The 55,945-nt window shown below is 73.6% G+C and carries 51 protein-coding genes and 1 riboswitch (1 of these 52 running past the window's edge); of the genes, 23 read left to right on the top strand and 28 right to left on the bottom strand.

From position 1 onward, the window contains the following. The 3 genes in view from cobJ to cobM are tightly spaced (each overlapping or abutting the next) and all read right to left on the bottom strand, a layout consistent with a single transcriptional unit that may run on beyond the window. On the bottom strand, positions 1 to 1,686 hold the 5' portion of the coding sequence (cobJ, locus tag ACZ6AA_RS34175) for a precorrin-3B C(17)-methyltransferase (protein ID WP_468460553.1). 159 nt of this gene lie to the left of the window's left edge; only the first 1,686 of its 1,845 coding nucleotides appear in the window; the start codon lies at positions 1,684 to 1,686; its stop codon lies beyond the left edge, outside the window. Then, positions 1,683 to 3,038: a precorrin-6y C5,15-methyltransferase (decarboxylating) subunit CbiE gene (gene cbiE / locus ACZ6AA_RS34170; protein ID WP_471462354.1), complete on the bottom strand. Its 1,356-nt coding sequence runs from the start codon at positions 3,036 to 3,038 to the stop codon at positions 1,683 to 1,685. The genes cobJ and cbiE overlap by 4 nt, the downstream gene beginning before the upstream one ends. Continuing rightward, positions 3,035 to 3,856: a precorrin-4 C(11)-methyltransferase gene (gene cobM, locus ACZ6AA_RS34165; protein WP_468460549.1), complete on the bottom strand. Its 822-nt coding sequence runs from the start codon at positions 3,854 to 3,856 to the stop codon at positions 3,035 to 3,037. Before cobM ends, cbiE begins: the two co-directional genes overlap by 4 nt. A gap of 152 nt (positions 3,857 to 4,008) precedes the next feature. Here cobM and ACZ6AA_RS34160 point away from each other — a divergent pair, with 152 nt between their 5' ends. Then, entirely contained in the window at positions 4,009 to 4,740 is a 732-nt protein-coding gene (locus ACZ6AA_RS34160) for a ZIP family metal transporter (protein ID WP_468460547.1), read from the top strand. 41 nt (positions 4,741 to 4,781) lie between these two features. Here the strand turns inward: ACZ6AA_RS34160 and cobI are convergent, their stop codons facing one another. From cobI to ACZ6AA_RS34125, 7 genes are all read right to left on the bottom strand, one after another. Beyond that, complete coding sequence (gene cobI, locus ACZ6AA_RS34155; RefSeq protein WP_471462352.1) at positions 4,782 to 5,525, bottom strand: precorrin-2 C(20)-methyltransferase; 744 nt, start codon at positions 5,523 to 5,525, stop codon at positions 4,782 to 4,784. Then, positions 5,522 to 7,054 (bottom strand): cobyrinate a,c-diamide synthase, encoded by a 1,533-nt coding sequence (locus tag ACZ6AA_RS34150; RefSeq protein ID WP_471462351.1) that lies wholly within the window; start codon positions 7,052 to 7,054, stop codon positions 5,522 to 5,524. Before ACZ6AA_RS34150 ends, cobI begins: the two co-directional genes overlap by 4 nt. Next, positions 7,048 to 7,656, bottom strand: a complete 609-nt coding sequence (gene cobO, locus ACZ6AA_RS34145; protein WP_468460541.1) for a cob(I)yrinic acid a,c-diamide adenosyltransferase — start codon at positions 7,654 to 7,656, stop codon at positions 7,048 to 7,050. The genes ACZ6AA_RS34150 and cobO overlap by 7 nt, the downstream gene beginning before the upstream one ends. Next, entirely contained in the window at positions 7,656 to 9,671 is a 2,016-nt protein-coding gene (locus ACZ6AA_RS34140; protein ID WP_471462349.1) for a putative cobaltochelatase, read from the bottom strand. Before ACZ6AA_RS34140 ends, cobO begins: the two co-directional genes overlap by 1 nt. A gap of 151 nt (positions 9,672 to 9,822) precedes the next feature. Next, positions 9,823 to 13,488, bottom strand: coding sequence for a cobaltochelatase subunit CobN (gene cobN, locus ACZ6AA_RS34135; protein WP_471462347.1), 3,666 nt, complete (start codon positions 13,486 to 13,488; stop codon positions 9,823 to 9,825). Beyond that, positions 13,485 to 14,993, bottom strand: a complete 1,509-nt coding sequence (locus tag ACZ6AA_RS34130) for a cobyric acid synthase (protein ID WP_468460536.1) — start codon at positions 14,991 to 14,993, stop codon at positions 13,485 to 13,487. The genes cobN and ACZ6AA_RS34130 overlap by 4 nt, the downstream gene beginning before the upstream one ends. Next, positions 14,990 to 15,940, bottom strand: coding sequence for a cobalamin biosynthesis protein (locus ACZ6AA_RS34125; protein ID WP_471462345.1), 951 nt, complete (start codon positions 15,938 to 15,940; stop codon positions 14,990 to 14,992). The genes ACZ6AA_RS34130 and ACZ6AA_RS34125 overlap by 4 nt, the downstream gene beginning before the upstream one ends. Before the next feature lie 123 nt (positions 15,941 to 16,063). Further along, a riboswitch (cobalamin riboswitch) is annotated at positions 16,064 to 16,215 on the bottom strand. Positions 16,216 to 16,345: 130 nt separating this feature from the next. On the opposite strand from ACZ6AA_RS34125, the gene ACZ6AA_RS34120 reads away from it, so the two are divergent. Together ACZ6AA_RS34120 and ACZ6AA_RS34115 are read left to right on the top strand one after the other, a co-directional pair. Further along, positions 16,346 to 16,609, top strand: a complete 264-nt coding sequence (locus ACZ6AA_RS34120; protein ID WP_468460532.1) for a DUF397 domain-containing protein — start codon at positions 16,346 to 16,348, stop codon at positions 16,607 to 16,609. A gap of 34 nt (positions 16,610 to 16,643) precedes the next feature. Next, complete coding sequence (locus ACZ6AA_RS34115; protein WP_468460530.1) at positions 16,644 to 16,940, top strand: hypothetical protein; 297 nt, start codon at positions 16,644 to 16,646, stop codon at positions 16,938 to 16,940. Here the strand turns inward: ACZ6AA_RS34115 and ACZ6AA_RS34110 are convergent. The 4 genes from ACZ6AA_RS34110 to ACZ6AA_RS34095 form a co-directional block, all read right to left on the bottom strand. Then, a complete protein-coding gene (locus tag ACZ6AA_RS34110; protein WP_471462343.1) occupies positions 16,867 to 17,448 on the bottom strand; it encodes a hypothetical protein in 582 nt (193 codons plus the stop codon). The genes ACZ6AA_RS34115 and ACZ6AA_RS34110 overlap by 74 nt on opposite strands. A 43-nt stretch (positions 17,449 to 17,491) precedes the next feature. After that, positions 17,492 to 18,352, bottom strand: coding sequence for a helix-turn-helix domain-containing protein (locus ACZ6AA_RS34105; RefSeq protein WP_471462341.1), 861 nt, complete (start codon positions 18,350 to 18,352; stop codon positions 17,492 to 17,494). Positions 18,353 to 18,706: 354 nt separating this feature from the next. Next, on the bottom strand, positions 18,707 to 18,934 hold the full coding sequence (locus ACZ6AA_RS34100) for a hypothetical protein (RefSeq protein ID WP_190116579.1): 228 nt from the start codon (positions 18,932 to 18,934) through the stop codon (positions 18,707 to 18,709). A gap of 12 nt (positions 18,935 to 18,946) precedes the next feature. After that, complete coding sequence (locus ACZ6AA_RS34095) at positions 18,947 to 20,212, bottom strand: inorganic phosphate transporter (RefSeq protein WP_468483873.1); 1,266 nt, start codon at positions 20,210 to 20,212, stop codon at positions 18,947 to 18,949. A gap of 438 nt (positions 20,213 to 20,650) precedes the next feature. Between ACZ6AA_RS34095 and ACZ6AA_RS34090 the strand changes: the two genes are divergently transcribed. The 3 genes from ACZ6AA_RS34090 (at position 20,651) to ACZ6AA_RS34080 (ending at position 24,546) form a co-directional block, all read left to right on the top strand. Beyond that, positions 20,651 to 21,352 (top strand): class II aldolase/adducin family protein, encoded by a 702-nt coding sequence (locus ACZ6AA_RS34090; protein WP_468483872.1) that lies wholly within the window; start codon positions 20,651 to 20,653, stop codon positions 21,350 to 21,352. A 235-nt stretch (positions 21,353 to 21,587) separates the two neighbouring features. Continuing rightward, positions 21,588 to 22,724 (top strand): alpha/beta hydrolase, encoded by a 1,137-nt coding sequence (locus ACZ6AA_RS34085; protein ID WP_468460520.1) that lies wholly within the window; start codon positions 21,588 to 21,590, stop codon positions 22,722 to 22,724. 244 nt (positions 22,725 to 22,968) lie between these two features. After that, positions 22,969 to 24,546 carry a hypothetical protein gene (locus ACZ6AA_RS34080; RefSeq protein ID WP_471462422.1) on the top strand — a complete coding sequence of 526 codons (1,578 nt, stop codon included), beginning with the start codon at positions 22,969 to 22,971 and terminating at the stop codon, positions 24,544 to 24,546. A 30-nt stretch (positions 24,547 to 24,576) separates the two neighbouring features. Here ACZ6AA_RS34080 and ACZ6AA_RS34075 read toward each other — a convergent pair whose 3' ends face one another. Both ACZ6AA_RS34075 and ypfJ read right to left on the bottom strand, forming a co-directional pair. After that, positions 24,577 to 24,990 carry a VOC family protein gene (locus tag ACZ6AA_RS34075; RefSeq protein WP_468460518.1) on the bottom strand — a complete coding sequence of 138 codons (414 nt, stop codon included), beginning with the start codon at positions 24,988 to 24,990 and terminating at the stop codon, positions 24,577 to 24,579. Positions 24,991 to 25,084: 94 nt separating this feature from the next. Beyond that, entirely contained in the window at positions 25,085 to 25,972 is an 888-nt protein-coding gene (ypfJ, locus tag ACZ6AA_RS34070; protein ID WP_468460516.1) for a KPN_02809 family neutral zinc metallopeptidase, read from the bottom strand. A gap of 372 nt (positions 25,973 to 26,344) precedes the next feature. Between ypfJ and ACZ6AA_RS34065 the strand changes: the two genes are divergently transcribed. The 3 genes from ACZ6AA_RS34065 (at position 26,345) to ACZ6AA_RS34055 (ending at position 29,566) form a co-directional block, all read left to right on the top strand. Next, entirely contained in the window at positions 26,345 to 27,943 is a 1,599-nt protein-coding gene (locus ACZ6AA_RS34065; protein WP_468460514.1) for an ABC-F family ATP-binding cassette domain-containing protein, read from the top strand. Between the two features lie 378 nt (positions 27,944 to 28,321). Further along, a complete protein-coding gene (locus ACZ6AA_RS34060) occupies positions 28,322 to 28,543 on the top strand; it encodes a helix-turn-helix domain-containing protein (protein ID WP_016645426.1) in 222 nt (73 codons plus the stop codon). A 186-nt stretch (positions 28,544 to 28,729) separates the two neighbouring features. After that, positions 28,730 to 29,566: an enoyl-CoA hydratase/isomerase family protein gene (locus ACZ6AA_RS34055; RefSeq protein WP_468483871.1), complete on the top strand. Its 837-nt coding sequence runs from the start codon at positions 28,730 to 28,732 to the stop codon at positions 29,564 to 29,566. 115 nt (positions 29,567 to 29,681) lie between these two features. On the opposite strand, the gene ACZ6AA_RS34050 is transcribed toward ACZ6AA_RS34055, so the two are convergent. After that, complete coding sequence (locus tag ACZ6AA_RS34050; RefSeq protein ID WP_468460510.1) at positions 29,682 to 30,479, bottom strand: nucleopolyhedrovirus P10 family protein; 798 nt, start codon at positions 30,477 to 30,479, stop codon at positions 29,682 to 29,684. A gap of 91 nt (positions 30,480 to 30,570) precedes the next feature. On the opposite strand from ACZ6AA_RS34050, the gene ACZ6AA_RS34045 reads away from it, so the two are divergent. From ACZ6AA_RS34045 to amaP, 5 genes are all read left to right on the top strand, one after another. Then, positions 30,571 to 31,056: an Asp23/Gls24 family envelope stress response protein gene (locus tag ACZ6AA_RS34045; protein WP_468460508.1), complete on the top strand. Its 486-nt coding sequence runs from the start codon at positions 30,571 to 30,573 to the stop codon at positions 31,054 to 31,056. 148 nt (positions 31,057 to 31,204) lie between these two features. Further along, positions 31,205 to 31,390 carry a hypothetical protein gene (locus ACZ6AA_RS34040; protein ID WP_289952572.1) on the top strand — a complete coding sequence of 62 codons (186 nt, stop codon included), beginning with the start codon at positions 31,205 to 31,207 and terminating at the stop codon, positions 31,388 to 31,390. Between the two features lie 3 nt (positions 31,391 to 31,393). After that, positions 31,394 to 31,789 (top strand): Asp23/Gls24 family envelope stress response protein, encoded by a 396-nt coding sequence (locus ACZ6AA_RS34035; RefSeq protein ID WP_468460506.1) that lies wholly within the window; start codon positions 31,394 to 31,396, stop codon positions 31,787 to 31,789. Beyond that, entirely contained in the window at positions 31,786 to 32,472 is a 687-nt protein-coding gene (locus ACZ6AA_RS34030; RefSeq protein ID WP_468460504.1) for a DUF6286 domain-containing protein, read from the top strand. The genes ACZ6AA_RS34035 and ACZ6AA_RS34030 overlap by 4 nt, the downstream gene beginning before the upstream one ends. Positions 32,473 to 32,479: 7 nt before the next feature. Continuing rightward, positions 32,480 to 33,058, top strand: a complete 579-nt coding sequence (gene amaP, locus ACZ6AA_RS34025) for an alkaline shock response membrane anchor protein AmaP (protein ID WP_468460502.1) — start codon at positions 32,480 to 32,482, stop codon at positions 33,056 to 33,058. Between the two features lie 734 nt (positions 33,059 to 33,792). Here amaP and ACZ6AA_RS34020 read toward each other — a convergent pair. The 6 genes from ACZ6AA_RS34020 to ACZ6AA_RS33995 form a co-directional block, all read right to left on the bottom strand. After that, positions 33,793 to 34,548, bottom strand: a complete 756-nt coding sequence (locus ACZ6AA_RS34020; protein WP_468460500.1) for an SDR family oxidoreductase — start codon at positions 34,546 to 34,548, stop codon at positions 33,793 to 33,795. 4 nt (positions 34,549 to 34,552) lie between these two features. Beyond that, complete coding sequence (locus ACZ6AA_RS34015) at positions 34,553 to 36,457, bottom strand: glycoside hydrolase family 15 protein (protein WP_471462336.1); 1,905 nt, start codon at positions 36,455 to 36,457, stop codon at positions 34,553 to 34,555. 172 nt (positions 36,458 to 36,629) lie between these two features. Then, positions 36,630 to 37,463 carry an SURF1 family cytochrome oxidase biogenesis protein gene (locus ACZ6AA_RS34010; RefSeq protein ID WP_468460496.1) on the bottom strand — a complete coding sequence of 278 codons (834 nt, stop codon included), beginning with the start codon at positions 37,461 to 37,463 and terminating at the stop codon, positions 36,630 to 36,632. Between the two features lie 49 nt (positions 37,464 to 37,512). Then, entirely contained in the window at positions 37,513 to 37,746 is a 234-nt protein-coding gene (locus ACZ6AA_RS34005; protein WP_087883543.1) for a hypothetical protein, read from the bottom strand. A gap of 93 nt (positions 37,747 to 37,839) precedes the next feature. Further along, positions 37,840 to 38,964, bottom strand: coding sequence for a DEDDh family exonuclease (locus ACZ6AA_RS34000; RefSeq protein WP_471462334.1), 1,125 nt, complete (start codon positions 38,962 to 38,964; stop codon positions 37,840 to 37,842). A 120-nt stretch (positions 38,965 to 39,084) separates the two neighbouring features. Then, a complete protein-coding gene (locus tag ACZ6AA_RS33995) occupies positions 39,085 to 39,726 on the bottom strand; it encodes a TetR/AcrR family transcriptional regulator (protein WP_468460372.1) in 642 nt (213 codons plus the stop codon). 71 nt (positions 39,727 to 39,797) lie between these two features. On the opposite strand from ACZ6AA_RS33995, the gene ACZ6AA_RS33990 reads away from it, so the two are divergent. From ACZ6AA_RS33990 to ACZ6AA_RS33960, 7 genes are all read left to right on the top strand, one after another. Beyond that, positions 39,798 to 40,595 (top strand): acetoacetate decarboxylase family protein, encoded by a 798-nt coding sequence (locus ACZ6AA_RS33990; protein WP_468460370.1) that lies wholly within the window; start codon positions 39,798 to 39,800, stop codon positions 40,593 to 40,595. Between the two features lies 1 nt (position 40,596). Beyond that, the gene (locus tag ACZ6AA_RS33985) at positions 40,597 to 41,481 is read left to right on the top strand and encodes an SDR family NAD(P)-dependent oxidoreductase (RefSeq protein ID WP_471462332.1); all 885 of its coding nucleotides are present in this window, start codon (positions 40,597 to 40,599) and stop codon (positions 41,479 to 41,481) included. Between the two features lie 10 nt (positions 41,482 to 41,491). Further along, positions 41,492 to 42,808, top strand: coding sequence for an amidohydrolase family protein (locus tag ACZ6AA_RS33980; RefSeq protein WP_468460366.1), 1,317 nt, complete (start codon positions 41,492 to 41,494; stop codon positions 42,806 to 42,808). Beyond that, entirely contained in the window at positions 42,805 to 44,055 is a 1,251-nt protein-coding gene (locus tag ACZ6AA_RS33975; protein WP_468483866.1) for an amidohydrolase family protein, read from the top strand. Before ACZ6AA_RS33980 ends, ACZ6AA_RS33975 begins: the two co-directional genes overlap by 4 nt. Positions 44,056 to 44,110: 55 nt before the next feature. Beyond that, the gene (locus ACZ6AA_RS33970; protein ID WP_468460362.1) at positions 44,111 to 44,833 is read left to right on the top strand and encodes a VIT1/CCC1 transporter family protein; all 723 of its coding nucleotides are present in this window, start codon (positions 44,111 to 44,113) and stop codon (positions 44,831 to 44,833) included. A gap of 134 nt (positions 44,834 to 44,967) precedes the next feature. Beyond that, positions 44,968 to 45,858, top strand: coding sequence for a sterol desaturase family protein (locus ACZ6AA_RS33965; RefSeq protein ID WP_468460361.1), 891 nt, complete (start codon positions 44,968 to 44,970; stop codon positions 45,856 to 45,858). A gap of 137 nt (positions 45,859 to 45,995) precedes the next feature. Beyond that, positions 45,996 to 46,628 (top strand): lysoplasmalogenase, encoded by a 633-nt coding sequence (locus tag ACZ6AA_RS33960; RefSeq protein ID WP_471462420.1) that lies wholly within the window; start codon positions 45,996 to 45,998, stop codon positions 46,626 to 46,628. Here ACZ6AA_RS33960 and ACZ6AA_RS33955 read toward each other — a convergent pair. The 5 genes from ACZ6AA_RS33955 to ACZ6AA_RS33935 all read right to left on the bottom strand — a co-directional run bounded on the left by ACZ6AA_RS33955 (position 46,597) and on the right by ACZ6AA_RS33935 (position 53,433). Further along, the gene (locus ACZ6AA_RS33955) at positions 46,597 to 47,631 is read right to left on the bottom strand and encodes a CopD family protein (protein ID WP_471462419.1); all 1,035 of its coding nucleotides are present in this window, start codon (positions 47,629 to 47,631) and stop codon (positions 46,597 to 46,599) included. The genes ACZ6AA_RS33960 and ACZ6AA_RS33955 overlap by 32 nt on opposite strands. A gap of 333 nt (positions 47,632 to 47,964) precedes the next feature. Further along, positions 47,965 to 49,344 carry a CoA transferase gene (locus ACZ6AA_RS33950; protein WP_471462417.1) on the bottom strand — a complete coding sequence of 460 codons (1,380 nt, stop codon included), beginning with the start codon at positions 49,342 to 49,344 and terminating at the stop codon, positions 47,965 to 47,967. A gap of 127 nt (positions 49,345 to 49,471) precedes the next feature. After that, the gene (locus tag ACZ6AA_RS33945; protein WP_471462329.1) at positions 49,472 to 50,140 is read right to left on the bottom strand and encodes a hypothetical protein; all 669 of its coding nucleotides are present in this window, start codon (positions 50,138 to 50,140) and stop codon (positions 49,472 to 49,474) included. Positions 50,141 to 50,249: 109 nt separating this feature from the next. Beyond that, the gene (locus tag ACZ6AA_RS33940; RefSeq protein ID WP_468483864.1) at positions 50,250 to 51,836 is read right to left on the bottom strand and encodes a S8 family serine peptidase; all 1,587 of its coding nucleotides are present in this window, start codon (positions 51,834 to 51,836) and stop codon (positions 50,250 to 50,252) included. Between the two features lie 13 nt (positions 51,837 to 51,849). Then, positions 51,850 to 53,433: a S8 family peptidase gene (locus ACZ6AA_RS33935; protein WP_468460355.1), complete on the bottom strand. Its 1,584-nt coding sequence runs from the start codon at positions 53,431 to 53,433 to the stop codon at positions 51,850 to 51,852. Positions 53,434 to 53,808: 375 nt separating this feature from the next. Between ACZ6AA_RS33935 and ACZ6AA_RS33930 the strand changes: the two genes are divergently transcribed. Beyond that, complete coding sequence (locus ACZ6AA_RS33930) at positions 53,809 to 54,177, top strand: DUF485 domain-containing protein (protein WP_468460353.1); 369 nt, start codon at positions 53,809 to 53,811, stop codon at positions 54,175 to 54,177. Further along, on the top strand, positions 54,174 to 55,817 hold the full coding sequence (locus ACZ6AA_RS33925; RefSeq protein WP_471462326.1) for a solute symporter family protein: 1,644 nt from the start codon (positions 54,174 to 54,176) through the stop codon (positions 55,815 to 55,817). The genes ACZ6AA_RS33930 and ACZ6AA_RS33925 overlap by 4 nt, the downstream gene beginning before the upstream one ends. The last annotated feature ends 128 nt before the right edge of the window (positions 55,818 to 55,945 follow it).

Below are 55,945 nucleotides of genomic sequence, written 5' to 3'. Positions count from 1 at the left end.
GTTGCGTACGACACCGACGGGCGTCGTCGGCGCCCGGTGCTCGGCGAGCAGCGCCAGGGACTTGGGCAGCTGCCAGTCCCGGCCGCGGCTGCGCGGGTTGTAGAACGTCACGACCAGGTCCGCCTCGGCCGCCGCGCGCACCCGGCGCTCGATGACCTCCCACGGCGTGTGCAGGTCGGACAGGCTGATCGACACGTGGTCGTGGCCGAGCGGCGCGCCGAGCAGCGCTCCGGCGGCGAGCGCGGCGGTCACTCCCGGTACGCCGACGACGTCGATGTCGTCCCCGGCCTCGGCGAGCGCGGGCGACGCCATCGCGTACACGCCCGCGTCCCCCGACCCGATCAGCGCCACCGCCCGGCCCTCGCGGGCCTCGGCGACGGCGGTACGGGCCCGCTCCTCCTCGGCGCCGAGCCCCGACTCGACGACCCGGGTCCCCGGCCGCAGCAGATCGCGGATCTGGTCGACGTACTGGTCGAGGCCCACGAGCACGGCGGCGCGCCGCAGTTCGTCGCGGGCGCGGGGCGTGAGCAGGTCCCGGGCACCGGGCCCGAGCCCCACGACGGCGAGCCGCCCCCGCGCGGGCCGCCGCACCACGGCACACGTGGCCATGGCGGGCCTGCCGTCCGCCCGCTCCGACTTCCGCTTCGGTACGACGAGTTCACCCCCGCCGCGCAGCGCCGCGGCCTCGGCGACGGACGGCGTCCCGACGGCGGCGAGCGGCGCCCCGGACGGGTTCGGCACGTCCACCCCCGCGAGTTCCTCGGCGCTGTACGTCACCAACGGCACCCCGAGCCGCGCGGCCGCCTCCACGATCCCCGCCTCGTCCCGCTTGGCGTCGACGGTGGCCAACTCCCGTACGCAGAGAGCCGAGAGCCCGGCCGCACGCAGCGAATCCCGGACCAGTCCGAGCACCTCGTCGACGGGCGCCCCCTTACTGGCCCCGACCCCCACGACGAGCGAGGGCGGCCGCAACACGACTTCGCGAAGCGCGGGCTCAAGCGTCCGGTCGGACACGCGCACCACCGGATGCTCCCGCCGCGCCCCTTCGCCCCGCAGGGCGATGCTTCCGCTGTCTGCCGTCCCCTGCTGCGGCTGGTCGCCCAGCCCCGGGGGGCGGCCACCGTCCGTCTCCCGCTGTGGGCAGTCGTCCCGCAGGGCGGGACCGGTGGGCACAGCCCGGTCCGACGGCGCCGATACGTTCGACGGAAGGGCAGGAAGGGGCCACGCCAACTCCGCCTCCAGGGCGACGGGTTCCCCGTCCAACATGGCCCGGGTCACCCCGGCGACGTCCCCCTCCACGGGGAACCCGAGCATGTCCAGCCCCGGCACGGCCACCGCATCCGTAGCGGTGGTGATCACCGGCTCGGCCCCGAGCACCTCCCCGACCTCCCGAGCCAGCGCGTTCGCGCCCCCCGCGTGCCCGCCCAGCAGGGCGACGGCGAACCGCCCGCCCTCATCGACACACACGACCCCCGGGTCGACCGCCTTCCCTGCCAGCAGCGGCGCGGCCAACCGCACCACGGCCCCGGTGGCGAGGAAGCACACCACCTGCTCGCACTCGCGAAAGGCCCGCTCGAACGCCTCCCGTACGGGCCCCTCGTACACCCGCGTACGAGCGGGCCAGGCCGAGGCCAACCGCTGACAGGCGCCCCCGCCAGACTTCGTGCCGGAGATCAGGCCGATCACTGAACTACCCCTTCGGTAAAGGAAGTTGAACCAGAGGGCTCCGCACCCGGCACAGCCGACCGCGTACCCCACAGCAGAAACACCGGATTGGTCGCGGCGAGCCGCGTGACCTCACCCGGCAGCGGCGCGAGCCGCGACGACTGCAACAGCACCCCGTCGCAGTCGAACCCCGCCCCGAGCAGCGCCGCCCGCACCGCGGGCACCCGGTCGACCGCGGCCAGCGACACCACCACGGCCCGCCGCGCCCGCCGCGCGCAAGCGGTCACGATGGCGGGCAGTTCGCGCCCGCCACCACCGACGAACACGGCGTCGGGGTCGGCGAGGTCGGACAGGACGGTGGGCGCCGCCCCGTGCACGGCGAGGACGTCGACGCCGTGCGCGGCGGCGTTGGCGCGGACGCGCTCGATGCCGTCGGCGGTCTTCTCCACGGCGGTCACGGCGGCGCCGAGCCGCGCGCACTCCACGGCGACGGAGCCGGAGCCCGCGCCGATGTCCCACACCAGGTCGCCCACGCGCGGCCCGAGCCGGGCGAGCGCGAGGGCCCGCACCTCGAACTTGGTGATCATCGAGTCCCGGTGCGCGAACTCGTCCTCGTCGAGCGCCCAGCGGTCGGGCCCGGTGCGCGGCCCCGCGACGGTACGGGCGGCCGCGGTGACCGCCCGGTCCTCGTCGAGGCAGAGCACGACGCCGACCGCGGTGCCCCAGTCGCGGGCGGCGGCCTCGGCGGGCGTGACGCGCTCCACGCGTTCGCTGGCGGGGTCGCCCAGGGCGGTGGCCACGACGAGGGTGCGGCCCTCCGTGCGGCGGGCCAGTTCGGCGCCGAGTTCGGCGGGGCCGCTGCCGGGGCCCGTGAGCACCGCCACCTTCGGGTGGGCGCGGCATGCGTTCACCGCCGTGCGCAGGGCGCGGCCGTGGGCGCTCACCACGACTGCGTCGTCCCAGGGCAGGCCCACCCGCGCGAACGCCGTCGCCACGGAGGAGACACTGGGGCGGACGTCCAGGGCGTCCGGCCCGAAACGGTCCGCCAGCGCGCGCACTATGCCGAAGAAGCCGGGGTCCCCGGAGGCGAGCACGACCACGTTTGCCGCGTGCGTGGGCGCCGCCGATCGGCCTTCGGCCTCGTCCTCGATCGCTGGACGGGCTTTTTTCGCCTCGCTCTCGGCCGTCAGGGCCTGCTCGATCGCCTCCAACGCCGGGGCCAGCGGACCGAGCACCACCCGGCGCACATCCACCGGAACCTCGGCCGCCGCAAGATGGCGGTGCCCGCCCACCACGAGGGCGGCGTCCCGCACGGCGGCCCGTGCCGTCGCGTCCAGGGGCGCCCCTGTCCCCGTACCGAAGACCGTGATCACCGTTCGGACCTCTCCGCGCGGAGGGCGGCGCGAGCCTCCGGGTCGGCCTTGCGGAAGCCGTGGAAGTGGCCCGGGTGGTAGAGGTGGGAGCGGGTGCCGTGGGCGCCGAGGGCGGGGCCGACGAGGAACAGGGTGTGCTTCCACAGCCGGTGTTCCTTCACCGTCTCCTCCAGCGTCTCGATGGTGCAGCTGAGCACCAGCTCCTCCGGCCAGGTGGCCTGGTACGCGACGACGACGGGCGTGGTCGTCGGATAGCCGCCCTCAAGGAGCTCCCGCACGAGCTGGCCGCTGCGCGCAGCCGACAGGAACAGCGCCATCGTCGTGCCGTGCCGCGCGAACTCCCGTACCTCCTCGCCGGGCGGCATCGGCGTCTTGCCGCCGCCGAGCCGGGTGAGGATCACGGACTGGGCGACCTCGGGAATGGTCAGCTCGCGCCCGGCGATGGCGGCGACCGCCGAGAACGACGACACGCCCGGCACGATCTCCGTCTCGACGCCGAGTGCGACGCACCGGTCGAACTGCTCCTGCGTGCCGCCCCACAGCGCCGGGTCCCCGGAGTGGATCCGCGCGACCTTCAGGCCGTCCCGCGCGGCCCGCTCGTACACGGCCACGACGTCCTCCAGGGACATCACCGCCGAGTCCAGGATCTCGGCGCCGTCGCGGGCGTGCTCCAGGACGTCGGCCTGCACGAGGCTGGCGGCCCAGATCACCACGTCGGCGTCCGCGATGGCCCGGGCGGCCCGGAAGGTCAGCAGGTCGGCGGCGCCGGGACCGGCCCCGACGAAGGTCACCTTGCCGGTGGGGGCGGCGTCGGCCATGAGGGAGTTCCTCTCGTACAGAACAGAACGGGGGACAGAGCGGGTACTGAAGAAGGGTTGTGCGGCCCGGGGACGGGGCCGGGGGAGTGGCCCGTGGGGCCAGGGGGCCGCCGCGCGATGCGGGGGCGGGCTCAATCGGCTAGCAAGAGCGCATGGCGGTGTTCGTGGCGCTCGGCGCGTTCGTGATGACACTCGTCGGCGGCTGGACCGCCGGGCGGGTCACCGACCGGCGCCATCTGGTGCTCGGCCTCGCGGGCGGCCTGATGCTCGGCGTGGTCGGCCTCGACCTGCTGCCGGAGGCGCTGGAGGCGGCCGGCGGCCCGGTCTTCGGCGTACCGGCGGCGCTGCTCCTCGCCGTCGCGGGCTTCCTGTTCGCGCACGTGGTGGAGCGGCTGCTCGCGCTGCGCAGGTCGGCGCACGGGGCGGACGAGCACCCGGGCGGCCGGGTCCCTGAGGTCGGCCTGACGGCGGCCGCGGCGATGGTCGGCCACAGCGTGATGGACGGCGTCGCGATCGGCGCCGCGTTCCAGGTGGGCGGCGGCATGGGCGTCGCGGTGGCGGTCGCGGTCATCGCCCACGACTTCGCGGACGGCTTCAACACGTACACGATCACCCGGCTGTACGGGAACGCGCGCCGCAAGGCCGTCGCGATGCTGTTCGCCGACGCGGTGGCGCCGGTCGTGGGCGCGGCGACCACGCTCGCCTTCACCATTCCGGAGCAACTGCTCGGCGGCTATCTCGGCTTCTTCGGCGGCGCCCTGCTCTACCTCGCCGCCGCCGAGATCCTGCCCGAGGCCCACCACGACCACCCGGCGCGCTCGACGCTGCTGTGCACCGTGGCGGGGGCGGCGTTCATCTGGCTGGTGGTGGGCATCGCCGACTGAGCCGCGCACGCCGGCGCGGGCCTGTGGCCCTGCGGTGGACGTCATAGTTTCCCGCCCCGCCCGCCCTCGCGCCGCGCGGGCGCGATGAGCGTCGACAGATACGGCAGCGGCCCGTCGCCCAGCTCGGCGGCGCCCCGGATGGACTCCTCGGGCAGCCCGAGCGCCGACCCCCACACCGCGTCCTCGGTCCGCCCCGTCTCCCGCAGCGCCGCCGCGACCTCGTGCGCGAGCCGCCCGAACTTGTACGCCACCACCGTCCCGGGCCCGGCCAGCGCGTCCTTCAGGACGGCGGCCCCCGCCGTCACCGGCACCAGCGTCAACGGCTCCGTGCCCTCGGTGAGCACGGCTCCACTGCGCGCCGCCAGGTCCTGCATGGCGGTGATCCCGGGCACGGTCTCGACACCGACGCCCGGCACCAGCTCCGCGATGGTCTGCGCGAGATACGTGAACGTCGAGTACACATTGGGGTCGCCGATCGTCGCGAACGCCACCGTGCCGCGCTCGCGCAGCAGCTCGGCGACGCGCTCCCCGGCCGCGTCCCAGGCCGCCTCGCGCCGCGCCCGGTCGGTGCGCTCGTTCAACGCGAACACGACCCGGACGACCCGATCCGCCGGAACGTAGTGCAGCACCGTGGCCTCGGCGCGCCCACGCTCACCCGTGTCCATGACGGGCACGACGACGACATCCGCGCCGCGCAGCGCGTTCACACCCTTGACGGTCACCAGCTCGGGATCTCCGGGCCCCACTCCCACCCCGACCAACCTGCTGCCACTGCTGCCGCTCATGCCTTGCACCTCTCCACAAACCGACGGGCGATCCCGGGCTCGGCGGCCCAGTGCGTGTGCAGATAACTCGCGTGCACACCCTGTTGTACGAAACCTTCGACGCGCCGTTCAGGAGCGTGCAGCCCCCAGGCGGGAGCCGCCCCCGCGCCCGGCTCCACGACCGTGCGGTGAAACTCGTGCCCGCGCATCCGCGTGCCCACGCCCGCGAGCACACTGTCCGACACGGCGACGGCCTCGCGATACCCCAACGTCAACCGCTCCGACATCCGCGCCGTCGCGTCCAGCACCCCGCACATCGGCTTCCCGTCCAACTCCCGCGCCAGATACAGCAGCCCCGCACATTCGGCGGCGACCGGCGCCCCACTGGCGGCCAGCTCCGCGACGGCTTTCCGCAACGGTTCGTTGGCGGACAACTCCGGCGCGTACACCTCGGGGAACCCACCCCCGACGACGAGCCCCCGCGTCCCCGGCGGAAGCTCTTCGTCACGCAACGGATCAAAGGTCACGACGTCGGCCCCCGCGGCGGCGAGCAACTCGGCGTGCTCGGCGTAGGAGAAGGAGAACGCGGCACCACCGGCCATGGCGACGACAGGCCGATGACGACCACAGGACCGGTCCGACACCCCCTGTCCGTCCGGCGTGCACCTCTCAGCCCGCCCCGGCGAAGTTTTCAGCCCGTCCGGCGTTTGAGGACGAGGCGCGGAGCGCCGATTCGAGGGAGGACTGTCCCACCCGCCACGGGACACCCACCCCCGGGGTCCAGGGGCGGAGCCCCGGTTTCGGGAAGGGGCGGGATCGGGGAACGCCCCGCAGGGATCCCACACCGCACCCGACAGCGGCCCCGCACCACGCGCCAGAGCCAACACCGCCTCCAGGTCACACCCCTCCCGCACCTGCGAGGCCAACGCGGCAACAGAGGCCAAAGCCTCCCCCCGCCGCTCGGAAACAGGCACAAGCCCCAAATGCCGAGAGGGCGCCCGAACCTGCGGCACCCGCCGCAACGCCCCGAGCACCGGCACCCCGGAGGAGTCCAACGCCTCCCGCAACAACTCCTCGTGCCGCTCCGACCCCACCTTGTTGAGAATCACCCCACCGACCCGAACCTCCGGATCCCACGAGGCGAACCCGTGCACGAGCGCGGCCACGGACCGGGACTGCGACGAGGCGTCGACGACCAGCACGACAGGAGCCCGCAGCAGCTTCGCGACATGCGCGGTGGAGGCCAGCTCCCCCTGCCCGGAGGCCCCGTCGTACATCCCCATCACACCCTCGACGACAGCCAGATCGCACCCGGCGGCCCCATGGGCGAACAAGGGGCCGATCAGGTCGGGCCCGCACAGATAGGCGTCGAGGTTCCGCCCCGGCCGCCCGGTGGCCAGCGAGTGATACCCGGGATCGATGTAGTCGGGCCCGACCTTGTGCGGGGACACGGCGAGCCCGGCCTCCGTGAAGGCGGCCATCAACCCGGTCGCGACGGTCGTCTTCCCACTCCCGGAAGCGGGCGCGGCGACCACGATGCGCGCTACCACTCGATGCCCCGCTGCCCCTTCTGACCCGCGTCCATCGGATGCTTGACCTTGGACATGTCGGTGACGAGGTCGGCGTACTCCACGAGTTGCTCCGGGGCGTAGCGCCCGGTGATCACCACGTGCTGGGTCCCGGGCCGCTCGCGCAGCACGGACACGACCTCCTCGACGTCGATCCACCCCCAGTGCAGGAGGTAGGCGAACTCGTCGAGCACATACAGCTGGTACGTCTCGGCGGCGAGGTCCCGCTTGACCTGCTCCCAGCCCTCCCGGGCCTTCTCCTCGTTGCTCTGCTCGCCCTCGGCGGGGGCGCGCTGGATCCACGACCAGCCCTCGCCCATCTTGTGCCAGTCGACGGACCCGCCCTGCTCGCTGGCGCCGAGCACCCGCAGCGCGTTCTCCTCGCCGACCTTCCACTTCGCCGACTTCACGAACTGGAACACGCCGATGGGCCACCCCTGATTCCAGGCGCGCAGCGCGAGCCCGAAGGCGGCGGTCGACTTGCCCTTGCCGATCCCGGTGTGCACGACGACCAGCGGCCGGTTGCGCCGCTGACGCGTCGTCAGGCCGTCGTCGGGCACGACACTCGGCTGTCCCTGCGGCATCAGGCAACCCTCCTCGCGGAGCCGTACGACTCCCGAACGTCCTTCACGAGCCCGGCGATCGAGTCGGCCCGCAGCTCCTCCAGCGTCACCGCGGTCCCGCCGAGCTCCCCGGCCAACAGCCCCGCGAGCCCGAGCCGCACCGGCCCCGACTCGCAGTCCACGACCACCGAGGCCTGCCCCTCGGCGGCGAAGAGCCGCGCGGCACGCCCGGCCTGCGCGACCGGCTCCACACCTCCGGTGGCCCGGCCGTCGGTCACCACGATCACCAGCGGCCGCCGCGCGGGATCCCGCAGCCGCTCCACCCGCAGCACCTCGTGGGCGCGCAGCAGCCCGGCCGCGATCGGCGTACGCCCGCCCGTCGGCAGCGACTCCAGACGCACGGCCGCCGCGTCCACGGACGAGGTGGGCGGCAACGCCACCTCCGCCCCCGTCCCCCGGAACGTCACGAGCCCCACCTTGTCCCGCCGCTGATACGCGTCGAGCAGCAGCGAGAGCACCGCGCCCTTCACGGCCGCCATCCGCTGCCGCGCCGCCATCGACCCCGACGCGTCCACGACGAACAGCACGAGGTTCCCCTCGCGCCCCTCACGCGTGGCCTGCCGCAGATCGTCCCTGCGCACCACGAGCCCGCGCCCCGACCGCCCCCGCGCCCGCTGATGCGGCGCGGCGGCCTGCACGGTCGCCGCCAGATGCAGCTTCGTGAGCGCCCCCCGGGGCCGCCGCGCACCCGTCGTACGCCCGTGCTCGGTCCGCGCCCGAGACCGCCGCCCGGCCGCACCCTCACCGAGCCCCGGCACGCTCAACACCTTCGTCCGGAACGGCTCACCGGCCCGCACGGCCTGCTGCTCGCCCGCGCCGCCGCCCTGCGGCTGCCCGTCGTCGGCGGCCTCGGGCGTCGCGGCGGAGCCGTCCCCGGGCTGCTCGGGCCCGGAGTCCTGCGGCGGCTGCCCGCCGCCACCGTCGGGCCCGCCACCATCGGGGTCGGGCTCGTCGTCCCCGTCGCTCTCCCCGAACTCCTCCAGCGTCTCGTCCAGCTTGTCCTCGTCGAGGCCCGGCGCGTCGAACGGATTGCGCCGCCGCCGGTGCGGCAGCGCGAGCAGCGCGGCCTGCCGCACGTCCTCGGCGAGCACGTCCTCACGCCCCGCCCAGGCGGCAAGCGCCGTCGCGGTCCGCGCCATCACGATGTCGGCGCGCATGCCGTCCACCTCGAAGGCCGCGCAGGTCGCCGCGATCTGCCGCAGCGCCCCGTCCCCGAGCCGCACCCGCGGCAGCAGCGCACGAGCGGCGACGATACGGCCTCGTACGGCCGCCTCGTCCTCGCCCCAGCGCGCCGCGAACCCGTCCGGGTCGTCGTCGTAGGCGAGCCGCCGCCGCACGACCTCCACGCGCTGGTCGGGCTCGCGGGACGCGGAGACCTCGACGGTCAGCCCGAACCGGTCGAGCAACTGCGGCCGCAGCTCACCCTCTTCGGGGTTCATGGTCCCCACCAGCAGGAACCGGGCGGCATGCCGTACGGACACGCCCTCCCGCTCCACATACGAGGCCCCCATGGCGGCGGCGTCGAGCAGCAGGTCGACGAGGTGGTCGTGGAGCAGGTTCACTTCGTCGACGTACAGGATCCCGCGGTGCGCGTCGGCGAGCAGCCCCGGCTCGAAGGCCTTCACGCCCTCGGCGAGCGCCCGCTCGATGTCGAGCGCGCCGACGAGCCGGTCCTCGGAGGCGCCGACGGGCAACTCCACCATGCGCGCGGGCCGTGCGGTCCCGGTGCCGGGCTCGTGCGGCCCGTCGGGGCAGGCCGGGTCGGGCGCCCCAGGAGCACACGAGAACCGGCACCCGGCGACCACGTCCACCTCCGGCAGCAGCGCTGAAAGCGCCCGCACGGCAGTGGACTTCGCGGTGCCTTTCTCGCCCCGCACGAGCACGCCGCCGACGGCGGGGGACACGGCGTTGAGCAGCAGGGCGAGCCGCAGGTCGTCCTGTCCGACGAGGGCGGTGAAGGGGTAGGGGGTGCTCACGCGACGACCTCCAGCATTTTCCACGCGTCCGGCAAGATTTCAGCCCGTCCGGCGTTTGAGGACGAGCCGCGGAGCGGCGATACGGGGGTCCGGGGGCGGAGCCCCCGGTTTCGGGAAGGGGCGGGACTGGGGAAAGCCCCACAGGGCCCCATCACTCCGCACCCCCCTCAAGCTGCCCCTCAAGCTCCAGGTACGTAGCCCGCAACCGCTCCAACGTCTCCGCGTCCGGCTCCGCCCAGAGCCCCCGCTCGGCCGCCTCCAGCAACCGCTCGGAAATCCCCCGCAGCGCCCAGGGGTTGGACTTCTCCATGAAAGCCCGGTTCTCCGGGTCGAACACGTACTCCGCGGACAGCTTCTCGTACATCCAGTCGTCGACGACCCCGGCCGTCGCGTCGTACCCGAACAGGTAGTCCACGGTGGCCGCCATCTCGAAGGCGCCCTTGTACCCGTGCCGCCGCATCGCGGCCATCCACCGCGGATTGACGACGCGCGCCCGGAACACCCGGTGGGTCTCTTCCCCCAGCGTCCGGGTCTTCACCTGATCGGGCACGGCCGAGTCCCCGACGTACGCCTCGGGCGACTCACCGGTCAGGTGCCGCACCATGGCGACCATCCCGCCGTGGTACTGGAAATAGTCGTCGGCGTCGACGAGATCGTGCTCGCGCGTATCGACGTTCTTCGCCGCCACAGCGATCCGCCGGAACGCCGTCTCCATGTCCCCCCGAGCGGCCCGCCCATCGAGCCCCCGCCCGTACGCGTAGCCGCCCCACACCGCGTACACCTCGGCCAGATCGGCGTCCGAGCGCCAGTTGCGCGCGTCGATGAGCGGCAGCAGCCCCGCCCCGTACGCGCCGGGCTTGGAGCCGAAGATGCGGGCGGTGGCGCGCCGCCGGTCGCCGTGCTCGGCGGCGTCCTCGTCGACGTGGGCGCGCACGTAGTTGTCGGTGGGGTCCTCGTCCAGCTCGGCGACCGCGCGGACGGCGTCGTCGATGAGCCCGACGACGTGCGGGAACGCGTCGCGGAAGAAGCCGGAGATGCGGACGGTGACGTCGATGCGGGGCCGCCCGAGCTCGGCGACGGGCACGACCTCGAAGCCGGTGACGCGGCGCGACGCGTCGTCCCACACCGGTCGGCAGCCGAGGAGCGCCAGGATCTCCGCGATGTCGTCGCCCTGCGTGCGCATGGCGGAGGTGCCCCACACGGTCAGGCCCACGGACTTCGGGTACGCGCCGGTGTCCGCGAGATAGCGGGCGATCAGCGAGTCCGCGAGGGACTGCCCGACCTCCCAACTGAGCCTGGACGGGATGGCCTTGGGGTCGACGGAGTAGAAGTTGCGGCCGGTCGGCAGCACGTTGACGAGGCCGCGCGTGGGGGAGCCCGAAGGCCCTGCGGGGACGTAGCCGCCGCGCAGGGCGCGCAGGATGTGGCCGATCTCGTCGGTGGTGCGGGCGAGCCGGGGCACGACCTCCTCGCAGGCGAAGCCCAGGACGGCGACGGCCGGCGGCAGTTCGACGCCGACGACGTCACGGACGAGTCCGCGCACCGCGTCCAGCGCCCAGCCGCGCTCCTCCATGCCCTCGGCGAGGCGGCGGCACAGCTGCTCGAGGAGGTCGATGGCGTCGGCGGCGGTCCGCGCGGGCCCCTCGACCAGGGCGGTCAGGCCGTCCGCGACCTTGACCGCCGCGCCCGGCTCGCCGAGCAGCTCCTTCTCGTCCAGGCCGAAGTGCTCGGCGAGGCAGGCCCGCAGGCCCGGCAGCGCGTTGGCGGTGCCGCCCCACACCTGGGAGGCGCGCAGGACCGCGAGGACGAGGTTGACGCGGGCCTCGCCGACCGGCCCGCCGCCGAGGATGTGCAGGCCGTCGCGGATCTGCACGTCCTTGATCTCGCACAGATAGCCGTCGATGTGCATCACGAACTCGTCGAACGCGTCGTCGTCCGGCTGGTCGTCGACGTGCAGGTCGTGGTGCAGCTCGGCGGCCTTCACCAGCGTCCAGATCTGCGCCCGCACGGCCGGGGCCTTGACCGGGTCGAGATCGCTCACCAGTGCGTACTCGTCGAGGAGCTGCTCCAGCTTCGCGAGGTCCCCGTAGGTGTCGGCGCGCGCCATCGGCGGCACCAGGTGGTCCACGACCGTGGCGTGCCCGCGCCGCTTGGCCTGGGTGCCCTCGCCGGGGTCGTTGACGATGAAGGGGTAGACGAGCGGCAGGTCGCCGAGGACGGCGTCCGGCGCGCAGCCGCCGCTGAGGCCGAGGCCCTTGCCGGGCAGCCACTCCATGGTGCCGTGCTTGCCCATGTGCACGATGGCGTCGGCGCCGAAGCCCCCTTCTGATGTCGCAGCGTCGAGCCAGCGGTACGCGGCCATGTAGTGGTGGGACGGCGGCATGTCCGGGTCGTGGTAGATGGCGATGGGGTTCTCGCCGAAGCCGCGCGGCGGCTGGATCATCACGACGACGTTCCCGAACTGGAGGGAGGCGAGCACGATGTCGCCGCCGTCGACGTACAGGCTGCCCGGCGGCTCGCCCCACGCTTCGAGCATGCCGTCGCGCAGCTCGGGGTCGAGGGTGTCGAACCACGCCTGGTAGTCCGCGAGCGGCACCCGCGCGGGCGCGGCGGCGAGCTGCTCCTCGGTGAGCCATTCGACGTCGTGGCCACCGGCGTTGATGAGGGTGTGGATCAGCTCGTCGCCGTTGTCGGGGTGGCCCTCGACCGCGTAGCCCGCGTCCCGCAGGGCGTCGAGGACGCGCACGGCGGATGCGGGGGTGTCGAGGCCGACGGCGTTGCCGACGCGGCTGTGCTTGGTCGGGTACGCGGTGAAGACCAGGCCGAGCCGCTTCTCGGCGTTGGGCTTGTGCCGCAGCTTGCCGTGGCGTACGGCGATTCCGGCGACGCGGGCGGCCCGCTCGGGGTCGGCGACGTACACGGGGACGTCGTCGGGGCCCTGCTCCTTGAAGCTGAACGGCACGGTGATGACGCGGCCGTCGAACTCGGGGATCGCCACCTGCATGGCGGCGTCCATGGGGGAGAGGGCGGCGTCGGAGTCCTGCCAGGCGGCGCGCGACGAGGTCAGGCACAGGCCCTGCAGGACGGGGATGTCGAGGTCGGCGAGCGCGCCGATGTCCCAGGCCTCCTCGTCGCCGCCCGCGCTGGCGTCGGAGGCGTGGGTGCCGCCGGCGGCGAGGACGGTGGCGACGAGGACGTCGGCGCGCCCGAGGATCTCGTACAGACCGGAGTCGGCGCCGCGCAGCGAACCGCAGTACACGGCAAGGGCGTTGGCGCCCTTCGCCTCGATGGCGTCGCAGAGCGTGTCCACGAAGGCGGTGTTCCCCGACAGCTGGTGCGCGCGGTAGAAGAGCACGCCGACGGTGGGGCGCCCCTCGACGTGCGCGCGCTCCCCGTGCACCCCGTACTCGGGCATCTTCCGCGGCTCGGCGAAGCCGTGGCCGGTCAGGAGCACGGTGTCCGAAAGGAACCGCTCCAGCTCCACGAAGTTGTCGGGGCCGCCCTCGACGAGGTAGCGCAGCGCCTCCGCGACGACACCGGCGGGCACCGACGAGTCGGCCATCAGCTCGGCGTCCGGCACGGACTCGCCGCCGAGCAGCACGGTCGGGATCCCGGCCGCCTTCAGCGCGGCGAGCCCGTCCTCCCAGGCGCGCTTGCCACCGAGGAGGCGTACGACGGCGATGTCCGCGCCGTCCAGGAGCGCGGGCAGTTCCTCGCGCACGTCGACGCGGGTCGGGTTGGCGATGCGGTAGGGCGCGGCGGAGGCGCGGGCGGCGAGCAGGTCCGTGTCGGCGGTGGACAGGAGAAGGACGGTCATGAGGGTGCCCCCGGTGCGATGAAGGGGAGACCGGACGGAGCGCCGGTCTCGATCAGGCGCAGCAGCGCGTCGGTGTCCGCGTGTTCTTCGATGAGGTCGCCGAGGAGGTCGAGCTGCTCCTCGCGCAGGGCGGCGAAGCCGGTGTCGGGCGCGGGCACGAAGCGGCGGCCCGCGGCGCGCGCGACCTCGGTGAGGAAGCGGCGCCGGAACGCGTCGCTCTCCAGCGACCCGTGCCAGTGGGTGCCCCACACGGCCCCCACCCGGCAGCCGTCCAAGAAGGGTTCCCCGCCCAGGACTTCGGCGACGCCGTGATGGATCTCGTACCCCTCGACGCGCTCGCCGAGCGCCTCGCCGACGGGCCGGGCCAGGGTCTTCTCCCGCCGGAACGTGACGCGTACGGGCAGCAGACCGAGCCCGTCCACGGTCCCGGCCCGCGACTCGACGTCGTCCTCGATCCGCTCCCCGAGCACCTGGAAGCCGCCGCAGATCCCGAGGACGGGCCGGCCGTCGGCGGCCCGGCGCGCCAGTGCGTCCGCGAGCCCGCGCTCGCGCAGCCACTCCAGGGCGCGCACGGTCCCGCGTGTGCCCGGTACGACGACGAGGTCCGCGTCGACGAGTTCCTCGGCCCGGTCCACGAACCGCACCACGACGCCGGGTTCGGCGGCGAGCGCGTCCACGTCGGTGAAGTTGGACATCAGCGGCACCGCGCACACGGCGACGCGCAGCACGTCCTCGCCGACGGGCGCCGCCACGGCGGACTCCCGCACCGCCCCGCGCAGCGAGACGCGCAGCCCGTCCTCCTCGTCGATGCCGAGCCCGTGCCGGAACGGCAGCACGCCGAACGTGCGCCGCCCGGTGAGGTCGTGCAGCATGTCGAGCCCCGGTTCGAGCAGCGACACGTCCCCGCGGAACTTGTTGACGAGGAAGCCCGCGACCAGCTCCTGATCGGCCGGACTCAGCAGCGCCACGGTCCCGAAGAAGGAGGCGAAGACGCCCCCGCGGTCGATGTCCCCGACCACCACGACCGGGAAGCGGGCAGCCCGGGCGATCCCCATGTTCACGATGTCGGTGCGCCGGAGGTTGATCTCGGCGGGACTCCCCGCCCCTTCGCAGATCACGGCGTCATACGTGCCCCGAAGCTCCTCCAGGCATCCCACGACGGTGTCGAGCAGTGCCTCCTGCCGACCCCCGTGATAGCCCCGGGCGCTCATCTCGCCCACCGGCTTGCCCATGAGCACGACCTGACTCGACCGGTCGCTCCCCGGCTTCAGGAGCACGGGATTCATCAGCGCACTGGGCTCCACCCGCGCGGCCTGCGCCTGCATGGCCTGCGCCCGCCCGATCTCGGCCCCTTCGCGCGTGACGAACGAGTTCAACGACATGTTCTGCGCCTTGAACGGCGCGACGGAGACGCCCTTGCGGGCGAGCCACCGACAGATCCCAGCGGTGACCACGCTCTTCCCGGCATCGGACGTGGTCCCGGCGACCAGCAGCCCCCCACTCATGCGAACCGCCTCCACCGCTTCGGCCGGACCAGGTCCGCCACGATCGCGCTCCCCAGGGCGAGCCACCCGACCCGCCGGGACAGCTTCACGGCCCGCTCGATGTCCTCCACAACGACGGCACGCCCCTCCCCGTTGAGGACGGGCCGGTGCTCGACCCGCCCCCCGTACGAGAGGGACCCTCCGAGCCGCACCCCCAAGGCCCCCGCGAAGGAGGCCTCGACGACCCCGGCGTTGGGGCTCGGGTGCTTCGAGGCGTCGGCACGCCAGGCCCGCACCGCCGCACGGGGTGACCCTCCGGCGACCACGGCGAGCGCGGCGGTGAGCCGCGCCCCGGGCCATCCGGCGACATCGTCGAGCCGGGCGGAGGCCCACCCGTACCGGAGGTGGCGCGGGGACCTGTGCCCGACCATCGCGTCGAGCGTGTTGACGGCCCGGAACCCGAGCAGGCCCGGCACCCCCGCGACGGCACCCCACACCAGGGCCCCCACGACGGCGTCGGACGTGTTCTCGGCGACGGACTCCACGACGGCCCGGGCGATCCCGTCGGCGTCGAGGGCGGCGGGATCGCGCCCGCACAGATGGGGCAGCCGCTCCCGGGCGACGTCCACGTCCCCGGCGGCGAGCGCGCCCCCGATGGCGCGCGCCTCCCGCCCGAGGGTGGTCCCGCCGACGACGGCCCAGGTCGCGGCGGCGGTCAGCCCGACGGAAGCGGCACGCGAGCGGCGTACGGCGAAGGAGGCGAGCGCACCGGCGCCGACGGCGCCCCCGGCGCACACCAGGGTGTGCAGCGCGCCCCACCCGCGGTGGTCACGCCACAGCACCCGCTCGACGGCCCCCGCCGCACGCCCGAACGCGGCGACCGGATGCCCTCGGCGAGGATCGCCGAGCAGCAGGTCACCGAGGAGTCCGGCGGCGGCGCCGTACGCGAAGTCGCGATCGGCACACATGGGGGTCAGCCCGCCGATACGCGGCGGAGGGCTCTCGGCCGCGACGGGGCCCCGGGCGGAGCAGGGGACGGCAACGGGCGGCCGCGCATGGCGATATGTCCTCACTCAGGGTTTCCGCGCCCTGGTTCGACGAGACCGGCGGCGAGAGTTCCTGGCTCCCGGGGATCGTGTGGGATCACCCGGTGACAGTGGCGGGACCGCGCCGGATTCGCACCGGCTTCCTCTGCTGCCGCCGTAAATGGCTCCGGCAGTCCACCATGGCCCGCGACGCCCGTCAACTCGCTGTTGACCTGCGACGGGAGAGTGTGCGGAGGTCCACACGGACGGCTTCGGGGGCCGGTTTACGGCTAGGCGCGAGCAACACCCGTTCGTAAACTTGAACATGACAGCAGGGAGCGGCGCGGCATGCGGACCCGCTCGGGCGACGCCGGCTCTCGCGAGCGCACTGGGCAAGGGGGCGGTGTGGCCGACGCGTACTTACCGGCAGCACAGTGGTTCAAGAGCAGTTACACCACGCCGACCGGTGAATGTGTGGAAGTGGCCCATCCTGGTGATCGGGTGTGGGTGCGAGACTCCAATCACCGCCACGGCGGGCACCTGGCCGTGACGCCACCGGCGTGGCGAGCGTTTGTGAGGGCGGTGGCCTCGGGGAGAGTCGGGGTGGAGTGACCTGTCCCAGCGTGCGCACGGAAGGCTGGAGACCATGGGGGTCGAGAGCAAGCAGCTTCCACTGAGCAGGCATGCCCCGCCGCCCGACAGGCGGCTGGTCCTGCTGGCGTACTGCGTGGTCTGCGGCTGCGCCGCCACGCTGGCGGGCGCGCTCGCCTCCCTCCTCGTCGAGGGCGTCCCGCTCCGGCTCGCGGTGTGGCTGACGACGTCCGCCGCCGTGGCGGTCGCCGCCGGTGTCGTGTGGGGCCGGGTGCCGCTCATCCCGCGCCCGCCCGCGGGGCGGGACCGTCCGCGGACGCCCCGTCGGCCGGGGGGCGGGGCTCGGGCGTAGCGGCGGGGCTCTGACGGCGGCCGCGCCTGAGGGCCCGTACGACCCAGCCCACCGCGGCGGTGAGCAGCCCGCAGACGCCGCTGAGGGCGACGGCGAAGTGCCAGGGGCTGATGTCGTAATGCCCGACGACGCTCCGGCCGATGAGCACGGCGGGTGCGATCGCCACCACCACGACGGCCAGGCACAGCGAGACGCAGCCCGCCTTGGCGAGGAAGCTGAGCGTCTGCAGTTCCTGGGAGTGCAGGCTGCGCCGGTGCTCGTGGTCGAGGAGCCGGTCCAGCTCGCGGGCGAAGTCGGGGTCCTTCATCCCTTCCCGGATGAGGTCGTTGACGTGGGTGGGGGCGGCGGGTGCCGCGGGGTCCTGGCCCGGCGGCGGGTCCGCCTCGCCCACTCCGTCGGCGCCCGCGGGGGCGGGGACCCCGGGGGCGCCGGGGGAGCCGTCCGGTGCGGCGGCTTGCGCGGCCGTCAGGTGGTGCCACAGCCACCGTGCCAACATGACGACCGACATGGCGCGAGACCTCCCCTCGTCCCGGAACGGACCGGCTCCGGAATCAGCCTGCGAAGCCTTCCCTGACCTCGCTGATCAGGTCGATCGCCTGGCTTCCGCTGTACGCGATCTCCTGCAACTGCTCGAAGCAGTCCTGGAAGTTGGCGACCAGCTCGTAGTTCTCCCGGGTCGCGATGACGGCCTGCGAGAACTCGACGTAGATCAGGTCGTCGTCGTCCTTGAAGCCGAGGAGGGCGAACGGGGTCTGGGTGCTCAGCAGCGCCCCGGCGGTGAACGGCAGTACCTGGAGGGTGGCGTTCGGATGCTCCGCCACCTCCAGGAGCCGCTGCAATTGGCCGCGCATCACCGCCGGGGTGCCGATCCGGCGGCGCAGCGCCGCCTCGTCCACGACGAAGTGCAGATCCTCGATCCCGTTGTCCTGGTCGAAGACCCGCTCCTGGCGCGCGGTGCGGAACTCCACCAGGCGGCGGCGCGTGTTCGTGTCGCTGACCTCGGGGGCGGCCAGGGCGTCGGCGTACTCCTCGGTGTGCAGCAGGCCGGGGACGACGATGGGCTGGTAAGTGCGCAGTGAGACCGCGGCCGCCTCGAACCCCAGGTATTCGGAGAACCGGGGGTTGGCGACGTCCGACCACTGCGTCCACCACGACTGGCCCTTCGAGCCCCGCGCGGCGTGGACGAGTTCGGTCACCCGCTCCTCGTCGTCCACGCCGTACTGACGCAGCAGCGCCCGCAGGTCCGTCACCGAGACACTGACGGTGCCCTTCTCGATGCGGTTCAGCTTCGACAGCGACCATTCGAGCTCGTTCGCCGCCTCACCCTGGGTCTGCCCGGCTTCCTCACGGGCCTTGCGCAGGGCGATGCGGAGCTTACGGCGGTTCAGGCTCGGGTCCAGTTCGCTGGGCATGAGGCTCCTTCACTACGACCAGGAGTCAGCTCGCCATGAAGCCGTACGAAGGGCAGCGATACGAAGGTATGCCTAACGCAGGCTGGCCCTCCGCCGTGCAGCGCAGCGCAGCCGCTCTGTCTGACATATGTGCGGCCGACCCTAGCAGAGTGCTGCTACCCAGTATGCCATATGTCTAATCGAACGTGAGCGAGTCGCTGCGCGGCCTGATCGCGAATGGATCGGTAACGGATGCTTCCCGGGCCTCCCGTGGGCCCGCCGACCTGCGGCCGGAATGCCGAAAAGCCCTGAGGGGCGGCCGTGTGGGCCGCCCCTCAGGGCTCTGCGGACGGGCGCGGGAAGGCGCCCGCGCTGTCAGACGACGATCAGATAGATGCCGTACGCGACCGCTGCGGCGCAGAGCGCGAAGCAGGCGTACGCCCCCACGCGCGCCGGTATCGCGGCCGTGCCGCCCCCGGCGGTCCGCGCCTGCTCCTGCTTGGAGAGGCCGACGATGCCGAGGGTGAACAGGCCCACGAGGGCGACGGTCACCACGAGGCTGACTCCGAAGACGGAGCCGAGAGCTGCCCAGTCGATCTTCATGCTGCTGCTTCCTTACACCGTGGCGGGCCGGGCGGAGTCCGCCACGGAGGGGGCGGACGCGGCGCCTTCGGCCGTGGGGGTCGCGGTGGTGGCGGCCACCGGGCCCGCCGGGGGCGGGGTGACGGCGGCGATGGCGGTGGTCACGACGCCCGCGGGCTCGGCGCCGGGGGCGCCGATCTCGTCGGCCGTGACGTTCGTGTGGTCGACCGGCTGGCGGCGCGACAGCGACCAGATGACGGCGGAGCCGCCGATCAGGAGCGCGGCCGTGGTGGCGATGCCCCAGGTGCCCTGCTTGGTGAGGAGCTCGGCGCCCGCGCCGACCAGACCGGCGGCCGGGAGGGTCAGGCCCCACGCCACGAACATCCGCGTCGCCGTGGACCAGCGGACCACGCCGCCCTTGCGGCCGAGGCCCGCGCCCATCACGGCGCCGGAGCAGACCTGGGTGGTGGAGAGCGAGAAGCCGATGTGCGAGGAGGCGAGGATCGCCGTCGCCGCGGACGTCTGCGCCGCGAAGCCCTGCGGCGGCGCCAGCTCGGTGAGGCCCTTGCCCATGGTGCGGATGATGCGCCAGCCGCCCAGGTACGTGCCCATCGCGATGGCGAGTCCGGCCGAGACGATGACCCACATCGGGGGGTTGGCGCCCGGGTTGAGCACGCCACCGGTGATCAGGGCCAGCGTGATGATGCCCATCGTCTTCTGGGCGTCGTTCGTGCCGTGGGCGAGCGAGACGAGCCCGGCCGAGGCGATCTGCCCGGCGCGGTAGCCCTTCGAGGTCGCCTTCTCGTCCGTACGGCTGCTGATCTTGTACGTGAGCCGGGTGGCGAGCGTCGCCGCGATACCGGCGACGAGCGGGGCGGCGACCGCGGGGAGCAGCACCTTGGTGACGACCGTGCCGCCGTTCACCGACGACCAGCCCATCGACATCACGGCGGCGCCGATCAGGCCGCCGAACAGGGCGTGGGAGGAACTGGACGGCAGGCCGAGCAGCCAGGTCAACAGGTTCCAGAGGATCGCGCCCACCAGGGCCGCGAAGATCACTTCGGTCTTGAGACCGTCTTCATTGATGATGCCGCCGGAGATCGTCTTGGCGACTTCGACGGAGAGGAACGCTCCGACGAGGTTCAGCACGGCGGACATGGCCACCGCCGTCTTGGGCTTGAGAGCGCCGGTCGAGATGGTGGTGGCCATCGCGTTGGCTGTGTCGTGGAAACCGTTCGTGAAATCGAACACGAGAGCGGTAACGATCACGATCCCGAGGAGAAGCGTGATGTGTTCCATTTACCCAGGCTTCTGTTGGACGTCAGTGGCTCGTGGAACGTAGGCAACCTGGATGAACGGAAAGTGAACTGGGCTGGGCCGCATGGTGACTCGAACCGGGTTGCCGTCACTCCGCTTCCTTCCGGCATACACCCACTCGGGCGGCGGGGTGGTGGCGGGGGCCCGTGGTGGGCCCGGAATTAGGCCGTCCGTGGCCCTTTCGGGCGACCCCCGTTCGAACCGCTGAGCTGGGTCGTCGGCCCGCGGAAGAGATCCTGATCACCTGCCGTGACCGGCGCCGCCGTCGGACCGCCCGAAGGTCTCAAACCTCCGGCCGTGTGGCGGTGCCGTGTTCCAAGGCTCCACGGACTCCACCCATTCCATTCCATGGCCCGCGCCGACGGCAGGATGCCCCGGCCGCCCGGCCCCCGCGGCCCCGCCCTCTGGCAGGATCACCGCATGACTGAGCAGCGGCACGACACCACTGCGGGCGCGGGGCGCGAGGCGGTCGCGCGGGCCTGGGACGAGCTGGTCGCGACCGCCCGCAGGACCGTGACGGACGGCCTGGTCGTCGGCACCTCCGGCAATGTCTCCGTGCGGGTCGGCGACACCGTCCTGGTCACCCCGAGCGGCGTCCCCTACGACGAGCTGACGCCCGCGGACGTCCTCGGCGTCGACCTGGACGGCGCACGGCTCTTCGGCGCGCTCGGCCCCACCAGCGAGCTGCCCATGCACCTGGCGATCTACCGCGCCACCGACGCCGGTGCCGTCGTCCACACCCACGCCGTGCACGCCACCGCCGTCTCCACCCTCGTCCCGGAACTCCCGCCCATCCACTACATGACCGGCGCCCTCGGCGGCCCCGTCCGCGTCGCCCCCTACGCCCTCTACGGCACCGACGAACTGGCCGGGCACATGCTCCACGCCCTGCGCGACCGCACGGCCTGCCTGCTCCAGAACCACGGCACGGTCGCCTACGGGGACTCCCTCTCCCAGGCCTTCGACCGCACCGCCCAACTGGAGTGGATGTGCCACCTGTGGCTCACCGCGACATCGGTGCCGGGCCGCAACCCGAGCATCCTGTCCGCGGAACGGGTGAGTGAGGCGGGGCGGAAGTTGAAGGGGTATGGGCAGAGGGGGGCGGGGGCTGACAAGGGCTGACCTCGCCCGACGGCGCGCTGCGGGCGTGGCTCGCGGCGGGTGTCGGCTCGGTGGGCCGGGGGAGTGCTGGCCGGGCGAGTGCCCGCCGGACGCGTACCGGCCGGGCGAGTACCGGCCGGAACCGGGCCGCGCGGCTGGGCGGGCGGCGGCCGAGACCGGTCGGCGCCCCCGCGCCGAGCACACTCCCGTGCCCCGCCCACTGGCCGCGCTCCCCGACCCCGCAGACACTGTGGGGGTGCGCCCTGCCAAAGCGACGACCGCCGCCGTCACCACCGCAACCGCCGTCCTAGGCGCCACCGCCCTCGCCATCGCGGCCGGGCGCTACGCCAGCGACGCCGCCCTGAAGGCCCCCGCGGGCCGCCCCCTGCCGACGGAACCACGCCTGACCGTGCACTCCACGGCCGCCGGCCAGATCGCCCTCACCCGCTCCCTGGCCTCGCAGCGGCCCGGCCTGTACGGCCTGAGCGGCAACGGCTGCCACGCCGTCGTCGGCCCGGTCCTCGACGCCGCCCCGCACGAGGCCGACACCGTCGTGCGCCGCCTCGAACGCGTCACCCACGGCACCCTGGAGCCCGGCGCCCGGGTCTGGCTCACGCCGCAGGTCCACATCGGCGACCCGCACGGCGCGCTCGGCATCGACCACGCCGACGTCGACATCCCCGGCGAACTGGGTCCGCTGCCCGCCTGGTTCGTGCCCGGCGACCGCAACACCTGGGTGATCGCCGTGCACGGCCTCGGCACCACCCGCGAGCACCCGATGGTCGTCATGGACTTCCTGCGCCGCCAGCGGCTGCCGGTGCTCGACCTCGCCTACCGCGGCGACCTGGGCGCGCCCCGGCCACCGGACGGTCTCGGCCACCTCGGCGAGACCGAATGGCGCGACCTGGACGCCGCCATCCGCTACGCCGTGCGCTACGGAGCCCGCGACGTCGTCCTGTACGGCTGGTCCACCGGCGCCTCGATGGCCCTGCACGCGGCCGCCCGCTCCGCCCTGCGCGGCCGCGTCAAGGGCCTGGTCCTGGACTCACCGGTGCTCGACTGGGAGACCACGCTGCGCGCCCTCGCCACCGCACGCCGCACCCCCGGCGCGCTGCTCCCGCTGGCCGTGCGCGCCGCCCAGGGCCGCACCGGCCTCCGCGGTGACCGCCTCCCCGACGCCGCCGACCCCGCCGCCCTGCGGGTGCCGACCCTCGTCCTGCACGGCCCCGGCGACACCGTCGCCCCCTGGGCGCTCTCCCGGAGACTGGCTGAAAAGCGCCCCGACCTCGTCACCCTGCACACCGTTCCGGATGCGCCCCACGGCGCCATGTGGAACGCCGACCCCGCACGGTACGAAGAGGCGCTGCGCCGCTTCCTCACCCCCTTGATGTAGCCGATGCGGCGCCCTCCCCACCCCTGGGCCTGACGCTCCGCGACCGCCGTCGGGTCCGCCCGCCGGGCCCCCGACGGGATTCCGTTTGGGTTTTCGGACCGTCAACAGGAAGACTGCTCCCGTGACGTCCCGTATCCCGCGCGACTCCCGGCTCCACCTCGTCCGCACACCGTCCCCGAGGGCCGAAAGGCGAGCGGAGGCGGAGCGCGGCCGAGCACGCGGCCCCCTCGGCGCCCCCGGCGCGGTGACCCAGCGCCGCTCGCGCCGTCCCGCGCCCCCACCGCCGGAGGGCACCCCCGCGCCCGCCGAACTGGCCCGCATGGCCCGTGCGGGCCTGGCGAGCGCCGTACGCGTCGCCCGCTGGGCCGACCACGCCCTGCGCCCCGACACCGGTCCCCTGCGCGCGGCGGGCAAGGGCACGGGCGAGGGCAACGCCAACGCCACGACCGGCGCGGCGAAGAGCGGCAAGAACGGCGGGAGGAACGGCGGCAAGGACGGCCGCACGGGAGCCGACCCGAAGGCCGGGCCGAACACCGACACCGACGCCGGGACCGGCGGCGCGCTCTCCGACGCCACCGCCGAACGCGCGGCCGCCGAACTGGACATGACGGTCCACCAGGTCCGTGCCGACTGGGACACCGCCCGCCTGGCCGGACTCGTCGAGGTGCACGGCGGCGCCGCACGCCCCGGCTGGCGGCTGCGCGCCTGGGACCGGGACGACGCCGCGGTCCTGCGCGGCTGGGTCGCCCTGTTCGACGCCTGGTCGCTCGTGCACCCCGCCCCCGCCGAACTGCCGCCCGCCACCGTCGCGGAGGCCGTCGAAGCCGTTCCGCAACTGCTCTCCTTCCTCCAGCTGTCGGCGGGCCCCGTGCCCGTGCCCCAGCTCCTTGACCTCCTGGACCAGCGCGTCCGGGAACTGCGCACCGAGCGCTGCGAGATCCCGTACGGCCCGCAGGCGGAGCCCGAGCCCCAGAACCAGCCCGCGCCGCACGCGGAAGCGGTCCCGCCCCCGGCCACCACCGCCCCGGCCCACGCCGAAGCCGCCCCGACCCGGGCCGCCACCGCCCCGGCCGCCGAGCCCGACGGCTGCGCGCCCCGGCCCCCGCTGCCCGCCCTGCTCGACTGGGCGCTGCGCGCCCTGTCCGCCGTGGGCGCCCTCACCTGTGCCGACGGCCAGGCCACCCTCACGCCGCTGGGCAGTTGGGCGGTGTGGGTCAAGCTGGAGCAGATCTGCGTGGCCGCGCAGAGCCCGGCGGGGCACATCGAGCAGTCCGCCGAGGACATGCTCCGGGGCTGCGCCCGGCTTCGGCCCAACGCGGCCCGCGCCGAGTACCGCGCCTGGCTCGCCGCCCGCGACGCCGGCACCGCCGTCACCGAACTCCTCGACGCCGCCCGGGGCGAGGACGCCCTGCTGCGCGGCCTCGCCTTCGAGGCCCTGCGGGTCGTCGGCGCCCCGGCCGAGCCGGACGTCCGCGCCGTCGTCGACGAGGCCTCGCTGCGGCCCTACGCCCTGCTGTGGCTCGCCGAGCACGAGGGCACCGACCCCGAGGACGTCCACCTCGTCCTGACCCGGGCGGAGTCCACCTGGCTGTGGGTCGACACCGCGGCGGCCGTCGCCGACCACGGCGAGGCCGAACTGCTCGTGCGCCACCTGGAGTCGGCGCCGCAGCCCACCGTGCCCGCGCTCATCGACGAGGTGCGCACCGTCGGCCATCCGCGCACCGTGCAGGTCCTCGTCGCGCTCGCCGCGGCCCACCCGGACCCGGCGCTCGCGAAGGCCGTGCGCCGGGCGGCGTTCCAGGTGCACACCGGCGGTATGTGAGAGCCGCGCCCGCCCCGAGCCCGGGGCGGGTCAGCCGGGTATCTCCGGGGCGTACGTACCGAAGCTCCAGATGTTGCCCTCCGCGTCCCGCGCCATGTAGTCCCGCGAGCCGTAGTCCTGGTCCGTCGGGGGCATCAGGATGTCCGCGCCGTGCTCCACGGCCCGCTGGTGGTGGGCGTCGACGTCGTCCACCACGATGTACGTCGCGGTCGGGCCCGCGCCCTTCATCGTCTCGGCGAAGAGCCCGCCGCGGCCCTTGGAGCCCAGCATCACCGCGCCGTTGCCGTGCGCGAGCTCGGCGTGCAGGACCGTGCCGTCCTCGCTCTCGTACACACTCGTCTCCGTGAAGCCGAAGACCTCGGTGAGCTGCTTGATCGCGGCCTTGGCGTCCGCGTACAACAACGTCGGGAAGATGCTCGGACGTCCCCTGGCAGCGCCTGCCATGGTGATCACTCCTCCGTTAGACGTGACCTGTTCCACAGTCTGGCACCCGGGTCCGACAACGGTCCGGGAGCGCCCGCAGGGGCCGCAGCGAGGCTCAGCGGAAGGTGTTGCACTGCGCCATGTCACCGGTACGAAAGCCCTGGTAGAACCAGTCCTGGCGCTGCTTCGCCGAGCCGTGCGTCCAGGACTCGGGGGTTACCCGGCCCTGGAAGCGCTCCTGGATCCGGTCGTCGCCGACCGCCGCCGCCGCGTCCAGGCCGTCGCGGATGTCGTCGTCCGTGAGCTTCTTGATCACGGGCCTGCCCTCCTCGTCGGGCGTCCGCGTGGCGTGGTGCGCCCACACCCCCGCGTAGCAGTCGGCCTGCAGCTCGACCCGCACGGCGTTGCTTCCTTCGCCCGTCCGGCCGTCCTGTGCCCGGCCCAGCGTGCCCATCAGGTTCTGCACGTGGTGCCCGTACTCGTGCGCCACGACGTACGCCTGCGCGAACGGGCCGCCGCTGGAGCCGAACTTCGTCCGCAGCTCCTCGAAGAAGCCCAGGTCCAGATAGACCCTCCGGTCGCCGGGGCAGTAGAAGGGCCCGACGGCCGACGTCGCCGCGCCGCACGCCGTGCCGACGCGGCCGGTGAAGAACACGGTCTGCGCGGGCGCGTACTGGCCCCGGCGGCGCGGGAACTCCTGGCGCCAGTAGTCCTGGACGCTGTTGACGACCGCCAGGACGCGGCAGTCCTCGCGGGCGTTCGCGTCCTTGCCGGTGTGGCAGCTCCGCTTGACCTCGGCGAGCGAGGAGGACGAGGCGGCGGGCTCCTCGCCGCCGTCCGTCAGACCGAGCTGGTCCGGACCCACGCCGAAGAAGAGGCCGAGGAGCAGCGCGATCAGACCGGCGACACCGCCGCCGATGGTCGCCTTGCCGCCGGGGATGCGACTGCCGCGCACATCCTGCACCTCCGAGGAGTCAAGATTCGCGTCGTCGTCGAACTGCATGGGCGCACCACCCTCTGCCTCGCGTACGAGCCGCGCTGCCTCACCTGCGGGACGACGCTCCGCCGCCCGCGCCGGACCCCGGCCACTTCATCCTGGTACGCCCCGCACCGCCCGGCGCCGGACGGAGGTCCGAACGGGCTACGCCCCCGGCCCGCCGCGTCGCGCCCAGGGCCCCCGACGGCCGGTGCGCCCGCCCCGGGGAGCGGCCCCGGGGGCCGCGCCGGAAAAACGGTTGCGGCGCCCCGTTAGAATTGGCCCATGGCCATTCTCCTGCTGCATTAGACGGCTGAGCGGCGCGCTCCGCGCGACAACGCATCGTGCATCGTCCTTGCCCCCTCCAGCCGTCCATATCCCCTGTCCAGGAGTCTGACCGTGATCACCGCCTCCGGTATCGAGCTGCGTGCCGGCGCCCGCATCCTCATCGAGAACGCCTCGTTCCGCATCGCCAAGGGCGACCGCATCGGCCTCGTCGGCCGCAACGGCGCGGGCAAGACGACGCTCACCAAGTGTCTGGCCGGTGAGGGCACCCCGGCGGGCGGCACGATCAGCCGCTCCGGAGAGGTCGGCTATCTCCCGCAGGACCCGCGTACGGGCGACCTCGACGTCCTGGCCCGCGACCGCGTCCTGTCCGCGCGCGGCCTCGACGTACTGATCCGCAAGATGCGCGAGAACGAGCACCGGATCGCGAGCGGCTCGGGCGCCACGCGCGAGAAGGCCCTCAAGCAGTACGAGCGCCAGGAGACGGAGTTCCTCACCAAGGGCGGGTACGCCGCCGAGGCAGAGGCCGCCACCATCGCCGCCGCCCTGAACCTCCCGGACCGCGTGCTCGGCCAGCCCCTGCACACGCTCTCCGGCGGTCAGCGCCGCCGCATCGAGCTGGCCCGCATCCTCTTCTCGGACGCCGACACCCTGCTCCTCGACGAGCCCACGAACCACCTCGACGCCGACTCCATCGTCTGGCTGCGCGACTACCTGAAGACGTACCGCGGCGGCTTCATCGTGATCTCCCACGACGTCGACCTGGTCGAGACGGTCGTCAACAAGGTCTTCTACCTGGACGCCAACCGCGCCGCGATCGACGTCTACAACATGGGCTGGAAGCTCTACCAGCAGCAGCGCGAGTCCGACGAGAAGCGCCGCAAGCGCGAGCGCCAGAACGCCGAGAAGAAGGCCGCGGCCCTGCACTCGCAGGCCGACAAGATGCGCGCCAAGGCCACCAAGACCGTCGCCGCGCAGAACATGGCCCGCCGCGCCGACAAGCTCCTCGCGGGCCTCGACGAGGTGCGCCAGAGCGACAAGGTCGCCAAGCTGCGCTTCCCCGAGCCCTCACCCTGCGGCAAGACGCCCCTCACCGCCGAGGGCCTGTCCAAGTCGTACGGCTCGCTAGAGATCTTCACCGACGTCGACCTGGCCATCGACAAGGGCTCGCGCGTCGTCATCCTCGGCCTCAACGGCGCGGGCAAGACGACCCTCCTGCGGCTGCTCGGCGGCGTCGAGAAGCCCGACACCGGCGAGGTCGTCGAGGGTCACGGCCTCAAGCTCGGGTACTACGCCCAGGAGCACGAGACCCTCGACCCCGAGCGCACGGTCCTGGAGAACATGCGCTCCGCGGCGCCGGACCTCGACCTCGTCGAGGTGCGCAAGACGCTCGGCTCCTTCCTGTTCTCCGGGGACGACGTCGACAAGCCCGCGGGCGTGCTCTCCGGCGGCGAGAAGACCCGGCTCGCGCTCGCGACCCTCGTCGTCTCCTCCGCCAACGTCCTGCTCCTCGACGAGCCCACGAACAACCTCGACCCGGCCAGCCGCGAGGAGATCCTGGGCGCGCTGCGCACCTACAAGGGCGCCGTCGTCCTCGTCACGCACGACGAGGGCGCCGTCGAGGCGCTGCAGCCGGAGCGGATCATTCTGCTCCCGGACGGCGTCGAGGACCTGTGGGGCGCGGACTACGCCGACCTGGTGGCCCTCGCCTGACGATCCCCCGGTCGGGGCCCGCCTCGGGGTCCACCGGGCTTGATCGAATGACTGATCCACTGCGTATGGATCATTCGGCCGATCCGTGATCCTTCATCTGTGTGAGACGTCCTCGTACCGAGGTGTGGCATACACGGATTTTTGTGTCCCACGGGACCCGCAGGCCCGTCTTTCCCCGGCACGGCGCTGACCTGCCGCTTCCTCGCAGAACCCATTCGGCGGTACGTCCCGTGACGTGCGGAATCGTTCATTCCGCTCGTGACGGCCGCTTGACGCCCGGCGAATCAAGTCGCATGGACCTTGCCGAATGGGTGGCCAGGACGCTCGGAAGGGGTGATCATGAGAAGTCCAGAGCGCACTTCCCATGAGGAGGCACGGGTGGCCGAGACTCTGAAGAAGGGCAGCCGGGTTACCGGCGCCGCGCGCGACAAGCTCGCGGCAGACCTGAAGAAGAAGTACGACGGCGGTGCGAGCATCCGGGCGTTGGCCGAAGAGACCGGCCGGAGTTACGGGTTCGTCCACCGGATGCTCAGTGAGTCCGGAGTCACGCTGCGGGGACGCGGCGGGGCAACGCGAGGCAAGAAGGCCGCTTCCAGCTAGCCGGCTTCTCGCGGCCGTCCGGCTCCGGGTGGTCCGGTGTGGCCACCCGGTCGATCGGCTGATCGACCGGGTGGTTACTGTGCAGTCACTTGTGGGCGCGGCAGTGCCCACAGGGCGCGCGACAGGCGTCCGTCAGGGCGCCGACACGCGTGTGTCCACCATGACTGCACCCACCCGGAGGCACTGATGGCTTCGCCCGACAGCGGTTCGCCCGAGAGCGGCCCGAGCGTCACCAGCACAACGGCGCCGGTCCTCGACCGGGACGGCGTACGCCTCACGATCGACGAGGCCGTCGCCACGGTGACGCTGACCAACGCGGCCAAGCGCAACGCCCAATCTCCCGCGCTGTGGCGGGCGTTGACCGAGGCCGGCCGGGTGCTGCCCGGCAGCGTCCGCGTGGTGCTGCTGCGCGGAGAGGGCAAGTCCTTCTCCGCGGGCCTCGACCGGCAGGCGTTCACGCCCGAGGGCTTCGACGGCGAACCGTCCTTCATCGACCTGGCGCGCGGCGCGGACGACGAGCTCGACGCGGCCATCGCCGAGTACCAGGACGCCTTCACCTGGTGGCGGCGCGGGGACCTCGTGTCCATCGCCGCCGTCCAGGGCCATGCGATCGGCGCCGGGTTCCAGCTCGCCCTCGCCTGCGACCTGCGGGTCGCCGCCGACGACGCGCAGTTCGCCATGCGCGAGACCAGCCTCGGCCTGGTGCCCGACCTCACCGGCACCCACCCGCTGGTCTCCCTCGTCGGGTACGCCCGCGCCCTGGAGATCTGCGCCACGGGCCGCTTCGTCCAGGCCGCCGAGGCCGAGCGCATCGGCCTCGCCAACCTCGTCGTGCCCGGCGACCAACTCGACGCCGCCGCGCAGGACTTGGCCGCCGCGCTGCTCTCCGCGCCGCGCGAGGCGGTCATCGAGACCAAGGCGTTGCTTCAGGGTGCCGTCGGGCGCTCGTACGAGGAGCAGCGCCGCGCGGAGCGGGCCGCGCAGGCACGCAGGCTGCGGGACCTGGCAGGCATCGGGGACTGAGGGTCCCGGGCGGCCGTCGGCGGCTGAGGCGCCCCGGGCGGCCGTCGGTCGCGGTCGGAGGGGGCGGCGACGGTGGTCGGAGGGGGCGGTCAGCGACGGCGGTCGGCGGGAGCGGTCAGTCCACCGCCGTGACCAGGGCCGCCACCGTCGGCCGGTCCGGCAGGGCCCCGGCGGCGGCCGCGCGGACCGCGCGCGCCACGTCCAGGGTGCGATGCCGGGCGTCCACCGCGAGGTCCACGCGGACATGGCGGCGCGGCAGCGTGAGCGGCGCCCCGTGCTCCTCGATGTGGACGGCCCGGGCCGGGCCGCCGAGGACGCCCGCCATCCGGGTCACGCCCGGCACCGCGAGGGCGGCCCGCGCCACCCGCGCCTCGTCGTCGGCGGACGGCTCGTCCCCGTGCCCGGGGGGTACGTCGACCAGGTCGCCGTCGTCCGAGGGGGGATCCGCCGGGGCAGCGTCCCCGGGCGCCGCACCCCCGGCCACTCCGGGCCCCGCATCCCCCTCCAACAGCCCCGTCACCCGCAGGTCCACCTCCGTCACCACCAGCCCCAGCCGCTCCGCCGCCGCCGAGCCGAGCGCCCCGCGCAGCCGGTCCGCGGCCGCGGCCAGCGGCTCGGTCGCCGCGGCCTGGAACTCCGCGCTGATCCGCAGCGGCCCCGGCGGCAGCGCGCTCGGCGGCGACGGCACCGTGGCGACGTACGCGTCCGGAGAAAGCGGTGCGGCGTGCGGCTCCACCAGGGACACCCGCAGGCGGGTCACGCGGACCCCCGCCACCCGCGCGGCCGAGCCGCGCAGCACCGACCGTGCCGCCGACTCCGCGATCCAGGAGCCGTCACCCGGGCCGCCCAGCGGAAGCATCCGGCCGAGGCCCAGTTGGCGGCGTACCGCCGAGGTCCACCCGTCACCCGTCATGGCTCCAGCCTGCCCCATCCCGGGCGCGCTGGTCCCGGGCCGCGCTTAATGTGGACGAAAGAGCAGATCCCCTGCTGAAAAGGACCATGCGATGACCGACACCGGAGAGCGCACCACGTCCCAGACGCTCGCGAAGGAGTCGCCCGACGAAGCCAGGGCGGGCGGCACGGCACGGCGTGGGGGAGGCGACCCCGCGACGCGCGGGCGCACCAGCATCGCCGACGGTGTGGTCGAGAAGATCGCGGGCCTCGCCGCCCGCGACGTGGTCGGCGTGCACGCGATGGGCGGCGGGCTCGCGCGCACCTTCGGAGCCGTACGGGACCGGGTGCCCGGCAGCTCGAAGGCCGTGACGCGCGGGGTGAAGGCCGAGGTCGGCGAGGTGCAGACGGCCCTCGACCTGGAGATCGTCGTCGACTACGGCGTCTCCATCGCCGATGTCGCCCGGGACGTACGGGAGAACGTCGTCACCGCCGTCGAGCGGATGACGGGCCTGGAGGTCGTCGAGGTGAACATCGCGGTGAGCGATGTGAAGCTGCCGGACGACGAGGACGACGAGCAGCCGTCACGGCTTCAATAGAAGCCACGGCTTGCATCGTCCGGCGTCGGGCACCCGCGGATGAGGCGGTCTCGCCGCACGGCCTGGGTATGCGAGAAGCACGGGGCGGACGCGACGGTGGGCGCGGACGCCGGGGAGTACGAGGCGCGCAGGAGCGAAGGAGCGCACGATGAGCTTTGCCGTGATCGGCATGATCGCCGGAATGGCCCTCGGATTCGCCGGGTACTTCGGCGGGTTCGGGGCCTTCCTGCTGGTGGCCGCCCTGGGCGCCATCGGGTTCGTGGCCGGGCGGTTCCTGGAAGGGGACCTGGAGCCCGGGGACTTCTTCCGTACCCGCGGCGACCGGCGGCGCTGAGCGGTGGCCGCCGACGTCGTGGGGCAGGTACCGCCCGGCGAGCGCGGCGCGACCCGGATCGCCGACCGTGTCGTCGCGAAGATCGCCGCGCGTGCGGCACGTGAGGCGCTGCCCGCGCTGCCCGACGAGGCGGCGGCGCCGCACGCCACCGTGAGCGTGCGGCCCCCGGCCGGCGGCTCCGACCGCGCGGGCGAGGCCCCGCACGGCAGCGCGCGCGTCCGCGTCAGCGTCGAACTGGACTACCCCAGCGACATCGGCCGCCAGTGCGGCGCGGTGCGTCACCGGGTCGCCGAACGGGTAAAGGCGTTGGCGGGCATGGAAGTGCCCGAGGTGGCGGTCCAGGTGGAGCGGCTGCACTCGGCGCAGGCGCGGGCCGCGGCGCAGGGGAGGACCCGATGAGCGAACCCCGGCAGACCGGCGGAACCGACCTGACCAAACCCGGCGAGGCCGTGCCCGTCGTCGAACGCGCCGAACCCGAACTCGACCAGTCCGCGTCCGCGGCCGCCTACCAGCCCCTTCCCACCCTCAGCGACGAGGACGGCTCCCCCCGCTTCTGGTCGGCCCGGCGTGTCCCCGCCGGGCTGCTCGCCCTGCTGATCCTCGGCGGGGCCGGGCTGCTCCTGTACGACATCGTCGCCGTACGCGCCGACCACCCCGCGATGCGGTGGCGCCGCGACCTCGCCCGTGAGCTGGCCGAACGGCCCCTCGACAGCACCGCGGTGCTCGCCGGGGCCGCCGCGGCCGTCGCCGTCGGCCTGTGGCTTCTCGTCCTCGCCGTGACGCCCGGGCTTCGCTCCCTGCTGCCGATGCGGCGCGGCCACGCCGACGTGCGGGCCGGGCTCGACCGGGGCGCCGCCGCGACGGCGCTGCGGGACCGGGCCATGGACGTGGCAGGCGTACGGTCGGTCCGTGTCCGCATGAGCCGCTCCAAGGTGGACGTGCGGGCCGTCTCGCACTTCCGTGAACTCGACGACGTACGCGGCGACTTGGACGCCGCCCTCGCCGCCGCCATCCACGACCTCGGGCTCGGCAGGCCGCCCGCGCTGTCCGTGCGTGTGGCGCGGCCGGGCCGGAAGGGGTGACCGCGCCATGCTGCGGACCGTGAACCGTGTGCTGCTCGGCCTCCTCGGCCTCGCGCTCGTCCTGCTCGGCGGGTCCGTCCTCGCCGTCGGGCTCGGCGTCGAGCCGCCCTCGTGGTGGGTGCACGACTCCCGTCACGACGTGCTCGTCAGTGACGCCGACCGGGCGCGGTGGCGGGACGACGGCTGGTGGTGGCCCACCGTCATCGGCGTGCTCGCCGTCGTCGTGCTGCTCGCCCTGTGGTGGCTCACCGCCCAACTGCGGCGGCGGCGCCTCGCGGAGGTGCTTGTCGAGACCGGGGACGGGGAGGGGGCGCTGCTGCGGGGGCGGGCCATGGAGGGCGTCCTCGAGACCGAGGCCGCGGCCCTCGACGGCGTCGAGCGGGCCCGGGTGCGGCTCACCGGGCGGCGCAACGCGCCCGAGGCGCGGGTCGGGCTCGTCCTCGGTGCCGATGCCGTGCCCGCCGAGGCGTTGCATCGCACCTGCGAGGAGGCGTTGGCCCATGCGCGGGACTCCGCGGGCCTTGGGCGGCTGCCTGCAACGGTTCTCCTCCGCGCCGTCAAACACCGCGCCGAACGCGTGACCTGACCCGCCCCTGCCCCGCCGCGCGCGGCAGCCGCCCCGCCGCTGCGCGCCGCTCCCACCCGCCCACCCGATTCTGTGGTCCCCGGCTGCCCCTGCCGCCCAGGCCGACCGATCTCGCCCCCGAACCGGCCCTGCCCTGCCCGTGGACGGCAGCCCCCCGCCGCTGCGCGGCGGCTCCTCCCACCCACCCACCCGAATCTGTGGGGCCCGTCTTGCCCCTCACCGGCCCCTGCCACCCGGGCTTGCCGTGCAGCCCGGGCCCCCTGCCACACGTGCGTGCCCTGTCGCCCGGGCCTCCTGCCCACCGGGCTTGCCCTGCCGCCCGGGCCCTACCCACCGGACCTGCTCTGCCGCCCGGGCCCCCTGCCGCCCGAGCGTGCCCCGCTGACCGGGCCTAACGCCGACCGGGCCTGCCTTGCCTCTCGGCCCTGCCCCACCCGCCAACCCTGCCCCACACCCGCTCAACCACCCTGCGAGCAGCAGCAGTTGGGCCACGCGGATGTCCCCCCCCGGTCACCCGGCCTCCCGAGCACCGGTCACCCGGGCACCCGAGTCCCGGCCACCCGGCCACGCGGGCCTCCGTGCACCGGCCACCCGGACCCCCGAACACCCGGACCCGCAGGCCCAGGCCCATCCACCTCACCCCCGGGGCCCACCCTGCGTCCCACGGCGAACGGGTGGGCGGGTGGGAGTAAACCCGCCGCGATAGCGGCGGGCACCACCCACCCAGCCGCAGGCTAGAAGCCGTGACGGGCCCCGCCGTCCACGGGAAGCATCACGCCGGTGAGGTAGGACGCCGCGGGGGAGAGGAGGAACGCGGCGGTGCGGCCGAACTCCTGGGGGGTGCCGTAGCGGCGCAGCGGGATGCGGGACTCGTGGGCCGCGCGGGTCGCCTCGGGGTCGGCGGAGAAGGCGTCGAGTTCGCGGACGCGGTCGGTGTCGATGCGGGCCGGGAGGAGGCCGACCACACGGATGCCTCGCGGCCCCAACTCTTCGGCGAGGGACTTCGCGAAGCCCGCGAGGCCGGGGCGCAGGCCGTTGGAGACGGTCAGGCCGGGGATCGGCTCGTGCACGGACGCGGAGAGGACGAAGCCGATGACACCGCCCTCGCCCAGCTCCGCCGCGGCGGTACGCGCGAGGCGTACCGCACCGAGGAAGACGGAGTCGAACGCGGCCTGCCACTGCTCGTCGGTGTTGTCGGCGACGAAGCCGGGCGGCGGCCCTCCAACGCTGACGAGGATGCCGTCGAAGCCGCCGAAGTGCTCACGCGCCGCCGCCACGAGGCGGTCCGCGACGCCCGGGTCGGCGTTGTCCGCGCCGATTCCCACCGCGTTCGGGCCCAGCTCCGCGGCCGCCGCTGCGGCCGTCTTCTCGTCGCGGCCGGTGAGGACGACCTTCGCGCCGTCCGCGACCAGCTCACGGGCGGCGGCGTTGCCGAGGCCACGGGTGGCGCCGGTGACGACGTACACACGGTTGTTGAGTCCAAGATCCATGGCTCTATCCTGCCGCGTCCGGGCCGAAGAGGGCGAGGGCGGTGCCCACGAGCCCCACGTGGCTGAAGGCCTGCGGGAAGTTGCCCAACTGGCGCTCGGCCACGGGGTCGTACTCCTCCGCGAGCAGCCCCACGTCGTTGCGGAGCGCGAGCAGCCGCTCGAAGAGGTCGCGGGCCTCCTTGGTGCGGCCGGTCAGGTGCAGCGCGTCGGCGAGCCAGAAGGAACAGACGACGAAGGTCCCCTCGCCACCGGGCAGGCCGTCCACATTGTCTGCGTCATCTGCGTTGGCTGTGTTGTTCGCGTTCGCGGGGGTGGCGGCGGCCGGGGTGGGGCTGTCCGGAGAGGTGCCCGCGGCGGTGGTTGCGTCCACCGCCGTCTCCGCGACCGAGTAGCGCCTCAGCAACCCCTCCCGCGTACTCAACTCCTCCCGCACCGCCTCGATCGTGCCGATCACCCGCGGGTCGTCCGGCGGCAGGAACCCCACGCGCGGGATCAGCAGCAGCGCGGCGTCCAGCTCGCGCGAGCCGTACGACTGGGTGAAGGTGCGGCGTTCCGCGTCGTACCCGCGGGCGCAGACCTCCGCGTGGATGTCGTCGCGCAGTCGCCGCCAGCGCGTCACGTCGCCGGGCAGCGCGGGGTCGTCCTCCATCGCGCGCACGGTGCGGTCCGCGGCGACCCACGCCATCACCTTGGAGTGCACGAAGTGCCGGCGCGGACCGCGCACCTCCCACAGGCCCTCGTCCTTCTCGCGCCAGCAGTGCCGCAGGAACTCCATGAGCGCGAGTTGCAGCCGCCAGCCGTGCGGGCGGGTGGTCAGGCCGGAGCGGCGGGCCAGGGTCAGGGAGTCGACGACCTCTCCGTAGACGTCGAGCTGGCGCTGGCTGACCGCCTGGTTGCCGATGCGCACGGGCGCGGAGCCCTCGTACCCGGGCAGCCACCCCGCCTCGTACTCGGGCAGCCGCCGCTCGCCCGCGAGGCCGTACATGATCTGGAGGTCGGCGGGGTCGCCCGCCGCCGCGCGCAGCAGCCAGTCGCGCCACGCCTCGGCCTCCTCCAGATAGCCCGCGGCGAGCAGCGCGCCGAGCGTGAGGGTGGAGTCGCGCAGCCAGCAGTAGCGGTAGTCCCAGTTGCGGACGCCGCCGATCTCCTCGGGCAGCGAGGTGGTGGGGGCGGCGACGATGCCGCCGGTCGGGGCGTAGGTGAGGGCCTTGAGCGTGATGAGGGAGCGGACGACCGCGTCCCGGTGCGGCCCTTCGTAGCGGCAGCGGGCCGCCCAGGCCTGCCAGTCCTCGACGCTGTCGCGCAGCGCCTGTTCGGTGTCGAGCGGTTTCGGGGCCGGTTCGTGCGAGGGGTGCCAGGTGAGGACGAACGTCACGCGTTCGCCCGCGGCCACGGTGAACTCGGAGTACGTGGTGAAGTCGCGGCCCTCGGTGCGGACCTCCGGATCGGTGCGCAGCCATACGGAGTCGGGGCCCGCGACCGCCACCCGGTGGCCGTCGGTGCGGCGCATCCACGGCACGATCGAGCCGTGGTCGAAGCGCAGCCGGAGCGTGCTGCGCATCGTCACCTCGCCCTGGAGGCCCTCGACGACGCGGACGAGGTCGGGGGCGAGGTCGCGCTGCGGCATGAAGTCGGTCACGCGGACCGAGCCGTCCGGGGTGTCCCACTCGGTGTCGAGGACGAGGGTGTCGGGGCGGTAGGCGCGGCGGGCGCAGACGTCGGCGTCCTTCGGCGCGAGGCGCCAGTGGCCGTGCTCGTCGTCGCCCAGGAGCGCGGCGAAACAGGCTCCCGAGTCGAAGCGGGGCAGGCACAGCCAGTCCACCGATCCGGCGCGGGAGACCAGGGCGGCCGTCTGGTGGTCGCCGATCAGGGCGTAGTCCTCGATGGGGCGGTGCGGGCGTTGGGACACGGGTGACGGCTTCCCGGTTCGGCGTCGGGTCAACCGGAACCGGGGCGGATCACCGCCGGGCCGGGCGCGCCGCGGGTGGTGGGAGCAGCGTGGTCGGATCAGGCCGGGGCAGGCAGGGGGGATCAGGCCGGTGGGGTCAGCCCGGTGGGGTCAGGCCGTCGCCCGGGAACCCCTAGGCCGTCGCCGGGGAAGCCGCCTCGGCCTCCTCGCCCCGCTCGCCTTCCTCGCCCTCCTCGGCCTGCTCCGCCGCGGACCGCGCGGCCGCCTCCGCCCGGTCCTTGCGCTCGCGCCGGACCAGGACGATCCAGCCCGCGGGCACTCCCGCGGCGAACAGCCACCACTGCACGGCGTACGCCATGTGCGCGCCGATCCCGCTGTGGTCGGGCTCGGCCAGGAGCTGGGGGGAGTCGCCGTGGCGCGGCGCGGTCAGCTCGATGTAGCCGCCGAGCACCTTCTTGCCCAGGGCGTGCGCCTGCTGCCCGCTGCTGATCAGCATGATCTGGCGGTCGGGCAGTCCGCGTACGTCCTTGATGCCGCTGGCCGCGGACGTCTCGTCGCCCATGAGGCGGCCGGTGACGGTGATCTCGCCGCGGGGCGGTGCGGGGATCTTGGGGAAGGCGGTCTGGGGGCCGTCCGCGGGGATCCAGCCGCGGTTGACGAGCAGCACCTTGCCGTTGTCGAGGACGAACGGGGTCAGGACGTGGAAGCCGACCTCGTCGTCGGAGTTGGTGCGGCGGCGCACGACGACCTCGTCCTCGGGGTCGAAGGTGCCCTTGGCCGTCACCCGGCGGTACACCGCGGAGTCCGGTACGTCACGGCCGGGCGCGGTCAGCCGCTCGGCGGGGACCGGCGCTGCGTCCAGCGCCCTGCCGATTCTCGCGTTGTGCGCCACGCGGTTCTCGTGGCGGTGCAGCTGCCAGAAGCCCAGCTCGATCATCACGGGGATGAGGACGAGGCCGACGAGGGTGAGGATCACCCATTGGCGGGTCAGGAGGAAGCGGTACACGGCTTCGACGTTACCCCGCGCGTGAAAGCCCCCGACGGGAGGGGCCCGCTCACACCCGGTCGACGATCCCCACCCGCCCCTCCGCGCGGGCGCAGTGCGCCCCGCAGTACCAGTGCCCCTCGACCTCGACGCCCTGCCCGATGATGCGGCACCGGCAGTGCTCGCAGATGGGCGCCATGCGGTGGATGGCGCAGGCGAAGCAGTCGAAGACGTGCACCGCGCCCTGCGCGTGCACCTCGAAGGACATGCCGTAGTCGTTTCCGCAGACCTCACAACGTGCCATGCGCCACAGAGTGGGACGCGGCGGTGGCGCGGGGCGAGCGGTGGGCGGGCGAGTCGCCCGGCAATCACCCGTCTGACGCGGACCGTGTGGCTGTCATCTTTCGCCGGGAGGGGGGACGGCGGCGGCGCGCGGTGCGCCGTCGGCCGGGGCCACGTCCTGGAGGAGCTGGCCGAAGGCCGCCTCGTCGATGACCGGTGTGCCGTACGCCCGGGCCTTCGTCGTCTTCGACGTGCCCGAATCCGGGTCGTTCGTGACCAGCAGGCTCGTCAGCCGCGACACGCTCGTCGCGATGTGCAGGCCCGCCTCGAACGCCCGGTCCTCCAGGAGCTCGCGGTCCACGGAGGTGTCCCCGGAGAAGGCGACACGCATGCCCTGCTTGAGGGGCTTGCCGTCCTCCCACCGCCCGGGGTTCGGGAACGGGCAGGCGGGGCGCTTGCGCGAGGGGCGCCAACTGCCGGACTGGTACGAGGAGTACGCCGAGAACGACGACGAGGGCGCGCCCGCGGCGCCGGAGGAGTGCCCGCCCTGGCGGCCGATGCGGGCGCCGCCGTCGGACCACTCGGTCAGCGGGCGGCACTCCAGGAGCGGCAGCCGCACCCCGTCGCTCGCCGCCGCGCGCAGGCTCGGCCGGAACGCCTCGGCGAGGACCCGGGCGTCGTCGAGGGCGTGGTGGGCGTGGCGCTGGACGACGCCGAAGTGGGCCGCGAGGGACTCCAGCTTGTGGTTGGGCAGCGGCAGGCCGAGCTCCTTGGAGAGCGCGATGGTGCACAGGCGCTGGCGGACGGGGGCGGTGCGCTCCGCGCGGGCGTACTCCCTGGCGATCATCGACCAGTCGAAGACGGCGTTGTGCGCGACGAGGACGCGGTCCGCGAGGCGGGTCGCGAACTCCTCGGCGATGTCCGCGAAGAGCGGGGCGTCGGCCAGCTTGTCGCTCGTCAGACCGTGGATCCAGACCGGGCCCGGGTCGCGCTGCGGGTTCACCAGCGTGTACCAGTGGTCCTCGACCTCGCCGCGGGCGTCCAGGCGGTAGACCGCGGCCGAGATGATCCGGTCGTCTCTGGACAGGCCGGTGGTCTCGACGTCGACGACCGCGTACCCGGAGGGGTAGGTGGTCGGCCAGGGGGCCTCGGACCCCGGCGCGGTCGCGTCGGTCGTCGCCGGAGTCGCCGACGGCGCGGTCGGCGCCGTCGGCGGTGCGGTCGTGCGGTCTTCGAGCATGGTCCATGAGGATACGGGCCGCGACTGACAGTCAGGTCCCAGGGCCGGGGGCAGTCACCTTCCGGGGGTGGGGCAAGCACCTTCCGGAGGGGTCGGCAGCGGCTTTCGGCGGTGGGACCGTCAGTCTCCGGAGGTGGGTTCGAGCAACCCGGCCACCAGCGCCCGCACCGACAGGGTGAACAGTCGCTCCGTGTCCGGCGACCGGGCGAGGGCGCGGGCGAGCGCCGGGTCCTGCTCGGCGGCCCGCGCGTCCCACAGCTCCTGCTCGCCGGGGCGCTGCACGGGCGCGCGCTCGCGGTTGCGCTCGACCAGGACGTGACCGACGACATGGACCTGGACGGCGCGCACGGCGTCGGCGGCCCGGGTGCCGCGCAGTCCCGCCGCGTGCACCTCGTGCACCAGGGCCCGCTGCGCGGGCAGGAACATCCGCTCCGTCAGGCCGCGTTCGTGGACCATCGCGATGAGGTGCGGATGGTCGCGAAGCAGCCGGCGCAGGGCGCGCGCCACGGACGCGATGCGCCGGGCGGGCGTGCCCCCGCGGGGCCGGATCTCCCCGAGGTCGGCGACGGTCCGCTCGACGAGGGCGTCCAGGAGCTGCTCGCGGTTGCCGACGTGCCAGTAGATCGAGGTGACGGCCGTGCCGAGCTCGGCGGCGAGCTTGCGCATGGTCAGGGCGTCGGGGCCGTGCTGCTTGACGAGGCCCGCGGCGGCGGCGAGGACCTGTTCCCGGTCGAGATGCGCACGCGTCTCTTTACCCTTCACGGCTCCTGTTGTAACTGTGTTACAGAACCCCCGCAAGTATCTGACAGTCCGTCGGCGAAGGGTGGTACGGCATGGCACGCGTACGCTACGGCGCGCGCACCGAGGCCGAGATGGCCGCGACGCGCACCGCGAACACCAAGCTCCCCGACATCTGGTCCACGGGTGTGGTGGCCGTGTGGGAGAGCGACCCGGACACGGTGGCGGCCGTCCTGCCACCGCCCCTGAAGCCCACGGACCGCCCCCTGGTGCGGGCCAGCATCAGCAGGGTCGAGCTGGCCGGCTATCCGCTGGGCGCCGGTTCGGTGGCCGTCGCCGCGGAGCACGGCGGAGTGGCGGGCTGGTATCCGCTGGTGATGCCGATGACCCACGAGCGCGCCCTGGTCGGCGGCCGTGAGGTCTTCGGCGAGCCGAAGAAGCTGGGCGAGGTCACCGTCGAGCGCGACGGCCTGGTGGTGCGGGCCGCCATGGCCCGGCACGGCATCGCGTTCGTGGAGGTGCGCGGCGCGGTGAGCGGGAGCCTGCCGCTGCCGGAGCCCGCGCGGAAGACCGACTTCTACTTCAAGTTCCTGCCCGCGGTGGACGGTTCGGGCTTCGACGCGGACCCGGTGCTCGTGCACTGCGTACGCGAGGAGCGGGTCCGCAAGCTGGAGAGCGTCACCGGGGACGTGGTGCTGCGCGAGTCGATGTACGACCCGGTGGCGGACCTGCCCGTGCGCCGCCTGGTGGAGCTCACCATCGGGGAGAAGACCAGCGACCAGCGGGGCCGGGTGGTGGAGCGCGTCGACGCGCAGGCGCTGCTGCCCTACGTCCACCAGCGCTACGACGACCCGCGGCAGATCCTGGACGGCCCGCCCGAGGGGAGCGTCTGACATGGACCTGCGCGCAGGGCAGGTCGCCGTCGTCACGGGCGCGGCGAGCGGCCTCGGGCTCGCCCTCGCACGGCGGTTCGCGGCGGACGGCCTCACCGTCGTCCTCGCCGACGTCGAGGCGGACGCCCTGGAGAAGGCCGCGGCCGGGCTGCGCGCGGACGGGGCGAGCGTGCACGCGCGCGTGGTCGACGTCGGCGTGCGCGAGCAGGTCGTCGCGCTGGCCGACGACACGTACGACCGCTTCGGCGCCGTGCACGTCCTGTGCAACAACGCCGGGGTCGGCTCCGGCGCCGAGGGCCGGATGTGGGAGCACGAGCCGAACGACTGGAAGTGGGCCTTCGAAGTCAACGTGTGGGGTGTCTTCCACGGCATCCAGGCGTTCGTGCCGCGGATGCTCGCGGGCGGCGAGGAGGGTCACGTCGTCAACACCTCCTCCGGGGACGGCGGTATCGCGCCGCTGCCGACGGCGTCCGTGTACGCGGTCACCAAGGCGGCCGTCGTGACGATGACGGAGTCCCTGTACGCGCACCTGAAGGCGGAACACGCGCGCGTGGGCGCCTCCGTGCTCTTCCCCGGGCCGCACATGCTGCGCACAGGCCTGTGGGAGTCGCACCGCAACCGCCCCGAGCGGTACGCCAAGTCCCGCCCCCGCAAGGCGCCCTACCGCAGCCTCGGCCAGTGGGAGGCGGCCATGCGCGATGCCGGGCAGGAGGTCGAGTTCACGCCCGTGGAGGACGTCGCGGACCTGGTGGCCGAGGGCGTCGCGGCGGGCCGCTTCTGGCTGCTGCCCGCGAGCGAGCACAGCGACCGGCAGATCCGGGCCCGGGCGGAGTCGATGCTCGGCCGGACCGACCCGTCGTACCTGGAGAGCTTCATCCTGGACTGAGGGAGCCGCCATGACGGACCCGCACGACACCGAAGAACCCCGACAGGGCTTCGCGGAGCCCTACTTGATCGTCTCCTCCGACTGCCACGCCGGGCTGCCCACCGAGGAGTACCGGCCCTACCTGGACGCCCGGTTCCACCGGGACTTCGACGAGTTCCTCGGCGGGCGCGAGCGGCGCCGCGAGGAGATGACCCGGCTCGGCATCCGCAACGAGGCCTTCGCCGACCGCTGGTTCAGCGACAACGAGGAAGGCCTCAGGGGCGGCTGGGACCCCGCGCGGCGGCTCAAGGAGCTGGACGGCGACGGGGTGGCCGCGGAGGTCGTCTTCCCGGACGCCGACGCCGTGGACAGCCGGACCGCCGCGCCCTTCGGCGTGGGCCTCGGCCTCTCCGGGGACCAGGACCCCGAACTCGGCATGGCGGGCGCCCAGGCGCACAACCGCTGGCTCGCCGACTTCGTGTCCGGGCAGCCCGAACGGCACTGCGGCGTCGCCCTGTTGCCCGTCACCGGAGAGGTCGACCGGGTCGTCGCCGAGATCCACCGCGCCAAGGAGTCGGGGCTCGGCGCCCTGATGATCCCGTCCATGTGGGTCGACAAGGCGCCCTACCACGACCGGCGTTACGACCCCGTATGGGCCGCGGCCGCCGAGTGCGCGATGCCCGTGCTCACCCACTCCGGGGCGGCGCCCCGCGACGAGTACGGCGACCACCTCGGCATCTACGTCTCCGAAGTGACCTGGTGGCCCGCACGGCCCCTGTGGTTCCTGCTCTGGTCCGGGGTCTTCGAGCGGCACCCCGGGCTCCGGTTCGGGGTCGCGGAGTCGGGTTGCTGGTGGCTGCCGAACCTGCTGTGGTTCATGGACCGGCTCTACCTGGGCGCGCACGGCGGCAAGAAGCTGTCGCCCTTCGCCGAGCTGAAGCGCCCGCCGCACGAGTACCTGGACCGGCAGATCTTCGTCTGCGCCACCAACACCAAACGCCGCGAGCTGGCCCAGCGCTACGAGATCGGCGTCGACAACATCCTCTGGGGCAGCGACTTCCCGCACCCCGAGGGCACCTGGCCCGACACGCGCGCGTGGCTCGCGAGGACCTTCCACGACATCCCCGTCGCCGAGACCCGCCGCATGCTGGGCCTGGCCGCCGCCGAGGTCTTCGGCTTCGACACCGCGAAGCTCGCCCCGCTGGCCCGCCGCATCGGCCCGACCCCCGCCGACCTCGGCCAGGACCCCGACCAGCGCGCCGTCGAGGCCTCCTGGGCCCGCTCGCGCGACGCGGGCCGCCACTGGCTGACCGGCCACGACTTCCCGACGCTCGGGGTGACCCCATGACAGACGCCAGGACGTACGCCGACACCGACCGCTACACCGTCATCTCCGCCGACTGCCACGCCGGCGCCGACCTCCTCGACTACAGGCCCTACCTGGCCGCCCGCCACCACGACGCCTTCGACGCCTGGGCGGCCACCTACGTCAATCCGTACGAGGACCTGCTCGCCGACACCGCCGACCGCAACTGGAACTCCGAGCGCCGCGTCGCCGAGCTGGAGGCCGACGGCATCGTCGCCGAAGTGGTGTTCCCCAACACCATCCCGCCGTTCTTCCCCTCCGCGTCCCTCATGGCCCCGGCGCCGACCCGGCAGGAGTACGAGCAGCGCTGGGCGGGCCTGCGCGCCCACAACCGCTGGCTCGCGGACTTCTGCGCGGCGGCGCCCGGGCGCAGGGCGGGCGTCTTCCAGATCCTGCTCAACGACGTCGAGGAGGCCGTGCGGGAGGTCCGCTGGGCCGTCGGCGCGGGCCTCACCGGCGGGGTCCTCGTGCCCGGCACGCCGCCGGGGTCTGGCCTGCCCGAGCTGTACTCGCAGACGTACGACCCGCTGTGGGCGGTCTGCGCGGAGCTGGGCGTGCCCGTGAACCACCACGCGGGGTCGGCGTCGCCGCCGCTCGGCGACGAGCCCGCGGCGCGCGCGGTGTTCATGGTGGAGACGACGTGGTTCTCCCACCGGGCGCTGTGGCACCTGATGTTCGGCGGCGCGTTCCGGCGCCACCCCGAGCTGAAGCTGGTCCTCACCGAGCAGGGCTCCGGCTGGATCCCGGGCGTGCTCGCCATGCTGGACTACTACCACGGGCGGCTCGTCGCGGCCGTCGCGCGGCGGGACACCGCCGAGTCCAAGTTCGGCGCCGGGCTCTTCGAGGCCATGGGCAAGGGGCCCTCCGAGGTGTGGCGGGACAACTGCTTCGTGGGCGCCAGCTTCATGCGCCCGCACGAGGCCGCGGTGCGCGACCGCGTCGGCCTCGACAAGATCATGTGGGGCAGCGACTACCCGCACGACGAGGGCACCCACCCGTTCTCGCGCGAGGGCCTGCGCGCCGCCTACGCGGGCCTGCCACCGGCCGAGGTCGCGGCGATGGCGGGCGGCAACGCGGCCCGCGTGTACGGCTTCGACCTGGGACGGCTCGACCCGGTCGCGGCGCGGGTCGGGCCCACCGTCCAGGAGCTCTCCGAACCCCTGAAGGAGCCCCCGGCCGGGGCGACGAGCCCGGTGTTCGCGCCCGGCGGGCAGACCAGGGTCTGGTGAGCCTCCCGGTGCGCCGCTGCCGTGCGGGCGGCGCACCGGGTGAGACCCTCCCCAGATGAGCGATCAGGCGCCCGCCCCCGACCACGACGAGGCCCACGGCGGGGCGCTCGGCACCCGCCTCAACTGGCTGCGCGCCGCGGTGCTCGGCGCCAACGACGGCATCGTGTCCACCGCGGGCCTCGTCGTCGGCGTCGCCGGCGCCACCAGTGAACGCGCCACGATCCTGACGGCGGGCCTCGCCGGACTGCTCGCCGGGTCGATGTCGATGGCCGCGGGCGAATACGTCTCCGTGTCCACCCAGCGCGACTCCGAGAAGGCCGCCCTGGCCCTGGAGAAGCGCGAACTGCGCGAGCAGCCGGAGGCCGAACTCGCCGAGCTGACCGGCCTCCTCGAAGGGCGCGGGCTCAGCCGCGACGTGGCCCGCGAGGCCGCCGAACAGCTCACCGAACGCGACGCGCTGCGCGCCCACGCGCGCGTGGAGCTCGGCATCGACCCCGACGAGCTGACCAACCCCTGGCACGCCGCGTGGGCGAGTTTCCTCGCGTTCACCGCGGGCGCGCTGCTCCCGCTGCTCGCCATGGTGCTCCCGCCCGCCGACTGGCGCCTCGGTGTCACGGTCCTCTCGGTGCTCGGCGCGCTCGCCCTCACCGGCTTCAGCAGCGCCCGGCTCGGCTCGGCGGCGGTGCGGCCCGCCGTCGTGCGGAACGTGGCGGGCGGGGCGCTCGCGATGGCGGTGACGTACGGGGCGGGGGCGCTGCTCGGCGCGGCCGGGGTGTGAGGCGGTGGTCCGGACCTGCGCCCCGCGGGGGTGCCGCATTGGTGGAGATCGCCAAAAACCAGGGTCGTACCCGCGGTAATACTTAGCAGTAACAACCCCTAGCGGCAGCCCAGAGGCCGTTCTACCGTGCACGCATGTCCCCGAACCTGCCCGATGTCGTGCTGTGGTCCATCCCCGCCTTCGTGGTGCTCACGGTCGTCGAGATCATCAGCCACCGGGTCCACCCCGACGAGGACGCCGCCGGGTACGAGACCAAGGACGCCGCCACCAGCATCACCATGGGGCTCGGCAGCCTGGCCTTCGACTTCCTCTGGAAGATCCCGATCGTCGCCGTCTACTCCGGGGTGTACGCGCTGACGCCGCTGCGCGTGCCCGTCCTGTGGTGGACGATCCCGCTGATGCTGCTCGCGCAGGACTTCTTCTACTACTGGTCGCACCGCGGCCACCACGTGATCCGCGTCCTGTGGGCCTGCCACGTGGTGCACCACTCCAGCGAGAAGTTCAACCTCACCACCGCGCTCCGCCAGCCCTGGACGAGCCTGACGGTGTGGCCGTTCTACCTGCCGCTGATCGCGCTCGGCGTGCACCCGGCCGCCCTCGCCTTCTGCTCCGCGACGAACCTCGTCTACCAGTTCTGGATCCACACCGAACGCATCGGCAAGCTGCCCCGGCCGATCGAGTACGTCTTCAACACGCCGTCCCACCACCGGGTCCACCACGCGTCCCAGGGCGGCTACCTGGACCGCAACTTCGGCGGCATCCTGATCGTCTGGGACCGCCTGTTCCGCTCCTGGGTCCCCGAGACCGACCGCCCGGTCTACGGCCTCACGAAGAACATCACGACGTACAACCCGCTGCGCGTGGCCACCCACGAGTACGCGGCGATCGCCAGAGACCTGAAGCAGGCATCCACCTGGAGCGACCGAGCGGGCCACGTCTTCCGGGGCCCGGGCTGGCAACCGCCCCAGCAGCCCGTCGCGGCCCCGGCGCCGACACCGGAACGCACGACGGAGCCGGCAGCGTGACGCGCGCGGAGCCGGGCAGCGGTGTGGCCCGCGGCGAGCCGACGCTGGCGTCCCCCGTTGGGGGAGGGTGGGCGCAACCCCCGGCGCCGGGCACCGATGCACCTACGTCCAGGCGGCACAGCTACGGCACAGCGGCCCTGGCGGCCTTCGCCCTGGCGGTGGCCGGCGACCTCCTGGCCCTGGCCTTCGGGGCCGACATGGGCCACACCGTGCTGAAGCCCCTCCTGATGCCCCTGCTCGCCGCCTACGCGGCCTTCCGCAAGGGCCCGCGCCTCCTGACCGCGGCCCTCCTCTTCGGCTGGGGCGGCGACGTCCTGCTCCTCGGCGACGCCGACCCCCTCTTCCTCGCGGGCATGGGCTCCTTCGCCGTCGGCCACCTCTGCTACCTGGCCCTGTTCCGCAGACACGGCGACCACCACGCCCCGGCCCGGGGCACCTTCGTCGTGGCCACCTACGCCTGCGCCCTGATCGTCACCGTGGCGCTCCTGTGGCCCGACCTGCCGTCGGACATGCGGATCCCGGTGGCGGGCTACAGCCTGCTCCTGACCGCCATGGCTTTCGGCGCGACCACCCTCGGCCTGACCGCGGCGGCGGGCGGCGGCCTCTTCCTGCTGTCGGACACCCTCATCGCCACGGACGTCGCCGACTGGCCCCAGGCGCCCCGTCCCGACTTCTGGATCATGCTGACCTACCTGGCGGCCCAGGCCCTCCTGACCCGGGGCGTGCTCACCGGCACCCTCACCAGCGGATCGGCACCGGAACGACGGTGAGCAGCGCCGACACCGCGACCACCGCCCCGAGCGCCATCACCTCGGCGCGCGCGGGCGCGTACGTGCTGAGCGTGCGCTGAGGGGACCGCTTCAGACGGCGCCGGGAGAGCAGCGCGAGGACGGCGACGACGGCCACGAGCAGCACCTTGGCGAGCAGGGTGCGGCCGTACGCCGTGTCCGTCAACTGGTCGACCACGGTGTCCGGTGGCATGCGGCGCAGCGTGCTGACGATTCCGCTCGCGGTGATCGCGGCGAACAGGACGGCGGCCACGCGCGCGTAGCGGCCGAGCACGGCAACGCCCGCCTCCGGCGCGGTCCTTCGCCAGCTCCGCAGCGTACGCAGCGCGTACAGCAGGCCGCCCGCCCACAGCGCCGCGCACGTCAGATGCACCAGGGTGAGCCCCGAGCCGGCGAGCGCGGCCTCCTCCGTCGGCGGGTGCGCGCGCAGCGCCTCCGCCACGATCACGGCGGACAGGGGCAGGACCGCGCTGTCCGGGCGGCGCGAGCGGGCGCAGAGTGCGGCCACGACGAAGGCGTTGACCTCCAGGAGCGCGAGGCGGCCGTCCCGTGACTGGTAGAGCCCGCCGACGTCCAGGTCGGACGGCTGGTGCGGCACCAGGTTGCCGCTGGCGACGACCGAGGCGAGGCCGAGCGCGGCGACACAGCCCGCGACGGCCGCCCACCACCCCCACCCCGGCGGCGCCGAGGCGAGCGGCGCCCCCGGCACCCGGCGCGCGAGCCGCCGTACGAACACCTCGCCCAGCTGCACGCACAGCGCGGCGAACAGCACCGTCCGCAGGAACGTGATGCCCGGCGTGCCCGGCGCCTCGGCCTCACCGGTGCCGTCAAGGACGGCGGTGGGCCCGAACAGCGGGACGACCGCGGCGACGGCCACGAGGACGAGCAGGGCGACGGCCCGGCCGGAAGAGGGGCGGCCGGGCCCGGTGGCGTGGGGGGCCGTGGGTGCGGCGGGCGGCGCAGGGGGGTGCTCCGTGCGCCGCACGGTGAGGTGCAAGGTGTCGGCCGGGTTCGGATACGTCGTGTCGGGCGCGGCCGGATACGTCGCGCCAGGGGCCGGACACGTCGTGCCGGGGGCCGGATGCGTCGTGTCGGGCGCAGCCGCGTGCGCGTCGGCCGGGCCCGCGTACCCCGGACGGTGCGGCGCGGCCGGATACCCCGTGGGCGACGAGGCGGCGGCCGTCCCGGCCGTGGCCTCGCCTCCCGGGTCCCCTGGCGGTCGTATGGAGCTCACCACAAGATCTTCACCAGTGGTCGCACTCCCGGGCAAGTCCGGGCAAACAACTGGCGGAACGTCATTCCGCCCGTCCGGCCCCGCTCACCGCCACACAGGAGCGTCCCCGCCCCAACCGCCCGGCGGCCGCTCCCAGTTCACGGGCCCGTCGCCGAAGGACACCGGCGGCAGGGCGTGCCGCAGCCGCCCCAGGGGACCGTCCGTCCCGGTGAGCCACGGGTCCGCCGTGTATGTCGGCCAACCCGTGAGCCACGCCGCCGTCCGCGCGAGAGCGAGCCGCACCACCGGCGTGCCGACCGTGCTGTCGGCGCCGCCCTTCAGCCGCTCGGAGAGCGCCCGCAGGACTGCGGCGGCCAGCAGATACCCCGTGCCGTGGTCCAGCGCCTGCGCGGGCAGCGCGCCGGGCGCCTCCGGCGCGCCCTCGACGGCCGCGATGCCCGTCGCCACCTGCACCAGGCTGTCGAAGCCGCGACGGCCGGACCACGGGCCGCTCGTGCCCCACGCCGAGAGCTGCGCCACGACGAGCCCGGGCCGCCGCTCGGCCAGTGCCTCGGGGGCGAGCCCGAACCGGTCGAGCGTGCCGGGCCGGTAGCCGGTCACGACCACGTCGGCCCCGGCGAGCAGGTCGTCGAAGGCGCGCCGGTCCGCGGGGGCGCCGAGGTCGAGGGTGGTGGAGCGCTTGCCGAAGCCGGTGTCGGCGTGCTGGTCGGGGAGTTCGGGCAGGTGCGGCGGGTCGACGCGCAGGACGTCGGCGCCGAGCAGGGCGAGGGTGCGGGTGGCGACCGGTCCGGCGATGACGCGGGTGAGGTCGAGGACGCGAAGGCCGGCGGCGGGCAGGAGCGGGTGCGCGTCGCCCGGTGCGCCCAGGGGCGTCGGCGGCGGCACCTCGGACGGCCCCCCGAGCCGCTCCCGGCCCACCAGGGGCAGTCCGGCCACCGCGGCCCCCTGCGGATGCGCCGCCCACTCCCGCGGCGTGCGCAGGGCGACGGCCAGACCCCCGGCGGCGTACACCGCCTCCTCGGCCTCGGCGGCGGGCAGCTCCGCGAGCCGGACGGCGACGCGCTCCACGGACGCGTCGCCGTCGCCGAGACCCAGCGCGGCGAGGAGGCGGGCGCGGTGGTGCGGGTAGTTGGCGTGCGTGCGCACCCAGCCGTCGGCGGTGCGCCAGAACCGCGACAGGGGCGCGAACGACTCCGGCGCGCGCCCGTTCACGAGCAGGTGCCGTTCACTGGCGAACGCGGCGGCCACCGCACCGTCGTCCACGCGCGCGTGCGGCACGTCCTGCCCCGTGCGCAGGGCCGCCAACTCGGCGGCGGCGAGCGCGCAGACGCCCACACAGGACCGTGAGAGCGCCCGCACGGGGAGCCGCGCGGGCAGGGTGTCCTCCCGTACGACGGGGGAGAGCCGGGACAGCAGCGCGGGGTCGCCCCCGAGCGCGTCCCAGGCGACCGCGGCTCCGTCCAACGGCCCCGGAACCAGGGCATCGGGCCCCTGGACCACGGCTTCGTCCAACGGCCCCGGGACCGCGGCCCCGTTCATCGGCTCCCGTGCCCCACCAACGCCTGCCAAGGGTGATTGCGTCATGCAGCCACTATGCCGTGCCCGCGGGCGGGTACCCCATCGCGCCCGGCCCCGCGGCGCCCGGCCCCGCGGCGCCCGGTCCCGCGGCGCCCGGTCCCATGCCCCCAGGCCCGGCCCCGCCCGGCCCCGTGGCCCCCGGCGCCGAAGCCGCCGACCACCACAGCCGGATCTCCTCCGCCGGGTCGGAAGGACGCAGCTCCCAGCCGCGCCGCCCCGCCGCCTCGACGACGTACGCGCCGCCGACGCCCCGGTACTTGCGCCACGGCACCTCGCACTCCGTCGGGGGCGCGGGCTTCTTCGGGGCCCTGGGCTTCGACGCCCGCTTCGTCCATGAGTCCAGGTACGCGTCGACCCGCGCGCGGTGGAAGGCGGTGTCGCCCTCGTGGCGCAGCTCGGGCCAGGTCACCGACCAGCGCGGCCAGAGGGAGATCTTGCCGATGACGGCGTCCATGGCGCGCTCGGCGCCGCGCTCGAAGCCCGGGACGACGGTCAGGATCTCGGCGAACATCGCGACCACGATCGTGACGAGCGCGACGACCAGGAGCAGCAGCCACCACACCGGAAGGATCAGCACGGTGAGCACGAACCGGATCCACAACTGCCATCCGGGGCGGTCGGGTTCGGCCCGCCACTCCTGCTGGCCCTCGTAGACGAACGTCGAGTCCTGGTACGCGTACATGTGCGGCATCCTCTCGCGAAGGGCCGGACGGCACGTACACCGCCCGGCCCCTCACCGCCCCGCTCACGCGAGGCGTCATGTCAGCGGGGCGCGGCTCGCGCCCCGCGTCCTACTTCCGTACGGCGTCCAGCGCGTCGGACATGCCCACGCCGTAGAAGCCGTTCTTGTTCTTCCCGCCCGCGCACACCGCGTCGACCTTGCCGTCGCCGTCGATGTCGTACGGGTCGGTGCACGCCATCGCGTCGGCCTGGCGGTACAGCAGGGCCTTCACCCGGGCCGCGGAGGCCTTGGGGTGCGTCGACTTGATGAGCGCGGCGACGCCCGCGGTGTGCGGCGAGGCCATCGACGTACCGGCCTTGTAGCCGAACTTGCCGCCCGGCAGCGTCGACAGGATGAGACCGCTGGTGGCGGGCGGCTGCGGCTTCTGGAAGGCGGTGGAGTCGCCGCCCGGCGCCGCGATGTCGATGACACCCTTGCCGTAGTTCGAGAACGACGACTTGATGCCCTTCGCGCCCGTCGACGACACGGTCACCACGCCCGGCAGCTGCGACGGTATGTCGAAGCAGTCCGCGGTCTTGATGGTCCGCTTGACGGGCGTCGTGTCGTCCGGGCTCGACTCGTCGACGATCTCGTCCTGGGCGAGGTCCGTCTCGGCGTTGCCGGCCGCGGCGACGTTCACCGCGCCCTTGCGCTCCGCGTAGCGGGTGGCCCGCCCGACCGCGTCGACCAGTGCCTTCTGGTCGGCGTCGGTACGGCAGTTGAACAGCCACGGGTCGGTGTAGTAGCTGCTGTTGGTGACGTCCACGCCGTGGTCGGCCGCCCACATGAAGCCGCAGACGACGGCCTCCGTGTAGTACATGCCGGTCGCCGGCTCGGCCACCTTCAGGCTCGCGACCTTCACGCCCGGCGCGACACCTGTGACGCCGGTGCCGTTCTTCGCGGCGGCGATGGTGCCCGCCACGTGCATGCCGTGGTCGCTCTCCTTGGCCACCGGACGCCACGCGTTGTCCTTCTGCGTGGGCACGCCGCCCAGACAGCTCGCGGACGCGCGCTTGTCGAAGTTGGGCGCGATGTCCGGGTGGGTGTCGTCGACGCCGGAGTCGAGGACGCCGACGGTCACCTTCGGGCTGCCGAGGGACACCTTGTGGGCCTGGTCCGCCTTCATGGCGGGCAGGTCCCACTGCAGCGGCTCCAGCTCGTCCTGCCCGGCCCCCGCCTCGCCCGCGGCGGCCTCGGCCTCCTTGGCGGACAGCGGCCTGGACGCGTCGATGTCGTCGCTGGACTGTGCCTGCAACGGCGCGGTGCGCGTGGCACCGGCCGACTGCACGCCCTTGACCTTGCGGATCGTCTTCGCGAAGTCGGGGTTCGCGGAGTGGACGACGATCACACCGATCTTGTCGTACGAGATCACGACCTTGCCGTCGGCCTTGGCGATGGCCTTCTTGACGTACTTGGCCACCCAACCGCCCTGCCCGGTGCGGACGTTGACGACATAGCTCATCGTCGAACCGTCCGCGGGCGCGGCGGCGGCGAGGACGCCGACGCCCGGGGCCGCGGGTGCCGCCGCCGGAGAGTCGCTCTGCGCGGACGCGGTGCCCGGAAGGAACGCGAGCGCGGACACCACCGCGACCCCGAGGGGAAGGGCGACGGCGCGGCGTCCGGCCCGGCCGGTCCTGCTGGTCTGCTTGCTGCTCAAGGTGCCGTTCCCCTTACTTCTTCACGGCGTCGAGCGCGTCGACGATCCCGTGGCCGTAGAAGCCGTTCTTGTTCTTGCCGCCCTTGCAGACGGCGTCGACCTTGCCGTCGCCGTCGGGGTCGTACGGCTTCGTCGGGCAGCCCGGGTTGTCGGCCTGCCGCTTGAGCAGCCGCTGCAGCTCGGCCGGGCCCGCCTTCGGGTGCGTGGACTTCAGGAGCGCCGCGACACCGGCCGCGTGCGGGGACGCCATGGACGTGCCCTGCAGCCACGCGTACTGGCCGCCCGGCATCGTGGAGAGGATGCCGCCGTCCTTGGAGGGGGTGTCGGTCGGCTTCTGGTAGCGCCGGTCGCCGCCGGGGGCCGCGATGTCGATGACGCCGTTGCCGTACGTCGAGTAGTACGACTTGGCCTTGTACACGCCCGTCGCGCTGACCGTGACGACGCCCGGGAGCTGGGTCGGGATGTCGAGGCACTTGTGCGGGTCGATGGTGCGGGGGACCGGCGTGGAGTCGTCGGGGCTGGAGTCGTCGACGATCGCGTCCGCGTCCAGGTCGTGGTTGGAGTTGCCCGCGGAGGCGAGGTTCAGGGTGCCCTTCCTCTGGGCGTACAGCTGGGCGCGGTTGACCGCGTCGAGGATGGCCCGCTGGTCCGGGTCGTCCTTGCAGTTGTACAGCCACGGGTCCACGTAGTAGCTGTTGTTGGTGATCTCGATGCCGTTGTCGGCGGCGAACACGAAGGCGCAGACCACGCTCTCCGGGAAGAACAGCTCGCTGACCGGGTCGGCCACCTTGATGCCCGCGACCTTCACGCCGGGCGCGACACCCGCGACGCCGACGTTGTTGCGCGCGGCGGCCACCTCGCCCGCCACGTGCGTGCCGTGGTAGTGCTCGGGCTTCGCCGGGCGCCAGGCGCCGGGGGAGGTGTCGGCCTTGCCGCCGACACAGCTCGCGGACTGCGAGGCCGAGAAGTTGGGCGCGAGGTCGGGGTGGGTGTCGTCCACACCGGTGTCGATGACGCCGACGGTGACCTTCTTGCTGCCCGGGTTGATCTGCGCCGCCTTGTCGGCTCCGATGGCCCGCAGGTCCCACTGGTCGCCTTCCAGCGGCTCCTGGGCGGCGGCGCCGCCCTTGCCCGCCGCGGCCCGCTGCTTGAGCGCCTTGGCCTGCTCCTTCGACACGAAGGACGGCGCGCCCTCCTGCGTCGTGGCGGCCGGGGTGAGCGGCGAGGTGCGGGTGGCGCCCGCGGAGTGCACGCCGCGCACGTCGCGCAGCGTCTTGCCGAAGTCCGGATTGGCCGAGTGAGCGACGATCACGCCTATTTTCGCGTACGTGACGACGACCGTGCCGTCGGCCTTGGCTATCTCCTTCTTCACCCGCGCCAGGGTCTTGGCGTCGGACCTGGTGTTGACGACGTACGCCAGCTTGCCGGCCGCGTCGGTGTCCGCGGCCCGCGCCGTGCTGGAGCCGGGGGCGTCGAGCGGGGCGGCGGTCGCGGCGCCGGGCGCGAAGCCGACCGCTGCGGCGAGCACGACACCGAGCGGCAGCGCGAGCGCCAGTCGTCTGGAGCGCGACGTGCGTGACGAGCGCAGATGAGCCATGGGATCTCCACATCATCCGGATACGGAACTGCCCGAACACAGCTGGTGCCCGGGCAGGTGCATGACGAGTGGTGCAGGGTGAAGCTATCCCCCGAACTCCCAGGCCAGCAATGGCTTCCCGAAGAAAGCGGGAAAAGCGTGAGTTCGACCGCTTCGGGCGCGCCGCCATGACGTTGAACAGTGGACAGAAGCAATATCGACCCCCTGTCGGATCACGTCCCCGGGGCTTAGCATCACCATCCGCGGCCACGTGATCCGTGTCACTATCCACGTCGCCCACGACGGCCCCGAGAGCAGAGACCGCAGATCCCCATGCACCGCACCGCCTCCGACTCCCCCCACCTCCCCACCACCCCCGTCCCACGAGGAGACTCCGTGGCCACCGACGTACCGCCACCATCGAAGGGCGGCTCAGAACCCACCCCCGTCACGCCCTCCACGGAGGAGTTCGTCGCGGTGCAGCAGAGCGCGGAGTTCGGTGAACTGCGCACCGCCCACCGCTCGTTCGCGTTCCCGCTGACCATCGCGTTCATCGCCTGGTACCTCGTCTACGTCCTGCTGTCGAACTACGCGGGCGACTTCATGGGCACCAAGGTGATCGGCAACATCAACGTGGCCCTCGTCCTCGGCCTCGCCCAGTTCCTGACCACGTTCCTCATCGCCTGGTGGTACTCCCGCCACGCCGCCACCAAGCTCGACCCCAAGGCAGAGGCCATCAAGTCCCGGATGGAGGGCGGCGCGTGAGCACCCTTCAGCTCCACTCGGCGCAGAGCACCGTGCTGGCCGCGAACGAGGCCAGCGAGCACCGGCCGCTGATCATCACACTGTTCGCGGTCTTCGTCGTCGCCACCCTCGTCATCACCGTGTGGGCGGGCCGGCAGACCAAGAGCGCCGCCGACTTCTACGCCGGCGGACGGCAGTTCACCGGCTTCCAGAACGGCCTCGCCGTCTCCGGGGACTACATGTCCGCCGCGTCCTTCCTCGGCATCGCGGGCGCCATCGCCCTGTTCGGCTACGACGGCTTCCTGTACTCCATCGGCTTCCTGGTCGCCTGGCTGGTGGCGCTGCTCCTGGTCGCCGAGCCGCTGCGCAACTCCGGCCGCTACACCATGGGTGACGTCCTCGCGTACCGCATGCGCCAGCGCCCCGTGCGCACCGCCGCGGGCACCTCCACCATCGTCGTCTCGATCTTCTACCTGCTCGCGCAGATGGCGGGCGCGGGCGTCCTGGTCTCGCTGCTCCTCGGCATCACCAGCGACGGCGGAAAGGTCGCCATCGTCGCGCTCGTCGGCGTCCTGATGATCGTGTACGTCACCATCGGCGGCATGAAGGGCACCACCTGGGTGCAGATGGTCAAGGCCGTCCTGCTGATCGCGGGCGCGCTCCTGCTGACCTTCCTGGTGCTGCTCAAGTTCGACTTCAACATCTCCGACCTGCTCGGCAGCGCCGCGGAGAACAGCGGCAAGGGCGCGCCGTTCCTGGAGCCCGGCCTGAAGTACGGCGCGACGGCGACGTCCAAGCTGGACTTCATCTCGCTCGGCATCGCCCTGGTGCTCGGCACCGCGGGCCTGCCCCACATCCTCATCCGCTTCTACACGGTGCCGACGGCCAAGGCCGCCCGGAAGTCCGTGAACTGGGCCATCGGCATCATCGGCGCCTTCTACCTGATGACGATCGCCCTCGGGTTCGGCGCCGCCGCGCTGATCAGCCCCAAGGAGATCACCGACTCCAACCCGGCGGGCAACACGGCAGCCCCACTGCTCGCGCTCCATCTAGGGGGAGTGGACTCCAACTGGGGCGCCATCCTGCTCGCCACGATCTCCGCCGTCGCGTTCGCCACGATCCTCGCGGTCGTCGCGGGCCTCACCCTCGCCTCGTCCTCGTCGTTCGCCCACGACATCTACGCCAACGTCATCAAGAAGGGCCAGGCCAGCGAGAAGCAGGAGGTCAAGGCCGCACGCTGGGCGACCGTCTTCATCGGCCTCGTCTCCATCGGCCTCGGCGCCCTCGCCCGCGACCTGAACGTGGCGGGCCTGGTGGCCCTCGCCTTCGCCGTGGCCGCGTCCGCGAACCTGCCGACGATCCTCTACAGCCTCTTCTGGAAGCGGTTCACCACCCAGGGTGCCCTGTGGTCGATCTACGGCGGCCTCACCACCGCCGTCGTCCTCGTCCTGTTCTCACCGGTGGTCTCGGGCAACGCGAAGACCTCCATGTTCAAGGGCGTCGACTTCCACTGGTTCCCGCTGGAGAACCCGGGCCTGATCTCCATCCCGGTCGGCTTCCTGCTCGGCTGGCTCGGCACCGTCCTGTCGAAGGAGGAGCCCGACAAGAAGAAGTACGCGGAGCTGGAGGTCCGCTCCCTGACCGGCACCGGAGCCCACTGAGCCCCTCTCTTGAGGCACCACGTCGGGGGGGGGGGGGGGGGGGGGGGGGGGGGGGGGGGGGGGGGGGGGGGGGGGGGAGGGTGGGGGGGGGGGGGGGTTTTTTTTTGCGGCGGCCTCGTATGATGTGG

The sequence above is a fragment of the Streptomyces sp. NPDC040610 genome, assembly GCF_055594065.1.
The sequence above is the reverse complement of the archived record's forward strand: the minus strand, read 5'-3'. Positions and strand labels throughout refer to the sequence as shown.

Coding starts and splice junctions, on each gene's coding strand:
- cobM (WP_468460549.1), bottom strand. CDS start 3,856: ATGGCCGACGCCGCCCCCACCGGCAAGGTGACCTTCGTCGGGGCCGGT.
- ACZ6AA_RS34160 (WP_468460547.1), top strand. CDS start 4,009: ATGGCGGTGTTCGTGGCGCTCGGCGCGTTCGTGATGACACTCGTCGGC.
- cobI (WP_471462352.1), bottom strand. CDS start 5,525: ATGAGCGGCAGCAGTGGCAGCAGGTTGGTCGGGGTGGGAGTGGGGCCC.
- cobO (WP_468460541.1), bottom strand. CDS start 7,656: ATGCCGCAGGGACAGCCGAGTGTCGTGCCCGACGACGGCCTGACGACG.
- cobN (WP_471462347.1), bottom strand. CDS start 13,488: ATGACCGTCCTTCTCCTGTCCACCGCCGACACGGACCTGCTCGCCGCC.
- ACZ6AA_RS34130 (WP_468460536.1), bottom strand. CDS start 14,993: ATGAGTGGGGGGCTGCTGGTCGCCGGGACCACGTCCGATGCCGGGAAG.
- ACZ6AA_RS34125 (WP_471462345.1), bottom strand. CDS start 15,940: ATGTGTGCCGATCGCGACTTCGCGTACGGCGCCGCCGCCGGACTCCTC.
- ACZ6AA_RS34120 (WP_468460532.1), top strand. CDS start 16,346: ATGCGGACCCGCTCGGGCGACGCCGGCTCTCGCGAGCGCACTGGGCAA.
- ACZ6AA_RS34115 (WP_468460530.1), top strand. CDS start 16,644: ATGGGGGTCGAGAGCAAGCAGCTTCCACTGAGCAGGCATGCCCCGCCG.
- ACZ6AA_RS34110 (WP_471462343.1), bottom strand. CDS start 17,448: ATGTCGGTCGTCATGTTGGCACGGTGGCTGTGGCACCACCTGACGGCC.
- ACZ6AA_RS34105 (WP_471462341.1), bottom strand. CDS start 18,352: ATGCCCAGCGAACTGGACCCGAGCCTGAACCGCCGTAAGCTCCGCATC.
- ACZ6AA_RS34100 (WP_190116579.1), bottom strand. CDS start 18,934: ATGAAGATCGACTGGGCAGCTCTCGGCTCCGTCTTCGGAGTCAGCCTC.
- ACZ6AA_RS34095 (WP_468483873.1), bottom strand. CDS start 20,212: ATGGAACACATCACGCTTCTCCTCGGGATCGTGATCGTTACCGCTCTC.
- ACZ6AA_RS34090 (WP_468483872.1), top strand. CDS start 20,651: ATGACTGAGCAGCGGCACGACACCACTGCGGGCGCGGGGCGCGAGGCG.
- ACZ6AA_RS34075 (WP_468460518.1), bottom strand. CDS start 24,990: ATGGCAGGCGCTGCCAGGGGACGTCCGAGCATCTTCCCGACGTTGTTG.
- ypfJ (WP_468460516.1), bottom strand. CDS start 25,972: ATGCAGTTCGACGACGACGCGAATCTTGACTCCTCGGAGGTGCAGGAT.
- ACZ6AA_RS34055 (WP_468483871.1), top strand. CDS start 28,730: ATGGCTTCGCCCGACAGCGGTTCGCCCGAGAGCGGCCCGAGCGTCACC.
- ACZ6AA_RS34050 (WP_468460510.1), bottom strand. CDS start 30,479: ATGACGGGTGACGGGTGGACCTCGGCGGTACGCCGCCAACTGGGCCTC.
- ACZ6AA_RS34045 (WP_468460508.1), top strand. CDS start 30,571: ATGACCGACACCGGAGAGCGCACCACGTCCCAGACGCTCGCGAAGGAG.
- ACZ6AA_RS34040 (WP_289952572.1), top strand. CDS start 31,205: ATGAGCTTTGCCGTGATCGGCATGATCGCCGGAATGGCCCTCGGATTC.
- ACZ6AA_RS34030 (WP_468460504.1), top strand. CDS start 31,786: ATGAGCGAACCCCGGCAGACCGGCGGAACCGACCTGACCAAACCCGGC.
- amaP (WP_468460502.1), top strand. CDS start 32,480: ATGCTGCGGACCGTGAACCGTGTGCTGCTCGGCCTCCTCGGCCTCGCG.
- ACZ6AA_RS34020 (WP_468460500.1), bottom strand. CDS start 34,548: ATGGATCTTGGACTCAACAACCGTGTGTACGTCGTCACCGGCGCCACC.
- ACZ6AA_RS34005 (WP_087883543.1), bottom strand. CDS start 37,746: ATGGCACGTTGTGAGGTCTGCGGAAACGACTACGGCATGTCCTTCGAG.
- ACZ6AA_RS34000 (WP_471462334.1), bottom strand. CDS start 38,964: ATGCTCGAAGACCGCACGACCGCACCGCCGACGGCGCCGACCGCGCCG.
- ACZ6AA_RS33990 (WP_468460370.1), top strand. CDS start 39,798: ATGGCACGCGTACGCTACGGCGCGCGCACCGAGGCCGAGATGGCCGCG.
- ACZ6AA_RS33985 (WP_471462332.1), top strand. CDS start 40,597: ATGGACCTGCGCGCAGGGCAGGTCGCCGTCGTCACGGGCGCGGCGAGC.
- ACZ6AA_RS33980 (WP_468460366.1), top strand. CDS start 41,492: ATGACGGACCCGCACGACACCGAAGAACCCCGACAGGGCTTCGCGGAG.
- ACZ6AA_RS33975 (WP_468483866.1), top strand. CDS start 42,805: ATGACAGACGCCAGGACGTACGCCGACACCGACCGCTACACCGTCATC.
- ACZ6AA_RS33970 (WP_468460362.1), top strand. CDS start 44,111: ATGAGCGATCAGGCGCCCGCCCCCGACCACGACGAGGCCCACGGCGGG.
- ACZ6AA_RS33965 (WP_468460361.1), top strand. CDS start 44,968: ATGTCCCCGAACCTGCCCGATGTCGTGCTGTGGTCCATCCCCGCCTTC.
- ACZ6AA_RS33945 (WP_471462329.1), bottom strand. CDS start 50,140: ATGTACGCGTACCAGGACTCGACGTTCGTCTACGAGGGCCAGCAGGAG.
- ACZ6AA_RS33935 (WP_468460355.1), bottom strand. CDS start 53,433: ATGGCTCATCTGCGCTCGTCACGCACGTCGCGCTCCAGACGACTGGCG.